Below are 57671 nucleotides of genomic sequence, written 5' to 3'. Positions count from 1 at the left end.
GCACTGTCGATGATGATCGCCGGATGCGGCGCGGGCCCGTCCGATCGTCCCGTCGTCGCCGTCGAGCATCCGGCCGTCGGCGGCGGAGAGACCTCGGCGTCGACCCCGCCCCCGCCGCCCAACGCCGAGGTGCCCAAGACCGACCTGAGCTGGCGCGAGTGCACCGCGCCGACCCTCGATCTGCTCGGCCTCGGCCCCGCGCCCGCCGGTCTGGTGCTGGACTGCGCGGAGTACTCCACGCCGATCGATGCCGCGGGCAGCGTGCTCGGCAGCTTCCGCACCGGCGCGATGCGGGCCCGGCTCCCCCAGACCCCGACCGACGTCGCACCGCTGGTCCTGACCTCGGGCACGGACCGCTCGTCCACCGCGACGCTCGCCGGTCTCGCTGTCGGTCCGGCGAGCGCAGTGCTCAGCGCGCGCCCGATCGTCGCGGTGGACCGGCGCGGCCTCGGCACCTCCCAGCCGATCGACTGCCTGCCGCCCGACATCCGGCGCGGCCTCGCCGACAACGCCCAGTTCGGACCCGACGCGGCCGATCCGGTGCAGGCGGTGGCCGGGCTGAGCCGGGAGGCCACCATCTCCTGCCGCGATTTCCTGCAGCCCTACGAAGGCACCTTCGACGCGCCGCACGCGGCCGACGACATCGAACAGCTGCGCAGGCAGTGGCAGGTCGAGCACATCGACCTGCTCGGCACCGGCAACGGCGCGCGCGTCGCGCTCAGCTACGCGCGCAAGTTCGGCGATCACCTGGCCCGTTTGGCGCTCGACTCCCCCGAGGCCGTCGGCGCCGACGCTGTCACCGCCGAGGAGCAGCGCCTGCAAGGCGCGGAAGCGGCGCTCACCGCGTTCGCCCAGCGCTGCACCGGGCTGGGCTGCTCGCTCGGGCCCGACCCGCGCGCGGCGATCACCGACCTGGTCCGCAAGGCGGGCGAGGGCGGTCTCGGCGACATCTCCGCCAACGCGCTGCTCACCGCGATCAGCGGCTTCCTCGGATCGCCGCGCGCCGATCAGTCCAACCGGATCACCGAACTGGCCGACGCGCTCTCGGCGGCCGGGCGTGGCGACCGGGCCGCGCTCGGCAACCTGGTGCTGCGCGAATCGGCGGCAACCGCGAGCGACGGCCAGTTCGTCAACCGCTGCACCGACATTCAGCAACCGCCGACCCCCAGCAAGGCGTCCGAGCTGACGGCCGCGTGGGGTCAGAAGTATCCGGTGTTCGGCCGGAGCGCGGCGATCGCGCTGATGGCCTGCTCGGCGTGGCCGGTCGCGGGCGCGCCGCCGCTGCCGGAGAAATTCACCCTCCCGGTGCTGGTGTTCGGCGGCATCGCCGACCCGGTGGTGGGCAACGGCGGTCAGGCCTCGGTGACGGGCGCGCTTGGCGCCGCGGGCGCGCGGCACGCGTCGACGACCTGGCAGGGCTGGGGGCACCCGGTGTTCACCCACTCGGGCTGCGCGCAGCGAATGCTGCTGGACTATCTGAAGGAGGCGCGGCTGCCGCAGGACGGCAGCGCCTGTCCGGCCTGAACGCCCCGGTCATAGCCTGATTGCATGGCGTGTCTCGCCGCGCCGAGACATATCCCGGCAACCTGAGCGCCGCCCATCCGGTGTACCGTGCCCCAGTGTTACTTCGACAGCTCGAGCCTCGCACCGCTCGCACCACCGCCGAGGTGATCAAGTTCGCACTCTGGCCTCTCGCGGTCATGACGGTGCTGAACAGGGTATTCATCAAGGCTGTCAACGGGTTCATCACCGACGACTACAAGCCGGTCTACAACGCCTCGCTGGCCTTCCTCAACGGCCGCCCGGTCTACACCGCCAACTTCGACACGGTGGACCCGCACTACCTGTATCCGCCGGGCGGCACGCTGCTCATCGCGCCCCTCGCGCTGATCGATCCCGAGAAATCGCGCTGGTGCTTCATCCTGCTGAACGCCGCCGCCATTCTGCTCGCCTGGTATCTGCTGCTGCGACTGTTCAAGTACACGCTGAAGTCGGTGGCCGCGCCCGCGCTGCTGCTGGCCATGTTCATGTCCGAGACGGTCATCAACACGCTGGTCTTCACCAATGTGAACGGCTGCATCCTGCTGGCCGAGCTGCTCTTCCTGCACCTGTTGCTGGCTCGGCGCGATTTGTGGGCGGGCGCGATACTCGGATTGAGCATCACAGTGAAACCCGTGTTGGCGCCGCTGGTCTTGATCCCGGCGGCACGCGGACAGTGGAAGGTCTTCATCACCGCCATCGGCGTGCCCGTCGCACTCACCGCGATCGCCTGGCCGCTGCTGAAGGACCCCGAGCAGTTCTTCACCAGGACCCTCCCCTACCTCATGGAGACCAGGGACTACTTCAACAGCGCGATCGCGGGCAACGCCGCCTACTACGGCCTGCCGGACGCGCTGGCCTGGGGCATCCGCCTCACGATGGCCGGACTGGTGGCGATCTCGCTGTGGATTCTGTACCGCTGGTACCGCGACGACGAACTGTTCTGCGTCACCACGTCTTCGGGTGTGCTGCTCACCGCCATGTTCCTGCTGCCCGGTCTCGGCCAGATGTACTACTCGATGATGCTGTTCCCGTTCCTGATGTCGGTGGTGCTGCGCAACTCGGTGCTGCGCAACTGGCCCGCCTGGCTGGCGATCTTCGGGTTCATGTCCTACGACAAGTGGCTGTCGGACCGCTGGCAGAGCTTCGGACGCAACCTCGAGTACCTGCGCATCACGTTCGGCTGGAGCCTGCTGCTCATCGTGGTGTTCTGCGTGCTCGGCGATCGCTATCTGGCCGCCCGCCGGGAAGGCCGTCTGCCGTTCGGCATCGATCCGGTGTGGATGCGGACCGCGCCCGACAGTCGCGACGGCGCCGAGGCGGACGTGGCGTCCGACGACGCGGGCGACTCCGTCGCGGCGCCCGCCGACCGGACGCGGGCCCAGGCTTCGCCCAGCTCACCCAACGGATCGGAGCCTGCCGAGGAGAAACGTATTAGCGTGGAGCAATGAGTTCCGACGCCGAAACGTCCCTGCCCGCGCCACGGCTCCAGCTGACGCCGCAGCAGTGGCGCGCCAAGCTGGACCCCGAGGAGTACGCGGTGCTACGCGAGGCCGCGACCGAACGTCCGTTCACCGGTGAGTACACCGACACCAAGACCGAGGGCGTATACAGCTGTCGCGCCTGCGACGCCGAATTGTTCCGCAGCACCGAGAAATTCGAGTCGCACTGCGGATGGCCGTCGTTCTTCGATCCGGCGAAATCCGACGCGGTGATCCTGCGTTCGGACAATTCGCTGGGCATGCACCGGGTCGAAGTGCTGTGCGCGAACTGCCACAGCCACCTCGGCCACGTGTTCGAGGGCGAAGGCTATCCGACGCCCACCGACCAGCGCTATTGCATCAACTCCATCGCTCTGCGGCTGCACCCCTCGGACAGCGCAGCCGGGTAGCCGACCGAACGCTCAGCGCAGAATACGGGTCCGCCGACGCGCCGTGCATGCCCCGAAATCTCGGGGCACGCACTGCGGCGTCTGTCAGGGCAGCGCCGCGATGAGCTTGTCGACCTCCACGCGCGGGCCGGTGAAGAACGGCACCTCTTCGCGGACGTGCAGGCGCGCCTCGGTGGCCCGCAGATCGCGCATGAGATCCACGATCCGGTGCAGTTCCGGCGCCTCGAAGGCGAGGATCCACTCGTAGTCGCCGAGCGCGAACGAGCTCACGGTGTTGGCGCGCACGTCCGGGTAGCCGCGGGCGGCCTTGCCGTGGTCGGCCAGCATCTTGCGACGCTCCTCGTCGGGCAGCAGGTACCACTCGTAGGAGCGCACGAACGGGTACACGCAGATGTAGTTGCCCGGGTCCTCACCGGCCAGGAACGCCGGGATGTGGCTCTTGTTGAACTCGGCGGGGCGGTGCAGCGCCACATTGCTCCACACCGGGTCGCTGGCCCGGCCCAGCTCGGTGGTCCTGCGGAAGTCCGCGTAGGCCGCCTGCAGGTCCTCCACCCGCTCGGCGTGCGTCCAGATCATGAAGTCGGCGTCGGCGCGCATGCCCGCCACGTCGTAGATGCCGCGCACCACCACGTCGCGCTCGGCGAGCCCGTCGAAGAACGCGCGCGCCTCCTTGACGGCCGCCTCGCGATCCTCGCCTAGCACGCCCGGCTGCACCTGGAACACCGAGAACATCAGGTAGCGAATGGTGGAGTTGAGAGCTTGATAGTCGAGTCGCGCCATGGTTCCTATCGTGCCACTGCGGCCACCACACCCCGGTGCTCGGGGCGGGCCTGTCGGTGCAGCGCATCGGGGTGCCCGCGCGGCGGAGCGGAATACCGGAACGATTCCCCCGTCGGTGCCCGTGTTGGACCCCGCAGTTTCGCGATTTGCGCACGACATCGGGACGACGCGCCACCGTCGGTGACGCAGCGCTCGGCGGGCCGAGTCGCGGCGTCGGGCGGCGCAGCACCGAACGGGAGTCGGATCGTTGTCGGCCCGTCGGCGCCGTCGCGGCGAGGGAGGTGATCAGGCGAGCGATTCGGCGATGCGGCGTGCGGCGTTCTCACCGGAGGCGACGCAGGCTGGGACGCCGACTCCGTGCAGGTAGGCCCCCGCCAGTGCGAGGCCGTCGAGATCGGCTGTGGTGGACTCGATTTCGGCGATGCGGTCGACGTGGCCGACGGCGTACTGGGCCAGACCGCCGGGCCAGCGTTGCACGATCGCTTCCTCCGGATCGATCACGGCCCCGGTGACGGTGGCGAGGTCTTCGGTGGCGGCGGCGATCAGGTCGGCGTCCGACCAGGACAGCGGTGCGTCGTCGCCGAACTTGCCGAAGGAGGCGCGCACCAGCGCGGTCTTGCGCTCGGCCAGGTGCGGCCACTTGCGGCTGGACAGCGTGAAGGCCTTGGCGCGCAGGGGTTCTCCGGTCGCCACCAGAATGCCGGAGTTGTCGGGCAGCGCGGTGTCCCTCGGCAGCGACAGCGCGACGACGACCGAGGACGACAGCTCGATCCCGGCGGCCGCGTCCGCCGCCCCCGGCGCGACGTAGCGCAGCAGCTTGGCGGTGACCGGCGCCGGGGTGGCGAGCACCACGGCGTCCACGCGACCGAGCGGATCGAGTACCCAGCCGCCGGTGGCGCGGGCGAGGCGGGTGGCCGGTGTCGCGGTGACGAACCGGGCGGCCGCGGCCTCCGCCAGCGCGTCCAGCAGCACCCGATACCCGTCGCGGATGCCGCCGAACACCGGCTCGTCCGACGGTGGGGGCAGCGCGGCGGCCACCGCGTGGGTGAGGCTCGGCGCGCCCGCGTCCAGCGCGGCGGCCAGGCCGGGCAGGGCGGCGCGGACACCGATGGAGCGGGAGCTGCCCGCGTACACCCCGCCGAGCAGCGGGTCGACGCTGCGCTCGGCGACCTGCTTGCCGAACCGGTCGGCGACCAGGCTGTACACGTCCAGGTCGGCGTCCGGGTACCAGGTCAGTGCGCGCTCGGGTTCGGCGGCGACCCGCGCCAGCGTGTCGGCGTCGACCAGGCCGCGCAGGGACTCGGCGTCGGAAGGAATGCCCATGAGGGTGCGCGGCGGCAGCGGGTGCGCCGTACCACCGGCCCAGACCAGGGGACGCCGCCCGGCGGGTGTCACCAGCTGGTCGGTCAACCCGAGTTCGCCGAGCAACGCGGGTACTTCCGGCCTGCGTCCGACGAACGCCTCCGCTCCCAGATCCAGTGGCTCCCCGCCCATTTCACCGGTGTGCAGGATGCCGCCGAGTCGTTCTGCGCGATCCAGCACCACGATGTCGGCGTCCGCGCCGAGCCGCGTGCGCAGCCGGTACGCCGCAACGAGACCACTGATCCCACCGCCGACAATCGCGATCCTCATGTCTGCGACGGTATCCCGTTCGCCGATCTTTTCCGCCGCCGCCCCGCTGTCCGATTCGTCACTCCCGGCCCGACCACAGCCCAGCGCAAGCGGTCCGACGCCCCGCGCGCACGAACGCCGCTGCACCCGCACGGCCGCTCGGCGCCGCGCCAACAGACCCGCTCGCCGCCGTGACCTCGGCGCGACGGCGCGACCGAAGCGGCGGTTCTAGAGCTCGTGGACGAGCTCGACCAGGGCGGTGAGGACGCCGGGGTCGGTCTCCGGCAGGACGCCGTGCCCGAGGTTGAAGATGTGGCCCGCCGCGCCCATCGTGATCGCCTGATCGGCTTCGCGGGCGATGCGCCTGGCCTCGGCTTCGACGGCCTCGGGTCCGGCGAAGAGGATGGCCGGATCCAGGTTGCCCTGCAAGGCTTTTCCGGCGCCGACGCGGCGGACCGCCTCGGTCAGCGGGACCCGCCAGTCGACGCCGACCACGTCAGCGCCCGCCTCGCCCATCGCGCCCAGCAGCTCGCCGGTACCGACGCCGAAGTGGATGCGCGGCACGCCCGCGTCGGCGATCTCGGCGAACACCCGCTCGGAGTGCGGCAGCACGAAGGTCCGGTAGTCCGCCAGCGAGAGCGCGCCCGCCCAGGAGTCGAACAGCTGCACCGCGTCCACGCCCGCGGCCAGCTGCGCCTGCAGGAACACGATGGTGATGTCGGTGAGCGCGCCGAGCAGTTCGTGCCAGGTCTTGGGGTCGGCGTGCATCATCGCCTTGGTGCGCTCGTGGTGCTTGCTCGGCCCGCCTTCGACGAGGTACGAGGCCAGGGTGAACGGCGCGCCCGCGAAACCGATCAGCGGGGTCTGGCCCAGCGCGTCGGTGAGCAGGCGCACGCCCTCGGTGACCGCGTGCACCTCCTCGGGCCGCAGCCGGGGCAGCGCGCGCACGTCGTCGTGGGTGCGCACCGGCGATGCGACGACGGGGCCGACGCCGGGCACGATGTCGAGGTCGATACCGGCCGCCTTGAGCGGAACGACGATGTCGGAGAACAAGATCGCCGCGTCGACGCCGTGCCTGCGGATCGGCTGCATGGTGATCTCGCACACCAGCTCCGGGTCGAAGCAGGACTCCAACATGCCGATGCCCGCGCGCAGTTCGCGGTACTCGGGCAGCGATCGTCCGGCCTGGCGCATGAACCACACCGGGCGCCGACTCGGGGTGGCGCCGGTGGCGGCGGCCAGGAACGGGGCGTCGGTCAACCGGCGGCGAGTGTAGGTGCTCATCACCGCTATCGTATGCGCGCCCGGCGGGCGGCCACGGACCGGCCGAACCGTGCCGTGACGGGGCGTCAGCGGCGCGCCTCCGCCCGCGCCGGGGGCACAAGGTCTACCGTCGCTTTTGTGACACCGCTCGACTTCCGCGACGGCGCCGCACCGACCGAAGGCCCCCAAGGCGAACCTGCTCCATTTCGCGCCGCGGTCGAGGCGATGGGCACCGCAACCGTGCATCCTCGGATCGAGCTCGCGCCCATCCGGCCGCCGCAACGCCTCGCGCCGTTCTCCTACGCCATCGGCGCCGAAGTCAAACATCCCGAGACCCCCGTGGTTCCGGTCGATTCCGAGGGTGACGCGTTCGGCAGGCTGATCCTGTTGCACGACCCGGACGGTGACGACGCCTGGCACGGGGTGTTCCGTCTGGTGGCCTACATCCAGGCCGATATCGACGCCGCGCTGGCCACCGACCCGCTGCTGCCCGAGGTGGCCTGGAGCTGGCTGGTCGACGCGCTCGAGTCGCGTTCCGAGCCGTTCACCGCGCTCGGCGGCACCGTCACCTCGACGAGTTCGGTGCGCTACGGCGACATCGCGGGCCCACCGCGCGCCCACCAACTGGAGCTGCGCGCCTCGTGGACCGCGCTGACCACGGAGATGCGTCCGCACGTCGAAGCGTTCTGCGAAGTGCTCGCCTATTCGGCGGGTCTGCCGCCCGCGGGAATCACCCATCTGCGCCCGCAGTCGTATACCAGCAACGACCACAACTGACCACAACGTAAAGTTCAGGTCTATGCCGGTAGGAGACCAGCCCGAAGACGGGCGCGCGGGAGACAGCACAGCGGAACCTCTGCTCGCCCCCGTCGATGGAGTGCCGCCGGTCCTTGCCACCGCGGACGAGGTCGCCGCGGCGGCCGCGAAGCTTGCGACGGGCACCGGTCCGCTCGCGGTCGACGCCGAACGCGCCTCGGGCTTCCGCTACTCCGCGCGCGCCTACCTGATCCAGCTGCGCCGCGCGGGCGCGGGCACCTTCCTGATCGACCCGATCCCGGTGACGGACGCGCTCACGCCGCTGGGCGAGGCGATCAACGACCTGGAGTGGGTGCTGCACTCGGCCGATCAGGATCTGCCGGGGCTCGCGGAACTGGGGCTGCGCCCCGCGCGACTGTTCGACACCGAGCTCGGCGGCAGGCTGGCCGGATACGAGCGGGTCGGATTGGCCGCGATGGTCGAGAAGCTGCTGGGACGGGCGCTGCGCAAGGGCCACGGCGCCGCCGACTGGTCGACCCGCCCGCTGCCCGCCGAATGGCTCAACTACGCCGCGCTGGACGTGGAACTGCTGCTGGAGCTGCGCGCCAAGGTCGCCGCCGACCTGGAGGTGCAGGGCAAGACCGATTGGGCGGCACAGGAATTCGAGCACATCCGCACCACCGAACCGCCCGCGCCCAAGGCCGACCGTTGGCGGCGCACCTCCGGCATCCACACCCTGCGCCGCGCGCGTCAGCTCGCGGTCGTGCGCGAGCTGTGGACGACGCGGGACGCGCTGGCCCGCGCCCGTGACGTCGCGCCCGCCCGTATCCTGCCGGACTCTGCCATCGTCTCCGCCGCGACCGGCGACCCGCGCACCATCGCCCAGCTGCGCGCCCTCCCGGTGTTCGGCGGCCCGCGCCAGCGCCGGTATTCGCGGGAATGGCTCGGCGCCATCGATCGCGCCCGCGGACTGCCGGACAGCGAGCTGCCCCCGCTGACCCAACCATTCGACGGTCCGCCCCCGCCGAACCGCTGGGAGCGCCGCGACCCGATCGCCGCGGCCCGCCTGGCCCGCGCCCGCGCCGCGATGGGCGAGCTCTCGCTCGAGCACGCCATCCCGGTCGAGAACCTGCTCTCCCCCGACCTGGTCCGCAGACTGTGCTGGGACGGACTGCCGGAATACGATCGCGGCGACACCGCCGAACTCGCGGCCGCGGTCGACGGTTTCCTCAAGTCCGGCGGGGCCCGTCCTTGGCAACGTGAACTCGCCGTCCCCCGTCTCACCACCGCTCTGGCGCCGACACCCGCCTGACCGCGTGGTCGCGGCCCACCCTGGCAGCGCGAGCCGATCGCCCTCGGCTCACCACCGCACACCAGCCACCACGCTGCCTGACCGCGCGTGGTCGCGGCCCGCTCTGGCAGCGCGAGCCGATCGCCCTCGGCTCACCACCGCACACCAGCCACCACGCCCGCCTGGCCCTGCGTGATCACGGCCCACCCTGACAGCGCGCCACCGCCGCTCTGGCTCACCGTCGCACTCATACCTGCGGCTGCCCGACCTCGCGGGGTCGAACGTCCCACTCGACGGCCTTCTGCCTCGGTAGCGTCGAACTCGCCCTCCCCCGGCTCACCGTCTTGCTCACGCCTGCCGCAATGACGTCGCGGCCGACGGGCCGCGGACTGTCCCACGCTCCCGCGATGATCAGGATCCGAAAGCGACGCCCTCTCGGGCGGCGAGGGCGGCCGAGCGAGGATTTCGGGCCGACAACCCAGCGCGCCCCGCGCTCGGGATCCGAGGCGGGGCGCGCGAGATCGCGGGATCAGCTGGCGTCGAGCCAGCCGGTGATGCGCCGGGCGATGTCGATCGGGGTCAGGCCGAGTTCCTCGTGGACCTGGTTGCGCGAGGCGTGGTCCAGGAACTGCTGCGGGACGCCGAGGTCGCGAGTGGGGACGTCCAGACCGGAGGAGCGCAGGCGGGCCGAGACGGTGGAGCCGATGCCGCCGTGCAGGCCGCCGTCCTCGAGGGTGACCACCAGGCGGTAGTTCTCCGCGAGCTTCACCACGGTGTCGGAGACCGGCAGCACCCAGCGCGGATCGATCACGGTGACCGAGACACCCTCCGGCGCAAGCAGATCCGCGACCCGCAGCGCCGTCTCGGCGAACGAGCCGACCGCGACGACCAGCACGTCGCCGCGCTGCGCCTGCGCCGAGCCGCCCTCGGCGTCCGGCAGCCGCAGCACGTCCACGCCGTCGAGACGTTCGACCGCCGGGATGTCCTCGGTCACACTGCCCTTCGGGAAGCGCAGCGCGGTGGGCCCGTCGTCGACGGCCAGCGCCTCGCCCAGTTCTTCGCGGAGGGTGGCGGCGTCGCGCGGGGCGGCGACGCGGATGCCGGGGATGATGCCGAGCACCGACAGGTCCCACATGCCGTTGTGGCTGGCGCCGTCGGAACCGGTGATGCCCGCGCGGTCCAGCACCACGGTGACGGGCTGCTTCAGCAGCGCCACATCCATCAGCAGCTGATCGAAGGCGCGGTTGAGGAAGGTCGAGTAGATCGCGACCACGGGATGCAGACCGCCGAGCGCGAGACCGGCCGCCGACGCCATGGCGTGCTGTTCGGCGATGCCGACGTCGAACATGCGGTCCGGGAACCGCTCGCCGAACGCGGCCAGACCGGTCGGGCCGGGCATCGCGGCGGTGATGGCGACGATGTCGTCGCGCTGTTCGGCGTGCGCGATCAGTTCCTCGGAGAAGACCGAGGTCCAGCCGACCGCCTTCGGACCGCCGACCGGACGACCGGTCAGCGGGTCGATGGGGTCGCAGGCGTGCATCTGGTCGGCGACGTGATTCTCGGCGGGCGCGTAGCCGCGCCCCTTCTGGGTGACCGCGTGCACCACCACCGGACCGCCGAAGTCCTTGGCGCGGCGCAGCGCCGCCTCCATGGCGGCGACGTCGTGGCCGTCCACCGGGCCGACGTACTTGAGCCCGAGATCGCTGAACAACTCCTGCGGGCTCACCGCGTCCTTGATGCCCGCCTTCACCGCGTGCACCATCGAATAGGCCGATTCGCCCACCCGCGGAATGCTCTTGAGAATCCGCTTGCCCGCGTCCAGGGCCACCTCGTAGGCGGGCTGGGTGCGCAGCGCGGTGAGCCGCTCGGCGAGGCCGCCGATGGTCGGGGCGTACGAGCGGCCGTTGTCGTTGACGACGATCACCACCGAGCGGTCCGGCGCGGCGGCGATGTTGTTCAACGCCTCCCAGCACATACCGCCGGTGAGCGCGCCGTCGCCGACGATCGCGACGACGTGCCTGCCCTGTCCGGTGAGCTGGAACGCCTTGGCCAGACCGTCGGCGTAGGACAGCGCCGCGGAGGCGTGCGAGGACTCCACCCAGTCGTGCGCGCTCTCCGCGCGGCTCGGGTAGCCCGACAGCCCGCCCTGCTTGCGCAGACCGTCGAACTGGTCCTTGCGGCCGGTGAGGATCTTGTGCACGTAGGCCTGGTGGCCGGTGTCGAAGATCAACGGGTCGGCGGGCGAATCGAAGACTCGATGCAGCGCGATGGTCAGTTCCACCACGCCGAGGTTCGGTCCCAGGTGACCGCCGGTAGCGGCGACCTTCTGCACCAGGAACTCGCGGATCTCCTCCGCCAGCTCCTTCAGCTCGGCCACGTTCAGCCGGCGCAAGTCTTCGGGCGTGTCGACCCGGGAAAGCACTCCCACCTGAACTCGCTCCCTCCGGATAGCGCTTCTGATCCGATCAGTCTACGGAGCGGTGACAGTGCCACTTTCCGACAACTGCCTGTCACCAGCCGACTTCGTCGCGACATGTGAGACTGGACACGCGCGAGCCGGACGAAAACGTCCGGCCGTGCGCTCTACGGTACCTGTCGGCCGCGCGGGGCTGGACGGAGTAGCCCCAAAGTTCGCGCAAGCCCGCGGCGAACGGCCATACAGTGGTCGGGTGGCCGAGCCCGAGCGAGTGGTTCCGCGAACGACCGATTCCGGTGTGGTGGCACGCATCGTCGCCGACGTGTACGCCGAGTGCCTGGCCGACCGGTCCGGCGAGCCGGCGGACTACATTCCCGAACTCGCGGCGGTGCAAGCGGATTCGTTCGGCCTGTGCGTGGCCACCGCCGACGGACGGGTGTACGGCGCCGGTGACGTGCACGTCCCCTTCACGATCCAGTCGATCTCCAAGCCGTTCAGCTACGCGCTGGCGCTCGCCGATCGCGGGCCCGCCGCGGTGGCCGAGCGAATCGACGTGGAGCCCTCCGGCGAAGCGTTCAACGAGATCAGCCTGGACCCGGTGACCGCGCGTCCGCGCAATCCGATGATCAACGCGGGCGCCATCACCGCTTCCGCACTGATCGACGGTCGCGACGCCGCCGAGAGGTTCGAGCGGGTGCGCCGCTGCTACTCCCGTTTCGCCGGGCGCGAGCTGCGCGTGAACGAGGCCGTCTACGCCTCCGAGGCACGCACCGGTTACCGCAACCGCGCCATCGGCTACCTGCTGCGCTCCTTCGGCGTCATCGACTCCGATCCGGACGAGGCGGTGGACCGCTACTTTCGGCAGTGCTCGATCGACGTCACCTGCCACGATCTCGCCGTGATGGCCGCGACACTGGCCAACAACGGCGTCAATCCGCTCACCAGGGAGCGGGCCCTGTCGAGCACGCTGACCGAACAGGTGCTGAGCGTGATGACGACCTGCGGCATGTACGACGCGGCGGGCGAGTGGGTGAGCACCGTCGGCATGCCCGCCAAGAGCGGGGTCGGCGGTGGCATCCTGGCGGTGCTGCCCGGGCAGATCGGGATCGCCGTCTACTCCCCGCGCCTGGACCGGCACGGCAACAGCGTGCGCGGTGTCGCGGCCTGCCGGGAACTGTCGCGGCGGCTGGAGCTGCACTTCCTGCACGTCACCCGGTCGGCGCGCACGGCGATCCGCGCCGACTACACAGTGGTGGAGGTGCCCTCCCGGATGCGGCGCAGCACCGAGGAGATCGCGGTGCTCGACGAGCACGGACACCGAGCCAGGGTCTACGAACTGCACGGCGATCTGCTGTTCGCGGGGGCCGAGGGCGCGGTGCGCGCGATCGAGAAGCGGGCCGAAGACCTGGACGCGCTGGTGATCGACCTGCGCCGGGTGGGTGAGGTCAGCGTGATCGCGGTGACCATGCTCGACGAGCTGCGACGCGAACTCGCCGCGACCGGGTGCCTGGTCGCGCTGGTGGATCCGGACGCCAAGCTGGGGCGTCTGGTGTCGAGCCTGGACCCCGCCGACCCGCGCGGCCGGGTCTTCATCGACCGCGACACCGCCACGGAGTGGTGCGAGGACATCGTGCTCGCCCGCCACCGTCCCGCCGACGAACCGGCGTGCACGTCGATCACGGTCGAGGAGCATCCCGCGCTCGCGGCTCTCGACCGCGAGGCGCGGGCGCGGCTGGCGGAGGATTTCGAGATGCGCACCGTCGCGCGTGGCGAGGTGATCGCCCACCGCGGCAGCAGCCGTTCCGGGCTGTATCTGATCTTGGAGGGCCGGGTCCGGCTCAGCTTCGAAGGCGCAGACGGACGCGCCCACCGGCTGGTCACCCTCTCGGCGGGGATGTCGTTCGGGGAGATCCCGATGCTGGTCGGCACGCCGTTCGTGAACGAGGCGCGGGCCGAGACAGCCGTCCGAGTCGCGGTGCTGAGCCCCGCCCGCTTCGACATGCTCGCCGAACGCGCGCCGGAGCTGAAGCTGGCGCTGCTGGAACGGCTGGCGGCGGGCGCGTACGCCCAGATGGACGCCGCCGTGCGGGCGATCGCGGTACGCGGCGGGGACTATTGAGCCGATTCATCCGTTGAGCCAGCGACGAGGACCGACACCGCCGAGCGAGGAGCGCAGCGACGTGAGCAAGAAGAAGTCCGACACCGGCACGGTCACCACCTTCGGGCAGGGCAGCGTGCGCGCGACCCCGGATCTGATGCGCGTCACCATTTCCCTCGAGACGAGGGCGAGCAAGGTCGCGCTGGCCTACGGGCAGGCGGGCGAGCGGGTCGCGGCGGTCAGCGCGGCGCTGCGCGCAAACGGCGTCGCCGACTCCGACATCGCCACGAGTGGGCTGTCGGTGCGCACCGAGACGGTGTGGACCGAGGGGCAGGGCAACCGCATCACGGGTTATCTCGCGACCGCCGACCTGACGGTGGCGCTGCGCGACATCGACGCCGAAGCGGGGGCCGACACCGGGCCCGCGACGATCATCGCCGACGCGGTGGAGGCGGGCGGCGACGACGTCCGGCTCGGCGGGCTCACCCTCACCTTCGCCGATCAGGCGGGTTTGCTCGCGCGGGCCCGCGACGCGGCGTGGGACAACGCGCTGGCCAAGGCCGAGCAGTACGCCGCGCGGGCGGGCCGGGCGCTGGGCTCGGTGCTGGAGATCACCGAGAACGCCGCGTCCGCACCGCCTTTCGCGCCGCGGATGCGCGCCATGTCGGCGCCGGTGGGTGAGGTCGCGTTCGCCGCGGCGGTGCCGGTCGAGCTCGGCGAATCGGAGGTGTCGGCGAGCGTGCGCGCCACCTGGGAATTGGACTGAGGGAGCCGCGGATTCGCCGCGATCGGCGCGCGGGCGACCCTATAGTGAAGGCGCGCGGCGGACCGGGCGCCGCGGGTCAGGAGCCGCCATGTCCTTCGTGCTCGTCGACCGGCCGCGGCCGCATATCGCGCTGGTGACGCTGAACCGGCCGGACCGGATGAACGCCATGGCCTTCGATGTGATGATCCCGCTGCGCGAGGCGCTCGAGCAGGTGAGCGCCGACAACGACGTCCGCGTGGTGGTGCTGACCGGTGCAGGACAAGGCTTCTGTTCGGGCGCCGACCTCCAAGGCGCCGGGCGGGTGCCGAACACGGCGGGGCTCACTCCCACTACGGTCGCGCGTCGCTCGATGGACCTGCTCAACGACGGGATGATCACGCTGCGCCGGATGCACCAGCCGGTGATCGCCGCGGTCAACGGCGCGGCCATCGGCGGCGGGTTCTGCCTCGCGGTCGGCGCCGACATCCGCGTCGCCGGCGAGGACGCGTATTTCCGCGCCGCGGGCATCAACAACGGCCTCACCTCGACCGAGCTCGGCATGAGCTTCCTGCTGCCGCGCGCCATCGGCTCCGCGCGCGCCTTCGAGATCATGCTCTCCGGACGCGACGTCGACGCCGTCGAGGCCGAGCGGATCGGTCTGGTCTCGCGCACCGTGCCCACCGCGAAACTCCTCGACACCTGCTACGACCTCGCCGAACGCATCATCGGCTTCAGCCGGGTCGGCACCGAACTCACCAAGCGGATGCTGTGGAGCGGACTGGAGGCGAGCAGCTTCGAGTCACATATGCAGCAGGAGGGCCTCGCCCAGCTCTACGTCCGCCTCACCACCGACAACTTCGACGAGGCCATCCGCGCCCGCCGCGACCGCCGTCCACCCCATTACGAACACTGACCGGACGGAGCTCTGGCTCGGCCATGTCCGCCGCGGCCCGAGGGAACGAATCCGGTGTTCAGTCCGCCAGAAACTCGAGCCGATTGCCGACGCCGTCCTCGGTGAAGAAGCGGCGGCGCCCCGGGATTTCGGCGGGATCGGCCCAGCGCACCGGATGACCCGCGCTCGCGACCGCCTCGGCCGTCGCGTCGATGTCGACGACGAACGCGGGATGCGCCTTGGCGGCGGGGCGGAAGTCGGCCTCCACTCCCACGTGCAGCTCGCCATCGGGTCCACCGTGGCCGGGCACCCGGAACCAGCAGCCGCCACGCGCCGCCAGCAGCGGCGGCTTCGGCAGCTCTGGCCAGCCGAGCACACCGGTGTAGAACGCGCGCTGCGCGTCCTCGGATCCCGGCGGACAGCTCACCTGCACGTGATGGATCACCACATCCCTCCCGCCGAGTCGACCAGTCCCCCACTGGCACAGGGACTCCCGGCGCCGACTCTACGCCGACCCGCGGTCGTCCGGATCCCGCCGCTACTGCACCCCGGCCGGTCAGCGCTCCAGCAGCGCAAGGCATTCCACGTGGTGGGTCGCGGGGAAGGCGTCGAAGGCGCGCAGGTCGACGAGGCGGTAGCCGTGCGATCGATAGAGGCCCAGGTCGCGGGCGAACGCGGCCGGGTCGCAGCCGACGTGGACGATGCGGGCGGGAGCGGCCGTGGCCACCGCCGCGACCACCTCCTTGCCCGCACCCGCGCGCGGCGGATCCAGTACCACGGCCCGTGGCGCGGCGCCGCCCACATGCTCGGTCAGCCAGCGTTCGACACGTTCCGCGCGCAGATCCACCCAGGGCAGGTCGTGCAGTGCGGCCTGTCCGTCGGCCACGGCGGAACGCGCCGACTCCACCGCGAGCACCGAGCCCCGCGCGCCCACTCGGTCCGCCAGGCGCGCCGCGAAAACCCCTGCACCGCTGTACAAATCCCAGGCCAGGTCACCGTGGTCGAGACCCGACCAGTCCGCTACCACGTCCGAATAACATTGCGCCGCAAGGCGATGCGCCTGCCAGAACCCGGTCGCCGCGATCTCCCAGCGCCGTCCGGCGACGTACTCCACGGCCCGCCCTGTGCCGTCGACCACCCATTCGTCGCGGGCGGCGTGCGTCGCGGCGCGGCGCGCCACCGCCTCGCGGCGCGCCTCCTCCGGATCCTCGACCCGCTCCTCCCCTCGGCCCGAGGGTCCCGCGGCACCGCGCGGCCGCTCCGAGCCCTGGTTCCCGCCGCGCCGCCCCCGCGGTCCGCCACCGTGCCGCCGCCCCCGCCGGGCGGTCACTTGCTCGGCGGGCGGCAGTTCCACCAGGTGCCGCACACCGTCCCCGTCCACCGCGACGACCAGATCCGCGCCCGGCGTCCAGATCCGGTCGGCGATGCCGTTCATCGCACCCGAAACCGGTTGCGGGCAGCGCAGATCCGCGATCACCTCGGTGCTGCGATAGCGGTGCACACCGGCCCGCCCCTCGGCGTCGACCGGCAGCCGGATCCTGGTGCGCCAGCCGCCGCTCGCGTCGTCCGGATAACCGGCGATCGGTTCGACGACGATCTCGCGCTCGATCCCCGCGAGCCTGCGCAACTGTTCGGCGACCACCATCGCCTTCAGCTCCCGCTGCGCGGCGGGCGTCGCGTGCGAGAAATCGCAGCAGCCCGCGCCGCCCGGCCCCGACACCGGGCAGGTCGGCGGCACTCGGTCCGGCGAAGGCTCCAGAACCTGCACGGCGTCGGCACGGCAGAACGAACCGCCGCGGTCCTCGGTGACCGTGGCGCGCACCAGCTCGCCAGGCAGCCCGTGCCGCACGAACACGACCCGGCCCTCGTGCCTGCCGACACAGAACCCGCCGTGTCCGGGCGGGCCGAGCCGCAGGTCGAAGGTCCTGCCGAACCAGTCGGTCATCGCGCGGGCCCGCTCGGGCAGGGCTGCGGCGCGTTCATACCCGATCCTCGTAGCCGCGCCGTACCGCGCCGGGCGCGTTGATCTCGCCCGCCTGTCCGGCCCGCGTCGTCGACGAACTCAGCTGCCACGGCACCGAGGTCACCATGACACCGGGCTCGAAGAGCAGCCTGCCCTTGAGACGCAGCGCGCTCTGGTTGTGCAGCACCTGCTCCCACCAGTGGCCGACGACGTACTCGGGAATGAACACCGTCACCACGTCGCGCGGGGCGTCGCGGCGCACCCGCTTGACGTAGTCCAGCACCGGCTTGGTGATCTCGCGGTAGGGCGATTCGATCACCTTGAGCGGCACGGTGATATCGCTCTTCTCCCATTCCCGCACCAGCGCCCTGGTGTCGGCCTCGTCGACGTTCACCGTGATCGCCTCGAGCGTGTCGGGGCGGGTGGCGCGCGCGTAGGCCAGCGCGCGCCGTGTCGGCAGGTGCAGTCGGGAGACCAGCACGATCGAATGCGAACGGCTCGGCAGCACGCCGTCCCACTCGTGCTCGTCGAGCTCCCTGGCGACCGAGTCGTAGTGGCGGCGGATGCTCTTCATCACCACGAAGATGGAGACCATGGTCAGGATCGCGATCCAGGCGCCCGCGAAGAACTTGGTGATGAGCACGATGATCAGCACCGCGCCGGTGGCGCTGAGGCCGACCGCGTTGATCACCCGGGAACGCTGCATCCTGGCCCGCTGCGCCGGATCGGTCTCGGTGCGCAGCAGCCTCGTCCAGTGCCGCAGCATGCCGGTCTGGCTGAGCACGAACGAGACGAACACGCCGACGATGTAGAGCTGGATGAGCTTGGTGACCTCGGCCCCGAAGACGACGACGAACGCGATCGCCGCGCCGGACAGGAACAGGATGCCGTTGCTGAAGGCCAGCCGGTCACCGCGGGTGTGCAGCTGGCGCGGCAAATAGCGGTCCTGCGCCAGAATCGAACCGAGTACCGGGAAGCCGTTGAAGGCCGTGTTGGCGGCCAGCACCAGGATCAGCGCGGTGACGATGGTGATGAAGAAGAACCCGATCGGGAAGCCTTGGAACACCGTGTCGGCGATCTGGGCGATCAGCGTCTTCTGGTGGTAGTCGTCGGGCGCGCCGATCAGGTTGTGGGTGTCGTGGGCGTACACGATGCCGATCTTCTGCGCCAGGATGATGATGCCCATCAGCAGCGTGATCGCGATGCTGCCCAGCAGCAGCAGCGTGGTCGCGGCATTGCGCGACTTGGGCTTGCGGAAGGCGGGCACGCCGTTGCTGATCGCCTCGACACCGGTCAGCGCGGCACAGCCGGAGGAGAAGGCGCGCGCGAGCAGGAAGGCGAAGGCCACGCCGTAGAGGTGCTCGTCCTCGGCGGCGAGGCCGAATCCGGACGACTCGGCCCGCAGTTCCTCCCCGAGCACCACGGTGCGGAACAGGCCCCAGCCGAGCATGACGAACATGCCGAAGATGAACGCGTAAGTCGGGATCGCGAACGCGGTGCCCGATTCCCGGACGCCGCGCAGGTTCATCGCGGTCAGCAGCGCGATGGCCACCACCGCGAACAGCACCTTGTGGGTGGCCACGAAGGGAATGGCCGAGCCGATGTTGGAGGCGGCCGAGGAGATCGACACCGCGACGGTGAGCACGTAGTCCACCAGCAGGGCGCTGCCGACCGTGAGTCCCGCGGTGGGGCCGAGGTTGGTGGTCGCGACCTCGTAGTCGCCGCCGCCGGACGGGTAGGCGTGCACGTTCTGGCGGTAGCTGGCCACCACCACGGCCATCACGAACGCGACGGCGAGACCTACCCAGGGCGTGTAGACGTAGGCCGAGATACCGGCCGCCGACAGCACGAGAAAGATCTCCTCCGGCGCGTACGCGACCGACGACATGGCGTCGGAGGCGAACACCGGAAGCGCGATTCGCTTGGGCAGCAGTGTGTGCCCCAGCGAATCGCTACGAAAGGGCCTGCCCAGCAGCATCCGCTTGGCTGCCGTCGTCAACTTGGACACTGAAGCGAGCATAGATCCCCCGGCCCTCGATCGCCCGCGGGGTATCGATGCGCGTCTGCGCAGGCCCGCGGGTCACAAAGAGGTTTGCCCGCCCCCCGAAGGGGGAAAGTGGGCCATGGACACACAGGGCGGGTACGGTTCTGCGGACAGGTGAGTAGACCGAACGCCAGGTCCAGGAGCGAGGTTGCACGGTGTACGTAGTGATCATGGGATGCGGTCGCGTCGGCTCGTCGCTGGCCCGCGCCCTGGTCCGGGTTGGCCACGAGGTCACCGTGATCGACCGGGATCCGAGCGCGTTCCTGCGGCTGGGTGACGATTTCCCCGGCGAGCGCCTGGTCGGCGTCGGCTTCGACCGAGATGTGCTGACCCGCGCCGGAATCGAGCGGGCCGAGGCGTTCGCCGCGGTCTCCTCCGGCGACAACTCCAACATCATCTCCGCAAGGGTGGCCCGCGAGACCTTCGGCGTCGAGCGCGTTGTCGCCCGGATCTACGACGCCAAGCGCGCCGCGGTGTACGAGCGGCTCGGCATCCCGACCATCGCCACGGTGCCGTGGACCACCGACCGTTTCCTGCGCACCCTCGTCGGCGATTCCAGCACGACGACTTGGCGCGATCCCACCGGAACGGTCGCGGTGACCCAGCTGACGCTGCACGAGGACTGGTACGGGCGGACGGTTCGCGATCTGGAGCGCGCGATCTCCGTCCGGGTGGCGTTCATCATCCGGTTCGGCCAAGGCCTGTTGCCCGACAGCAAGACCATCGTCCAGGCCGACGACATCGTCTACGTGGCCGCGAACTCGGGCAGCGTCGGCGAGGTCGTCGCGCTGGCCGTCAAGCCCCCCGCTAGCGAGGACTGATCATGAAGGTGGCCATCGCCGGGGCAGGCGCCGTCGGCCGATCGATTGCCCGCGAACTGCTACGCAGCGGACACACGGTGATGCTGATCGAGCGTCAGCTCGACCACATCGACGCGGAAGCCATTCCGGACGCCGTCTGGGTGCACGCCGACGCGTGCGAACTCGCGCTGCTGGAGGAAGCCGGGCTGGAGACCTACGAGGTGGTCATCGCGGCCACCGGCGACGACAAGGCGAACCTGGTACACAGCCTGCTCGCCAAGACCGAGTTCGGCGTGCGCCGCGTGGTCGCCAGGGTCAACGACCCGCGCAACGAATGGCTCTTCGACGAGTCGTGGGGCGTCGACGTGGCGGTCTCCACGCCGCGCCTGCTCGCCTCGCTGGTCGAGGAGGCGGTCTCGGTGGGCGACCTGGTCCGCCTGATGACGCTGCGCCAAGGGCAGGCGAACCTGGTGGAGATCACCCTGCCCGCCGACACCGCGCTGGCGGGCAAGCCCGTCCGCACCCTGACCCTGCCCCGCGACGCCGCGCTGGTGACGATCCTGCGCGGCGGCCGGGTGATCGTCCCGCAGGCCGACGATCCCTTCGAGGGCGAGGACGAGCTGCTGTTCGTGACCTCGGTGGAAGCCGAGGAAGATCTGCGGGTGGCGCTGGCCGACCACGGCATCAAGCCATAACACCCCGATACGGTTTGCTGCCGCGGTTCGGGCTCAGGCCACCGGCTGCAGCTGCGCCCGCAGCTTGCTGAGGGCGCGGTGCTGCATCACCCGGACGACGCCGGGGCTGGTGCCGATGGCCTCCGCGGTCTGCGCGGCCGACCAGCCGAGCACGATCCGCATCACCAGCACCTCGCGGTGCGCGGGAGCCAGTATCTTCATCAATTCCCTGGTGGCCGAGCGGCGTTCGAGCGCGAGCGCCCATTCTTCCGGCCCAGCGGCCGCCGACGGGGAGTCGGGGACGTCCGCGACGGGATACGTCGGGTGCATCTGCGAGCGCCGGAACGCGTCGGCGATCTTGTTGGCCGCGATGCCGTAGACGAAGGCCAGGAAGGACTTGCCCTGATCCCGGTAGCGCGGGATGGCGTTGACGGTGGCCAGCAGGATCTCCTGCACCACGTCGTCGGCGGTGACGTGCAGGTGGGCGGTGTTGCCGAGACGGGCGCCGGTATAGCGGCGGACCAGCGGGTGCACTACCCGCACGATCTCCGACACCGCGTGCTTGTCGCCCGCGGCGGCGGGGCCGATCAGCTTGTCCAATTCGGCCGCCACCCGGCGGCTCTCCGTCAGCGCGGGGCTGGGGTGGGCGTGGGTCTTGGTGGTCGAAACCTTGTGCTCGGTAGCCAATGTCCGAGTCCTTTCTAGCCGATCGTTGCGTTTCTCGTGTTGCAAACGATCGTCCGATGAACTCGTGGCACCAACCAGGTACCCCAGGGTGGAGAGTGCCCCACCTCGGCGGTGGGGCGGACCCCACCCCTGTTCCGTATCAGGCGGTTTCGGCCTTGGCGCGCGGCAGATGACCCGCCCGGCGCACGGCCCAGATGGTGACCGCGAAGGCGACGGCGGTCAGCGGCCAGCCCATGGCGATGCGGGCGACGGCGAGCCAACCGGTGCGGTCGGTGTCGTAGAGCTCGGACTGGACCAGATACCTGGCGGCGAAGACCACGACGAAGGTGGCGGTCGCCAGGTCGTAGAGGCGCAGCGCCCTGCGGTCGGCGCGCCAGCCGGAGCCGTGGCCGTTCAGCACGCCCCAGATCACGCCGACCAGCGGCCGGCGCACCAGGATCGAGGCGAGGAACACGCCCGCGTAGATCAGGCTGGTGTAGATGCCGAACAGGAAGAAACCCTTGGCCTCGCCGACCCGGTAGGCGATCAGCGCGCAGACGCCGACGCCGAGGAAGCCGGAAATGGCGGGTTGCACCGGATCGCGTCGCACCAGCCGCCACACGAGCACGGCGGTCGCGACGCCCAGCGCCGCCCAGATCGCGGCGGTGAGCCCGGCGAGAGTGTTCACCGGGACGAAGACGAGCACCGGCAACGTCGAGTAGATCAGGCCGCTGAATCCGCCCAACTGCTCGAGCAGCGTCTGTTGGGCGGCTTCCTCACGCACGGCCTCTTCGGCCGAGGCGGGACGGTCGTCCGTACGCCTGCGAGCCGCGGCGTCGATCGGTCGCTCGATATCGGTCGGCGTGCCTAGATCGGCGCCGTGGTCGTTGCTCGATGGCATACGTGTCAGCTGTTCCCGCGCAATTCGTAGTAGGGGTTGAAGATCACCTTACGGCCGTCGCGGTCACCGACCCGGCCGCGGACCAGAATTCGCCGCCCCGGTTCGATGCCGGGGATGCGCCGGCGGCCGATCCACACGAGTGTGATGGCGTCGGTGCCGTCGAAGAATTCTGCCTGAACACTGGCGCCCACCGACTTGGGGCAGGCCTCCACACTTCGTAGACGACCGAGCATCGTCGCTTCGTCACCGCGACGACACTCCGACGCCCGACACGCGCCCGACGCCTCTGCGGTCTCGGCCAGCTCCTCGGCATCGAGTCTGTCGATGTCCTCGGTAAGCCTGCGGCCCAGACGTCGAAAATACCCTGAGGCTGCGGATGGCATTACACGCTCTCCTGCTGCACAGATGGCGCGGGTCTCACGCCATCGTGGTTGTTCGGTGACGACCGGCTGTTGGCCGTACACCCGCCACTGTAGATGCCTACGGTCACCCCCGCTACGCTCGACCCGGTGTTCGACTCCACACATGTCACGACGGCCACACGACCTGCGGTTCCGCTTGTCGTCGCGCTGCCGGGCACCGGCTCCGACGCCGATTTCGCCCGGCGCGCCTTCGACCCGGCGAGCGTCGCCCGCGGGTTCGAATCGATTGCCGTGGAGCCGGATCCGCGGGCGGTCGTGGCCAGCTGCCACGCCGCGCTGGACGCCGCCGCCGCGCGGGGCCCGGTACTGGCCGCGGGCATCTCGCTCGGCGCGGCGATCGCGCTGGAATGGGCGGGCGCGCACCCGGAATCCGTCGCGGGCGTCGTCGCCGCGCTGCCCGCATGGACGGGCTCGGACACCGCCCGTTGCCCTGCCGCGCTCAGCGCCGCCGTGACCGCCGAGCAACTGCGCGCCGACGGCTTGGAGACGGTCATCGCCCGGATGCGCGCGAGCAGCCCGCGCTGGCTGGCCGACGCCTTGACCCAGTCCTGGCGTTCCCAGTGGCCGCACTTGCCGCAAGCCCTCGAGGAAGCCGCCGACTACAAGTGGCCGAGCACCGACCGCCTCGCCACGCTGGACGTGCCGGTCGCGGTCGTCACCGCGACCGACGACCCGGTCCACCCGCTCGCCGTAGCCGAGGAGTGGGCCGATCTCATCCCCGGCGCCCGGCTGTTCCGCACCACGCTGGACGAATTGGGCGCCGACCCGGCGATCCTGGGCCGCCTCGGATTCACGGCATTCGACTGACGGGCCGGTCTTCCGCTGACGGGCCGGTCTTCCGTACCGCGGCCCGTGGGCGAACTCCTCGCCGAGACCGGACGGGCCACGCCGTTGCGGCAGGAGACCGTCCACCCGCCTCGCAGTGCGGACAACCTCCGCGAGGCGGGTGCGAAGCGATCAGTTCAGGCCGAGCTGCTGCATGGCGGAGCCGTCGGCGCCGCGGCGCGGCTGGGGCGGCAGCGTCTGCGGCTGGGCGGGCACCGGGTTCTGGGCCGCGGCGGCCTGGGCGGCCAGCTGCTGCTGTTGCGCCTCGATCTGCGCGTGGTGCGCGGCGGCCAGCTGCTCGGCGAGCTGCTGCGGCAGGACGACCGGCAGCGGATCGCGCACCGGCAGCGGATCGGTGCCGCGCCGGATGACCGTCTCGCTGAGGATCGCCCGCGCCGCGGACACCAGCGGCGTGCCGTCGTTCACCGCGCCCGAGGGGCCCGCCGCGACCAGGCGCACCATCCAGCGGTAGCCGTCCACGCCGATGAAGCGCAGGTCGGCGCCCTCCGTGATGGCCAGGACTTCCCGGCCCCACGGACCGGTCTCCACCGCGACCCGCGCGCCGTCCTTGCGCAGCGAGTCGGCGAGGTCGGCCGCCACCGCCCGCCACTGGCCCGGCGATTTGGGCGCGGCATAGGCGGCGACGGTGATGCGGCCGTGCTCGGTGGCCAGGTGCACCGCCTGCGGAGTGCCGTCCGGGGTCATCTCGACCTGTAGCTGGCCGCCCGGCGGCACCGGAAGGATGACCGAACCCAGGTCGAGGCGCTGATCGACGACTCCTTCGAGCAGCTCGGCCACTTCGTCGTAGTCGTAGGGGCCGGTCCGATCGCCCTCCGGGCGTTCCGCGAAACCGGCGCTGTCCTCGGCGAATTCGTCGTAGGACAGCTCGTCGTACTCGGCGTCGTAGTCCACGTCGTCGTACTCGGCGCCGTATTCGTCGTACTGGTCCTCGAACCGGTCCGACCGCTTCTTTCTCTTTCCGAACATCGTCGCCTCACGCCTCCCGGCCGGTCACCCGGCTCACCCCGTCGGTCTCCGCGCCCAAGCTGGCGTGACCGCCGCTGGACCCGTAGCCGCCCGCACCCCGCGTCGTGTCGTCGAGCTGATCGACCTCGACGAAGTCCACCAGCTCGACCCGCTGCACGAGCAGCTGCGCGATCCGGTCGCCACGGCGCAACTCGATGCGCGTGCGCGGATCGTGATTGATCAGACACACTTTGATCTCACCCCGGTAGCCCGCGTCCACGGTCCCCGGCGTGTTCACCACCGACAGCCCGGTCTTGGCGGCGAGCCCGGACCGAGGATGGATCAGCCCGACCGTGCCGACCGGCAGCGCCACGGCGACGCCGGTGCCGACGAGCACCCGCTCCCCCGGCTCCAGGATGACGTCCTCGGTGGTGCACAAGTCCACGCCGGCGTCGCCCGCATGGGCGCGCGTCGGCACGGGAATGCCCGGATCCAGCCGCAGCAGGGGTATCGGTGAAAGTGCGCTCACGTTGGTCGAGCCTACGCGTACCTCGGCGTTCGCCTGGCGGGACGGTGGCCTACTGTTGAGTCGTGTCGGACAGGCCCAACCCTTCGGTGACGGACAACGAGAAACAGGCCCGCCGGCCATACGTCGAGCGGCTCTGGGTACCGCTGTGGTGGTGGCCGGTCGGGTTCGGCATCGCCGGGTTGCTCGCCGCCGAAATCCACATGGGCGCACCCGGAATCCGGGCCTGGCTGCCCTATGTTCTGCTGTTCCCGGTCGCGGCCTGGGTGCTGGTGTGGTTGAGCCGCCACAAGCTGGCGGTGAACGCCGACGCCTCGGGCACACCGGAATTGCGCGTCGACCGCGCGCACCTACCGGTGAATTTCGTGTCTCGCGCGGCGGTGGTCGCCCCCTCCGCGAAGAGCGCGGCCCTCGGCCGCCAGCTCGATCCCGCCGCGTATGTGCAACATCGTCCCTGGATCGGTCCGATGGTGTTGTTGGTCCTCGACGACCCCGATGATCCGACGCCGTACTGGTTGATCAGTACGCGCCGACCAGAGAAGGTCCTTGCCGCGCTCGGGCTGCCGAGCGCGGGCTGACAGTTACCTTCGGCCGAACCCGCGGTCCGGCCGGATTCCGCGTCCCGCGAACTATCAGGCGGCGCAATCCATGCAGATCATCTGGCCGCCTGCCTCGCTGGCCAGCCTGCTGCGGTGGTGAACAAGGAAGCAGCTGGAACAGGTGAACTCGTCGGCCTGCTTCGGAATCACCCGAACCGAGAGCACTTCCTCGGACAGATCCGCGCCGGGAAGCTCGAACGACTCCGCGGTATCGGATTCGTCGATATCCACGACGGCGGACTGCGCCTCGTTGCGACGAGCCTTCAGCTCCTCCAGCGAATCTTCCGACACATCGTCGGATTCGGTGCGCCGCGGTGCGTCATAGTCGGTTGCCATGTCGTCTTCCCCTCGTCCTTACTCCGTATATCCCGGACCGGCTGCCGCCACTCCGATTCCTCGCCGGAATCGAGCGCCCGCACCGCCCCGCCGGTGGTGCACATCACACGTGCACCGGTCACCTATCAGGGGGGATCACTAGGATCCATACCCGGTAGCGCTCGGTAAACGCAGGACATGCCCTACTTGTTCCCGCGACCGACCCACCGTTTTCGCCGCTGGTGATTCGATCTGGGCCGCCAGACAATAGCGGACCGCGCGACAAAAGTCGCAATCAAAACACAGCCGAGTCGAAACTGTCGGGGAATCGACACCAACGCTGGAACTCGCCGAGACCTTCCGCACCGGCCTCGCGACATTTTCGTAGAGTGTGGCTCGTGGTTTCACTGATCACCGAAGGCAGCGCTTCGGATTCGCAGGGACGACCCTACGCTCGGCGCCGCCCCCAACCCTGGCTCATCATGCTCGGCGTCATGGCGCTGATCTGCGCGATCGTGTGGATCAAGGCGCTGACGACGCAGGACACCGACACCACCGCGATGGCCTGCAACTCGCCGAGTCCCGCCAGCGATCCGGGCGCGGCCCCGGCGCCCAAGCTGGGTCAGCGGGTCGGCGCGTCGCGGCTGGAGGACGTGGAACCCGCACCGCTCGCGGCGAGCAAGGTGCGCGTGCTGAACGCGAACAACCAGCGTGGCCAGGCCGCGCACGTCGCGGCGCAGCTCGGTGATCTCGGCTTCGCGAGCGCACCCGGCACGCAGTACGGCAACGATTCGATATACGTCAACGGCGACCTGGAATGCACTGGGCAGATCCGCTTCGGCGTGAACGGCAGGCCCGCCGCGGCGTCGGTGCAACTCGTCGCGCCGTGCGCCGAGCTGATCGAGGATCAGCGTGAGGACGACAGCGTGGACCTGGTGCTCGGTTCGCTGTTCCGGGATCTGCGGCCGAGCAACGACGCCGAGGAGGTGCTGCGTTCGCTGAAGAACCCGGCGCCCGGCGCCAGCACGGCGATCGACTCCGAACTGCTCGACGCCGCACGCTCCGCGCACTGCTGACGCCGCGCTAGCCGCGCATTTCCGACCCGGCGCCGAACCGACACTCCCGGCGCCGCGATCCCGGATCACCGATCCGGGATCGGCTCCGTCGCGCCCACTTCGGCGAGCAGTTCGCCGAGTTCCCGTGCGATGCCCGGCGCCGCGGCGACGACGAGATCGCCCGCCGCGCCGGACGCGGTCGCGGGCGGAAGCGTCAGACGCGCGCCCGCTTCCGCGGCGATCAGCGCGCCCGCGCCCCAGTCCCAGGCGTGCAGCCCGTGCTCGTAGTACGCGTCGACGCGCCCGGCGGCCACGTTGCACAGGTCGAGCGAGGCCGCGCCGAAGCGGCGGATGTCGCGGATCCTCGGCAGTACCCGCCCGACCATTTCGGCCTGCCGCGCGCGCCGGTGCGCGCCGTAGGCGAAACCGGTGGCCACCAACGACATCGAGAGATCCTCGACCGGGTTGCACCGCAACTGTTCGACCGTGCCGTCGGCGGCCGTCGCCGTGGCGCCCAAGTCGAGCCCGGCGCTGTAGGTCACCGCCCGCGCGACGTCCACCACCGCGCCCGCGACGGACCTTCCGTGGCGCATCGCCGCCACCGAGACCGCGTAGCCGGGGACGCCGTAGAGGAAGTTGACGGTCCCGTCGATCGGGTCGACGACCCAGTGCACCGCGTCGTCGTCGACGGTCATGCTGCCGCCGCCTTCCTCGCCCACGATCGGGTCGCCCGGCCGCCGCTCGGCGAGCAGCGCGCGGATCAGTTCCTCGCTCTCGGTGTCCACCACGGTCACCGGATCGGTCGCGTGGCCCTTGGCCCGCACAGCGCCGTCGGTCACGGCTCCGGCCGGGCCGAACACCTCGGGGCGGCGGGCGCGGACATGGGCCGCGGCTCGTTCGGCGAGCTCGACCGCCACGCGGCGGAGTTCGGACGCGGTCCCCCCGGTCTCGGCGGCGGACTCTTCGGCTACTGGGGTACTGGATTCCGGCACGCCGTCCATCGCATCACAGATGCTTCCACGTGCGCAGCCTCGATCGCGCATTACTCTTGTCGTGCACGACACAGCGCCGTCGTCGGGCACCCCACCGCACCCGCCCGCAGGCGGCCGCGTGGACCCGGTGCGGCGGGCGCTGTGATCACAACCGGCCAGCTAAGGGAACGAGGGGTTAGCCATGTCCGCTCGGGGGCACGCATTCGGTATCGATATCGGCGGCAGCGGCGTCAAGGGCGCCGCGGTGGATCTGGCCACCGGCGAGCTGTTGCACGAGCGGATCAAGATCGCGACCCCGCATCCGTCGACACCGCACGCCGTCGCCGACGCGGTGGCCAAGCTGGTCGCCGAGGCCGACTGGCCCGGCCCGGTGGGCATCACGCTGCCCTCCGTCGTCCTGGAAGGCGTGGCGCGCACCGCCGCCAACATCGACAAGACCTGGATCGGCACCGACACGCGCACCCTGTTCTCGGCGGCCCTCGGCGGCAGATCGGTCACGGTGCTCAACGACGCGGACGCGGCCGGGCTCGCGGAGGACCGCTACGGCGCGGCAAGGGATTTCGACGGGCTGGTGCTGCTGCTGACCTTCGGCACCGGCATCGGGTCGGCGCTGCTCTACAACGGCACGCTGGTGCCCAACACCGAACTCGGCCACCTCGAGGTCGGCGGCATGGAGACCGAGCACCGCGCCGCGGCCTCGATCAAGGATCGCGAGGGTCTCAGCTACGAGCAGTGGGCCGCGGAGGTCAGCACCGTACTGATCGGTCTGGAGAACCTCTTCTGGCCGAAGGTGATCGTCGCGGGCGGGGGCATCAGCCGCGATTCGGACCAGTGGATTCCTTTGCTGACCAATCGGACTCCGGTGGTTCCCGCCCGGCTGCGCAACACCGCGGGTATCGTCGGCGCCGCCATGGCGATCGCCTCGGGCGTAGTCCCGTGACCTGCTGGCGGCGCGCGGGCGACGGGTCGGCGACGACGCGGAACACGCTCGAGGCGGGCGTGCGACAACTGGCATCGTGCCGTGAGTACCCTGGTTGGATCGTTACAATGGAACATGCCCGGCGGTGAGCCGGAGAAACCCGACCGGCCCTCCGCCGGTGAAACCCGACAGACCGCTCCGCCGGAACACCACTCTGGCGTGACGCCGCACGAGACCGTCACGAAAGGGCGTACGTGGTAGCCACGACCCGTCAGACCGCCGAATCGGCCGACGCCGACTCCACAGATGTAACCGCAGCACGGCCGGTCCGCAAGGCTGCCGCCAAGAAGGCACCGGCCAAGAAGGCCGCTGCCAAGAAGGCGCCCGCGAAGAAGGCCGCCGCGAAGAAGGCGCCCGCGAAGAAGGCCGCCACCAAGAAGGCGGGCCCCGACGGCGAGCCCGGCGCCGAAGAGGCGTTGGAGGACGAGGCTCTCGATCTCGAGGATCTGGACGATCTGGAGGTCGACGAAGGCGATCTCGCCGAAGACGCGGACTTGGCGGACGACACGGCCGAGGACGTCGCCGAGGACGAGGAAGCCGAGGGCGCCGAGGAGCCGTCGGAGAAGGACAAGGCCTCCGGCGATTTCGTCTGGGACGAGGAGGAGTCCGAGGCGCTGCGGCAGGCCCGCAAGGACGCCGAACTCACCGCCTCCGCCGACTCGGTGCGCGCCTACCTCAAGCAGATCGGCAAGGTCGCGCTGCTCAACGCCGAGGAGGAGGTCGAACTCGCCAAGCGGATCGAGGCCGGCCTCTACGCGGCGGAGAAGGTGCGCGAGTTCGCCGAGGCGGGCGAGAAGCTGCCCGTCGCGATGCGCCGCGATTTCAACTGGATCGTGCGCGATGGCAACCGGGCCAAGAATCATCTGCTCGAGGCCAACCTGCGACTCGTCGTGTCGCTGGCCAAGCGCTACACCGGCCGCGGCATGGCGTTCCTGGACCTGATCCAGGAGGGCAACCTCGGTCTGATCCGCGCGGTGGAGAAGTTCGACTACACCAAGGGCTACAAGTTCTCCACGTACGCCACCTGGTGGATCCGGCAGGCCATCACCCGCGCCATGGCCGACCAGGCCCGCACCATCCGCATCCCGGTGCACATGGTGGAGGTCATCAACAAGCTCGGCCGCATCCAGCGCGAGCTGCTCCAGGACCTGGGCCGCGAGCCCACCCCGGAGGAGCTGGCCAAGGAAATGGACATCACGCCGGAGAAGGTCCTCGAGATCCAGCAGTACGCGCGCGAGCCGATCTCGCTGGACCAGACCATCGGCGACGAGGGCGACAGCCAGCTCGGCGACTTCATCGAGGACTCCGAAGCCGTGGTCGCGGTCGACGCGGTGAGCTTCACCTTGCTGCAGGACCAGCTGCAGTCGGTTCTGGAGACGCTGTCCGAGCGCGAGGCGGGCGTGGTCCGGCTGCGCTTCGGCCTCACCGACGGCCAGCCGCGCACCCTCGACGAGATCGGCCAGGTGTACGGCGTCACGCGTGAGCGCATCCGCCAGATCGAGTCCAAGACCATGAGCAAGCTGCGCCATCCCAGCCGCTCCCAGGTGCTGCGCGACTACCTGGACTGATACGCACGGACCTACGGGCCCGCATTCCTTGTGCCACTTGCCATCTCGGCGGCGTGGCGGGGAGGCGGGCCCGTTGTCGTTCGCCGTGGGGTATTGCGCTGTCCCATACCACTTTCCAGATGGAACAAAACTGAAAAGTGATTCAAAACACTTCGGGGAACTCGGTTTTGCGCGGTCCGCTGCCGTACTGTCTGACGCACAAGTTTTCAATCGCCGGGCGGTCTCGGCCCGGCCATGGGGTTCATGTGCTCGACATTCACCACTTCACGTACGGGTCGTTGACACCGCTGCTGGCCTACATCATGTCCTTCACCGGATCGCTGCTCGGATTGCAGTGCGCCGCGCGGGCCAGGGCTGGTCGAAGTAGGGCCGGTTGGCTGGTGCTCGCCGCGTTCGCGATCGGCGGAACCGGCATCTGGGTCATGCATTTCATTGCGATGCTCGGCTTTTCGATCGCCGGAGCGGAGATCCGCTACGACGTCCCGCTCACCCTGCTCAGTGCGGCGACCGCGATCGTGGTGGTCGGCATCGGGCTGTTCGTGGTTGTCACCCCGCAGCCGACGCTGGTCGCCCTGCTCGCGGGCGGCGCCGTCATGGGTCTCGGCGTGGCGGCCATGCACTACATCGGCATGTTCGCGATGAAGTCCAACGCGACCATCGGCTACAAGCTTCCGATGGTGGCGCTCTCGGTGGCCATCGCGGTGGTCGCGGCGACGGTGGCGCTGTGGTTCACGTTGCGGGTCAACGGTTTTCTCGCCACCACCGGCGCGGCGGGGATCATGGGCCTTGCCGTGTGCGGCATGCACTACACGGGCATGGCGTCGATGCACGCGCACGCGCACGGCTCGGGCCATGGCGGGCCGGTCGCTGGGACGGGAGCGATGCAGTTGCTCGCGCCGCTGATCGTCGGCATCAGCATCGTGACCATGCTGCTGCTGATCGCCGTCAGCCTCACCGCGATCGAGCGCGATATCGAGCTGCCGCCGCTGCGCGCGGCCACCGTCCGTCCCGCCGCCGAGGACCTCGCCCCGCTGCCCAAGCCCCGCGTGGCCCCCGCGCGTTCCGCCGCCGACGATCTCGCACCGCCACCACCACCTCGCCCCGCCGCGGTGCACGTCACCCCGGAGCATCTCGCGGCGCTGTCCCCGTCCACCGCACGACCGACCGCCGAAGATCTCGTGCCCTCGCTCCCACCGCACGTGGCTCCCGTGCACCATGCCGCCGAGCACCCCGCGCCCGATCTCGAGCCCGGTCCGCAGTCGGCCGTGATCTCCGCCGCGCCGGTCACGGGGACACCGTATTGGCCGACGACGCACGACGTTCCGCGTCGGAGGTAGCGCGCGAATCGCCGTACGGAGTCGCCCCGCGTCGAACGGGAACGTGCCGCGACGCAGGACCACGAACCCTGACTTCGCTACGGCCGTGCGCTGGACTTCCGTCCCCCTCAGGAGGTGACCGCGGGACCCGGCTCGGGTTTCACGAAGGCCACCAGTGGCTCCACCACTCGTGCCGCGATGGGGCCGAACACCGCCATCAGCAGTACGTAGGCCGAGGCGAGCGCGGCCAGTTCGCCGGCGACCGCGCCGCCGGTCACCGCCAAACCCGCGATGACGATCGAGAACTCGCCGTGCGCCACCAACGCGGCGCCCGCCCTCGCCCGGCCCATCCGCCGAATGCCCTGCCGCTGGGCGGCCCACCAGCCGGTCGCGACCTTGGTCACCGTGGTCACCACGGCGAGCAGCACCGCCCAGCCGAGTACCGGCGGGATCGCGCGCGGGTCGGTACTCAGCCCGAAGGCGACGAAGAAGATGGCCGCGAACAGATCCCGCAGCGGCTCCAGCAGTTTCGCGGCCTGGTGCGCGGTCGACCCGGAGATCGCGATGCCGAGCAGGAACGCCCCGACCACCGCCGAGACGTTCAGCGCCGAGGCGGCTCCGGCCACCAGCAGCGCCGCTCCGAGCAATTTGAGCAGGAACACCTCGTTGTCCGAGCTGTCCACGATGGCCGAGACGTAGCGGCCGTAGCGCAGCGCCACCACCAGCACGATGGTGATCGTCGCGAGTGCGATGCCGAGCCCCCGCAGTCCGCTGATGAAGCTCAGGCCGGCCAGCAGGGTGGTGAGGATCGGCAGGTAGACCGCCATGGCCAAGTCCTCGAACACCAGAATCGAGAGCACGACCGGGGTTTCCCGATTACCGAGCCGACCGAGATCGTTGAGCACCTTGGCGACGATGCCCGAGGACGAGATGTAGGTGATCCCGCCCATGGTGAGCGCGCCGACGAGGCCCCAGCCGAGCAGCAGCGCCACCACCACGCCAGGAATCGAGTTGACGACGATGTCGACCACGCCCGCGGGCCACGACCGTCGCAGACCGGTCACCAGTTCGGCGGCGGTGTATTCCAGTCCGAGCAGTAGAAGCAGCAGCACCACGCCGATCTCGCCCGCGACATGACCGAACTCGTCGGCCTCGGCGAGATCGATGAACCCGCCCGACCCGAACGCCAATCCGCCGAGCAGATAGAGCGGGATCGGCGACATGCCGACCCGTCCCGCCACCCGGCCCAGCATGCCGAGAGCGAAAAACACCGCTCCGAGCTCGAGCAGGGCGAGCGCGGTCGTGTTCACGGGTCAACCGTGCGAGAGGATCTTCGCGGCGGCGTCCAGGCCGTCGGGAGTACCGACGACCACGAGCAGATCGTCTGCGGCGAAGGTGAAATCGGGTCCGGGCGACGGGTGCAGCTGACCCGCCCGCATCACCGCGACGATCGAGACCTTGGTGCGGGTGCGCATCGCCGTCTCGCCGAGCGTGCGGCCCTCGTACGGCGATTCCTCGGCGATCGGCAGCTGCCGGGTGGTGATACCGGGCAGGTCGCGGTGGTCCTCGCGGAGCTTGGCCACCAGTTGCGGTGCGCCGAGCAGATTGGCGAGCACGGCCGCCTCGTCGCTCGTCAGCGGCACCTGCGCGGCGCAGGCGTCGGGGTCGTCGAGCTTGGAGACGATCAGATCGATGCTTCCGTCCCGATGGTCGACCACGCCGATCCGGCGGCCCGACCGGGCCTCGAAGTCCTTGCGTACCCCGATGCCGGGTAGTGCGGTGACGTCGACGTTCACTCGTTCAGCGTAGCCCCAGCCGAACGAAATCGGCCTGAAGCCCCGCGCAGGTTCGGGCGCAGACCACGGAAACTCGATCAGCGCGTCACCGGCGAGCAACGCTATGGGCGAGTCTCGTGCCCGCCGGGGTGCGCCATGTCGGCCGTCGGATCGTTCGCGCGTCATCACTTCGGCGGACCCGCACCCCTCGACGGGTGTGCTGTGATGGGTCGGTGAAGCAGTGGCGCGCGTTGTCGGCGACCGCGCAGGACGCGTTGGTCGCGCTCTTCGCGTTCACCTTCGGCGCGTTCCTGTATCTGTCCGGGTTGTATCCGACGACCCAGGCGAGCCTCGCCTCGTCCCTGGGCACCCGGTTCGGTGTGCTCGCGCTGCTGTGCGCCGGGACGCTGCTGCGGCGGCGCGCGCCGCTGGTGGCGCTGGCGGCGGGCGCGGTGCCGGTCGGCATCGATCTGGCGCTGGGCCCGACGGTGCCGGTGTGGATCGTCTACTCGGATCTGATCTACGCGGCCGTCCTCTACGGCACGCGCGCCGTCTCGCGCTGGGTGACGATCGGCTGCGCCGGGCTGACGACGGTGATCACGATCGGGGTCTTCGTCGGCACCGGTGACTGGCGGGCGCTCGTGCTCTCGGTCGCCGCGGCGGCCGCGTTCGTCGGCACGCCGATCTGGTGGGCGCTGTCGGTGCGCACGCACAAGGAGATCGCCGAAGCCGAACGCGCGCGGGGGCAGGCGATGGCCTTGGTGGCCGAGCTGGATCGGCGCGCCGCCATCGCCGACGAGCGCAAGACGATGGCGCGCGATCTGCACGACGTCATCGCGGGGCACCTCTCGGCCATCGCGATCCAGTCCGAGGCGGCGCTCGGCGTGCTGACCCGCGAGAACTCCGATCCCGCGATGGCCGGGATCCTCGGCTCGATCCGGGCCAACAGCGTCAACGCGCTCCAGGAGATGCGGACCATGATCGGTCTGCTGCGCCGCGACGACGGGAGCGAGGACGAGCCCGCCGCGCCGCGCACCCTGGCCCAGTTGCCGATCCTGGTGGACGCCGCCCGGTCGGCGGGAACGACGGTGCGCGTTGCCGATTCGCTCGACGGGGCCGTGCTGCCCAGCGCGGTGGACCAGGCCGCCTACCGAATCGTCCAGGAGGCCTTGACGAACGCGATGAAGCACGCACCCAGCCGACCGGTCGACATCGCTGTCCGCGCCGATCCGTCGACACTCGACGTGTCGGTGCGCAATCCGGCGCCGGCGAACTCGCCCGAATCCCCGAATTCCGAAGGGGCGCACCGCGGCCTGGTGAACATGCGCGAGCGGGCCGCCGCGCTGGGCGGCAGCTTCACCGCAGGACCGGAAGCCGGAGGATGGTCGGTGCGCGCCAGACTGCCGCTCGGCATGCCGCAGCCGAGCGCCAGCGAGGCGGAGGCATGAGCGAACGAAGTGAGCGAATCGTGTGCCAGCGCGCTTCGCGCATGCCGGAACCGAGCGCCAGCGAGGCGGAGGCATGAGCGAACCGTCTGGCAGCCGAACAGCGGAGGTGGCATGACGATTCGCGTGCTGATCGCCGACGACCACGGCGCGATCCGCGCGGGGTTGCGGATGATCCTGGACAGCGCCGAGGGCGTCGAGGTGATCGGCGAGGCCGCCGACGGCGACATCGCGGTGGCGCAGGCCAAGGCGTTGCGTCCCGACGTGGTGCTGATGGACGTGCGGATGCCCGGCGTGGACGGCATTACCGCCACCGAGCGCATCACCGCCGACGCGCTGGCGCGGGTGCTCATCCTCACCACATTCGACTTGGACGAGTACGTCTTTCGCGCCTTGCGGGCCGGCGCGTCGGGGTTCGTGCTGAAATCCACGTCGGGACAAGCACTCCTCGACGCGGTGCGCGCGGTCGCCGCGGGCGACGGCGTGCTGGCGCCGGAGGTCACCCGGGCGGTGATCGCCGCGTTCGCGTCCTCCGGCGCCGACGCCGCACCCGCCGCACCGGACGGACTCGCCGATCTCACCGAACGCGAACGCGAGGTGCTGGACTGCCTCGGGGAGGGCTTGTCCAACGCGCAGATCGCGGCGCGGCTGTTCATCGGGGAGACCACGGTGAAGACGCACGTCTCGCGGGTGCTCACGAAACTCGGTGTGCGGTCCCGTGTTCAGGCGGCCATCCTGGCGCGGCAGGCGCGCGAGCGCTGAGCGGCGGCGCTCACTCCGCCAGCGGCGCGAAAGTTCCGTCCGGGCCGGGCAGATACTCGTCCACGGATGTGACGGTGCTCACAGGAAGCGGACCGTACAGGTGCGGGAAGAGCATCGACGCCGGATCCGTCGGCACGCCCGGCTCCCATTTCACCGGATCCACGAGCAGTTTCGCGTCGATGCGCAAGAGCACCAGGTCACGTCGTCCCACGTACAGGCGGTTGGCGGGCAGGTGCACCTGCCGCGGCGTGGACAGGTGAACGAATCCGACCTCGGCCAACGAGGGCGGCCGGTGCGCACCGGTTTGCCGTGCGTTGCGCCACTCGTGCAAAGTACAAAGGTGAACCAGCGTGTGAGTGTCGTACGTCACGGGTAATCTCCCAACAGACCAACTGGATAGACGTGTTCGTGGGTGATCGAGTGCGGTTCGATCCCTGAGCTGGAGTGTTCGCCATCAGCGAAATCCCAGGTCGTGTTAGAGAAAACACACAGAATCACTTGCGGGAACAATGCCCCCGTCCCGAACGTCTGACAGAGTAGTCATACCACTGCTGGGAAGTAGCGGTAGCGAGCTCGTGGTGAGTGACCACGGGCCCCACACCAGGTGAACGGACTGTAGTGCCGGGAGCCAGGACGGAGGAGTCATGCCAGGAACCCTGACAAGCACCCCACTGACCGCGGTCGATCGTTGCGACCGTTGCGGGGCGGCTGCCCGAGTGCGTGCCGTTCTGCCCGCAGGTGGAGAGTTGCTCTTCTGCCAGCATCACGCGAACGAACACATGGATCGGCTGCGTGAGCTCGAGGCCGTGATCGACACGGAGTCGGCTCCCGCCCTCTGACCGGAATTCGCGTCCCGACACAACAGCATCGAACAACAGAACACAGCTTTCCCCGCAGCGGGCGACGAAACGTCGCCCGCTGCGGGCATGTTCGGACTTCACTGTGGTGGAGGTCACAGTGGCGTACTTCCGCCTTCGCTCCGGCCACGCGCGAGATCGGCGGACCGTGTCCGACTGTGCGCCAGGTCACATCATTCGAGTTCGGCGAGGATCCCATCCAGCAACCGGGCCAGCCCGAACTCGAACGCGCCATCCGGATCCGCGGGCGCCTGATACCGCTCCCCCACCGCCGCGCCGACCCGTCCGGCGAGCGGGAACTCGCCGAGCGGCATGACCCGCGCCAGCTCGGGCCCGTACCGCTCCCACCACTGCGCGTCGGTCAGCTCCGCCGCGCCGCGGGCCGCGGCCACCGCCATCCGCGCGTTCCCGGTCGCGAACTCGGTCAGCACCGCGATGGCCCGATCCATCGCGAGATCGGTGAGCCCGATTCCCTCGATGGCCGCCAGCTGACGCTCGTAGCGCCGCATCCGCCCCGGCCCGAGCACCGCCCGCCAAGGCGACACCTCCAGCAGCCACGGGTGCGCCAGCACCTCGGCGCGGACCTGTCGCGCGATCGCGGCCATCCGCTCGCGCACCGGCAGCGCCGCGGGGATGGGCACGTCCTCCGCGGCGACGGCGTCGACCATCAGCACGGTCAGCGCCTCCTTGCTCGGCACGTAGGTGTACAGGCTCATCGGCCGCAGTCCCAGCTCCGCCGCGACCGCGCGAATCGACACCTTCTCGTACCCCTCGCGGTCGGCCAGTGCCACGGCCGCCGCGACCACGGCGTCGACGCTCACCGTCTGCTTCGGACCGCGCCCGCCCGTGCGCGGCGGCATCGACTGCCGCCACAGCAGATGCAGCAGTCGCCTGGCCTGATCGTCGTCGCTCTGCTCGGGCAAGGGACTCCTCGGAACAAACCCGGTACGGTGTACGTTGTCACGATACTCCGTACGCCATACGAGGATCTAGGGGTTCGCTCTGCCCAGCACACAGGCCACCTACCTGCCCGACCGTCACCTCTTCGCACTGTGGACATGGACCGGTCGTGGCGCCGGACGCGCGCCCGCCGAACTCGGTGATCGAGAGACCCTCGAGCTGGCGCTGCCGATCGGGCCGCGCGGGGCCATCGAGATCGCCGAGGTCGACTGCGCGCTGATCTCGCCCGCCGAACTCGCGGCGCTGGATCTGGGCAACGGATCGCCCGGCGAGGACGGTCACTCGAATCGGGCGCACTCGACCGACTCGACCCCGACGGCGGCCGCCGACCACTTGGCGACACCGCGGCTGCCCGACGCGGGTTCCGCACTACGGGTATGGCAGACAATCCTGCGCGAAGGCGAGCCCGTCGGCGCACTGCCCACCGCCGCGCACGCCGTACCGGACGCCGCGGGCACCGCGATCGTGTCCGCCGACCGCGCCCTGCGCACCCTGCTCGGCACCGAGGCGGTGGCCGCCGAGCTGGCGACGGCTCTGCACGCTGACCTGCGCCCCTACCAGGCGCGCGGGATCGGCTGGCTGACCGAGACCATCGCGGCGTACGGCGGCGCGGTGCTCGCCGACGAGATGGGCCTCGGAAAAACGGTGCAGGCCATCGGTTTTCTGCTCGGACGCGCCACGGCGGGCGCTCAGCTCGTGGTCTGCCCCACGTCGCTGGTCGGCAACTGGGCGCACGAGATCACCCGTTTCGCACCGGAACTGCGCCCGGTCACCTGGCGCGGCGGCGAACTCGCGGCAGCCGCGGGCGACATCGTGGTGGTCGGCTACCCGACGCTGCGGCTGCACGGCCACCTCCTCGCCGGACAAGACTGGGCGACAGCGGTGTTCGATGAGGCGCAAGCGTTGAAGAACCCGCGCACGCAGCTCGCCAAGGCCGCCAGGGACGTCACCAGCCCCGCCAAGGTCGCGCTGACCGGCACGCCGGTGGAGAACCACCTCGAGGAGCTGTGGGCGTTGCTGCACTTGGTCGCGCCGCGCCTGTTCGCCCATCGCGGCCAGTTCCGCCGCCGTTTCGTCCGGCCGATCCAGGAGGGTTCGGCCGCGGCCGCCGCCCGCCTTCGCGACACCATCGAACCGGTCGTGCTGGCGCGCAAGAAGTTCCAGGTCGCCGCCGCGCTGCCCGCGAAGATCCACACCGATCTGCTCTGCGACCTGACCGCCGAACAGGAGAAGCTCTACGACCAGCTACTGGAGCGGGCCATCGATGACGGCTTCGGTTCCGGCGCGCAACGCCAGAGCCGGGTGCTGGCCGCGCTCACCGCGCTCAAGCAGGTGTGCAACCACCCGGGCCTGATCACCGGCGATCTCGCCGAGCTGCCCGGCCGTTCGGGCAAGCTCGACCTGTGCACCGACATCGTCGCCACCAACCTCGAAACCGATTCGCCGACCCTGATTTTCACCCAGTACCGACAGACCGGCGAGTTGCTGGTCCGGCACCTCGCCGAGCAGTTCGGCGTCACCGCGCCGTTCTTCCACGGCGGACTGAACCAGGCCCAGCGCGCGGCGATCGTGCGCGACTTCCAGTCCGCTGACGGACCGCCCGTGCTCGTACTGAGCCTGCGGGCGGCGGGCACCGGCCTCACCCTGACCCGCGCCGCCGACGTGGTGCACTTCGACCGCTGGTGGAACCCTGCCGTGGAAGCGCAGGCCTCGGACCGTGCGCACCGGATCGGTCAGACCCGCACGGTCACCATCACCACCCTCACCTCCGGCACCACCGTCGAGGAGCACATCGCGGGCATGCACGATCGCAAGTCCGCGCTGACCGACCTGTCGGACTCCGCGGGCATCGCCGCGCTGGCCCGCCTCGACGACGACCAGCTCGTCGAGATCCTGCGCCGGAAGCGAGAGAACTGATGGCGGACAACGAATTCGGCTACACGGCATGGGGCATGGACTGGGTGAGGCTCGCCGAGCCGCTGCGCCAGACCCGGCCCGATTCGCTGCTGCCCCGCGCCCGCAGCATCGCCCGCAACCACGGCGTCCAGGCCACCGTCGAAGGCCGCGTCGTGCGCGCGCACATCCACCGCGGCGGGCAGGCGTCGGTGACACACCTGGAGGTCGCGCCGCTGTCCCGGCAGGCGGTGGCCGCGATCGCCGAGGTGATCCCGGACCCGACGGTGCTGACCGACGAGACGCACCGCGCGCTCGCCGCGGCAGAGGTGCGGCCCGCCCCGGTGCTCGCCGCCGTCGACTGCTCGTGCTCAGCGCGCACGCAACGCTGCGTCCACGTGCTGGCGACGCTCTACGACATGGCGCGGCGGGTCGACGAGAACCCGCGGCTCGCCCTGGAGATCCAGGGGTATTTCGAAGCGGCGCACAGCGATTCGGAGATCGTCGTCGAACAGCCGCGCTGGACGCCGATCAACACCCTGGACCCCGATCGCTTCTTCGAACCGGCCTGAGCCCGGCCGTCAGACCGCGGGCCGGCGGACCCTCGGCGTCTCACCGGGCCGGTATTTCACCGGGTGAGCGTCAGGCGTTGGTGCCGCTGTCCACGGTGAGGATCGCGCCGGTGATGCTGCGGGCGGCCGGGCCCGCCAGGAACGCCACAGTGGCGGCGACATCGTCGGCGGTGCCGAAGCGCCCGAGCGCGGTGAGGCAGACCTGGGTCGCGGCGTGTGCGCCGTCGGCCGGATTCATGTCGGTGTCGGTCGAGCCGGGCTGCACCAGATTCACCGTGATCGACCGCGGGCCGAGTTCGCGCGCCAGTGCCTTGGTGAATCCGTTGAGCGCCGACTTGCTCAGGTTGTAGAGCGCGAGACCACCGAACGGGGCGTGCTCGGTGAGATTGGTGCCGATGCCGATGATCCGGCCGCCCGCGCTCATGTGCGCGACCGCCGCTTGAGCGCCGACGAACGCGGCGCGGGCGTGCACGTGCAGCGCCCGGTCGATCTCCTCGACGGTGAACTCCTCGAACGGCTTGCTCGGGAAGATGCCCGCGTTGTTCACCAGGATGTCGAGCCCACCCAGTTCGGCGGCGGCGCGGTGCACCGAGTCCGCCACCTCACCCGCGTCGGCGCTGTCGGCGCGCAGCGCGATCGCGCGCCTGCCAAGCGCTTCGATCTCGGCGACAACGGTTTTCGCGGCGGTCTCGGCGCTCCGGTAGGTCAGCGCGACGTCCGCGCCCGCGACGGCCAGCTGCCGGGCGATGGCCGCCCCGATCCCCCTGCTGCCGCCGGTCACCAGTGCCACCTTGCCGGTCAGGTCGGACATCAGTACTCCCTCAATTTTTGTGTCGATCAGTACATAAATAGCTAAGCCCACGGCGACCGGCCCGTCAAGGGGTATATTTAACGATCGACACAGAAAGGAGCAGCCGTGGCCGAACGAGGTCGTCCCCGCGCCTTCGACCGCTCGGTCGCGCTGCGCCGGGCCATGGAGGTGTTCTGGGAGCACGGCTACGAGAGCGCGTCGATGAGCGACCTCACCGCCGCGATGGGCATCAACTCGCCCAGCCTCTACGCCGCGTTCGGCGGCAAAGAGGCGCTCTTTCGCGAGGCCATCGAGCTCTACGGCCGCACCGACGGCGGCTACACCGAGCGCGCACTGCGCGAAGAGCCCACCGCACGGGCAGCCATCGAGGCCATGCTGCGCGACAACGCCGCGGCCTACACCGTCGAGGACAAGCCACACGGCTGCATGGTGGTGCTCGCGGGCGCTACGTACACGACCCGCAATACCGGGGTGCGCGATTTCCTCGTCGAAAAGCGCAGGGAGACCACTGATCACATCCACGCGCGCCTGTGCCGCGGGGTCACCGAGGGCGATCTGCCCGCGCATACCGACACGGCGTCGCTGGCGGCCTTCTACACGACAGTGCTCTACGGGCTGTCCATCCAGGCCCGCGACGGCGCGGCGCTGGAGGACCTCACCCGATCCATCGACTGCGCGATGGCGGCGTGGCCCGCGAGTTCTCCCTGAGCGCTGACCTCCGCCGACGCGACCACTTGGCACGCGACTTCGGCCAGCGCGCGACTCGGCCGTCCCGCGACGCGGGGCAGCACGCGGCCGGATACCCGCGCTATCGACGACGCAGCGCGGCGATCCGCTCGTGCAGCTGGTCGGCCGTGGCCAGCGCGGTCGGCGGACCGCCGCACTCGCGCCGCAGCTCGCCGTGGATCACCCCGTGCGGCTTGCCGGTGCGGTGATGGTGCATGGCCACCAGACTGTTGAGTTCCTTGCGCAGTTCCCCGAGCCGGTCCGCGGTGGCGACCCGCTCGGCGGCGGTCGCGACCTGCGGCGCGGGTTCCACGATCTTCGGCTCACCACGGTCGGCCAGCTGACGCGCTTGGCGCTCGCGCAGCAGCGCGCGCATCTGATCGGCGTCGAGCAGGCCGGGAATGCCCAGGTAGTCGGCCTCCTCGTCGCTGCCCGCGAAGGTGGCGGTGCCGAACGAGGAGCCGTCGTAGATCACCTGGTCGAGCTCGGCGTCCGCGGCGAGCGCCACGAACTTTTTCTCTTCCTCGCCCGGCTCGTCCTTCTGCTTGGCCGCGTCGGTCAGCAGCTCGTCGTCGAGGCCGTTCTTCTCCCGGTGCGGCTTGCCGATGACGTGGTCGCGCTGCAATTCCAGCTGCGCGGCCAGATCCAGCAGCACGGGCACCGAGGGCAGGAACACGCTCGCCGTCTCGCCGGGGCGGCGCGCGCGCACGAATCGGCCGATGGCCTGGGCGAAGTAGAGCGGCGTCGACGCGCTGGTCGCGTAGACGCCGACGGCCAGGCGCGGCACGTCGACGCCCTCGGACACCATGCGCACCGCGACCATCCACGGCTGGGTGTTGTTGCTGAACTCGGCGATCCGGTTCGAAGACGCGGGATCGTCGGAGAGCACCAGCGCCGGCCGCTCGCCGGAAATGTGTTCGAGCAGTTCGGCGTAGTCGCGGGCCCGGTCCTGGTCGGTGGCGATCACCAGGCCGCCCGCGTCGGGCATGCCCGAGGCGCGCTTCTGTCGCAGCCGGATGTCGGCGGCGCGCAGCACCGCGGAGATCCAGTCACCCGCCGGGTCCAGCGCGGTCCGCCAGGCCCGCGCGGTCTGTTCGGCGTTGAGCGGCTCACCGAGGCGGGCGGAGTGCTCCTCGCCCGCGCTGTCGCGCCAGTGCGCGTCGCCGGAGTAGGCCAGGAAGACCACCGGCCGGACGACGCCGTCGGCCAGCGCCTCGGCGTAGCCGTAGGTGTGGTCCGCGCGCGACTTGGGGAAGCCGGATTCATCGGGCTCGTAGACGACGAACGGGATCTGGCTGTCGTCGGAGCGGAACGGCGTACCGGTCAGCGCCAGCCTGCGGGTCGCGTCGCCGAACGCCTCCGCGGTCGCGTCGCCCCAGGTCTTGGCGTCGCCCGCGTGGTGGATCTCGTCGAGGATCACCAGCGTCCTGCGGTTCTCGGTCCGCACCCGGTGCCGGGACGGATGCGAAGCGACCTGCGCGTAGGTGACGACCACGCCGTGGTAGTCGCCGGAGGTGCCGCCGGTGGCGTTGGAGAAACGAGAATCCAGCTGGATGCCGCTGCGCGCGGCCGAGGCCGCCCACTGGTGCTTGAGGTGTTCGGTCGGCGCGACCACCGTGATCTGGTCCACCGTCCGATCGGCGAGCAGCTCGGCCGCCACCCGCAGCGCGAAGGTCGTCTTACCCGCGCCCGGCGTCGCCACGGCGAGGAAGTCGCGCGGCTTCGTGGCCAGGTATTTCGTGAGCGCGCGCCGCTGCCACGCGCGTAGCAAACCGCCCCCGGCTGCCGACTTTCCCGAATCGCCCGGCGTCGCTCCATCTCCCGCCGCAGCGCCATCCGACCCAGTCACGCAGAAGACAGTAGCGGCCGGGGACGGCGTGTCGCCAAACCGACGCGGCGGTCGCGATCCGCGTCACACATTCCCTCCGTGCCGCCCCGTGTTCACCTGTTGCCCGCCGACACGATGCGGGGACGAGCCGGTGCGCGAGCGTCCGGTGCGCGATGCTGTAGGCACCATGAACGAAGCCAGTCCCCTACCCGCGCACGGGCCCGAGCCGATCCACAGCGGCGGCGCGGGCACGCCGCCGCGGGGTCCGGACGTCGTCGTCCGGCGGGTCCGGCATGCCGGACGGCAGGCTCGCAGGCTGGTGGTCCGGGTCTCGGGGAAAGCGTGGGACGATTCGATCTTCGCCAAGTCCGCGTCCGCCGCGTTCTGGCAGACCCTGTCGCTGGCCCCGCTGCTGCTCGGGGTGCTCGGCAGCCTCGGTTACGTCGGCGGCTGGTTCGGGCCCGACACCGTCGAGATCGTGGAATCCAAGATCATCACGTTCAGCCGGGAGCTGTTCAGCGAGGCCGTCGTCACCGACCTGATCGAACCGACCGTCGGCGACGTGCTCGGCCGCGGGCGCGGTGCGGTGGTGTCGTTCGGCTTCGTGCTCTCGCTGTGGGCCGGATCCTCGGCGATGGCGACCTTCGTCGACGCGATCGTGGAGGCGCACGACCAGCAGGACGCGCGGCATCCGGTGTGGCAGCGCATCTTCGCGCTGCTGCTCTACGTGCTGTTCCTGGTGGCGGCGGTGTTCATCCTGCCGCTCGTCGCGCTCGGTCCCAGCCTGATCGGCCGGGTGCTGCCGGACGGCTGGCGGGAGCCAGGCTTACGGCTGATCGACAGCTTCTACTACCCCGGCGTCGGCCTGTTGCTCATCGTCGGCCTGACCACGCTCTACAAGCTGGCGCTGCACCGCACGCTGCCCTGGCATCGGCTGTTCGGCGGGGCGCTCGTCGCGGGCGTGTTCTTCATGGCGGCCAGCGAGGGACTGCGCCGGTACCTGTCCTGGATCACCGCGACCGGCGTGAGTTACGGCGCGCTGGCGACGCCGATCGCGTTCCTGCTCTTCACGTTCTTCCTGGGCTTCGCGGTGATTCTCGGCGCCGAGTTCAACGCCGCGGTCCAGGAGTTCTGGCCTGCTCGCGCCACCCGCATCGAGCAGATGCGGGAATGGATCTCCAACCAGGTGCGCGGCGAGACGCCGGACGAGGAGACCGACGCCGACGCGCCGGACCGCGCGGACTCGGCACGCGCGATCACCCCGCTGCGTAGCTCGGGGTAACCGCGCGGTCGAAGGTCGCGGGACTCAGTCGCCCTTGCGCAGGCTCTCGTAGACCTTCTTGCACTCCGGGCAGACCGGCGAGCCGGGCTTCGGCGAGCGGGTCACCGGGAACACCTCGCCGCACAGGGCCACGACCACGGTGCCCATGACGGCGCTCTCGGCGATCTTGTCCTTCTTCACGTAGTGGAAGAACTTCGGGATGTCGTCGCCCGTCGTCTCGTCGGTGGTCGTATCCGGGCGAACCAGGGTGTCGGTACTCACGGATTCCATGATGCCGTATGACGGTCCCGCGGGTCGCCTGCGCCCGAAGCCGGTGGCGAATCGACCTGGTGTGTGCGCCGGGAACACGGGAGTGGAAGACTCGGGGTATGCAGCAGAACGGCGACTCCTCCGACGCCGACGACATCGGCCGCGGTGTTCGCCCGGACGTCTCATCCACACCTTCCGCGTCGCGCGGGTACTTCCCCGGAAACGACGACAAGCACCCGGTGCTCATCACCGAGGCCGCCCCTTCGCTCGAGGATCAGCACCGCGCGCGGGTGCGCAGGTACACGATCCTGATGGCGTTCCGCATTCCCGCGCTGGTGCTGGCCGCTGTCGCCTACAGCGCGTGGGGCAGCGCCCTGCTCTCGCTGCTGATCATCGGCGCGTCGATCCCGCTGCCGTGGATCGCGGTGCTCATCGCCAACGACCGCCCGCCGCGGCGCAAGGACGAACCCAGCCGGTGGGACCGCCCCCACAAGGCCATCGAATCCCGTCCGCACAACGCCATCGACGGGTGAGTTCGTTCATGCGCCGACCCGCCTGCGGATGACGATCGACATCGACGCCGCGAGTCCGCACAGCGCGCCAGCCACGTACCAGGCCGTGTCGTAGCTGCCCTGCACGTCGCGGATCACGCCCGCGCCGGTGGCCGCGATCGCCGAGCCGATCTGGTGCGAGGCGAAAACCCAGCCGAAGGCCACCGGCCCGTCCTCGCCGAACAGCTCGCGGCACAGCGCGACCGTCGGCGGGACGGTCGCGATCCAGTCCAGTCCGTAGAAGATCACGAAGACCCACATGCTCGGCTCGGTGTGCGGCGCGAACAGCGAGGGCAGGATCAGCAGCGAGAGCCCGCGCAGGCTGTAGTAGGCCAGGAGCAGATAGCGCGGGTCGACCCGGTCGGTGAGCCACCCCGAGGCGATGGTGCCCGCGACGTCGAACACGCCGACCAGCGCGAGCAGTCCGGCCGCGGTGGTCGGTGGCATCCCGTGGTCGTGCGCCGCGCTGACGAAATGGGTGCCGACCAGACCGTTGGTCGAGGCGCCGCACACCGCGAAACCGCCCGCCAGCAACCAGAATCCGCGCGTCCGCGCGATCCGCGCGAGCACGGTGAGCGCCCGCGTCGCGCCGCCTCGCGCGGTGGTGCGCATCCCCGCCGCCGAGCCCGGTTCCGCGCCGTACGCGGAAACGCCCACGTCGCTGGGGAAGTCGCGGATGAACAGCAGCACCAGCGGCACCACCGCCAGCGCCGCCCCCGCCACCACCAGCGCGGGCAGCCGCCACCCGTGCTCGTGCGCCAGCGCCGAGACCAACGGGAGGAAGACCAGCTGCCCGGTCGCGCCCGCGGCCGTCAGGATGCCGGTGACCAGGCCGCGATGGCGCACGAACCAGCGCCCGGTGATCGTCGCCACGAACGGCATCGACATCGAGCCGACACCGACGCCGACCAGTAGTCCCCAGGTCGCGACGAGTTGCCAGGCCTGGGTCATGAAGACGGTCAGTCCGCTGCCCGCCGCGACGAGCACCAGCGCGCAGGCCACCACCCTGCGGATGCCGAACTTGTCCATCAGCGCGGCGGCGAACGGCGAGATGAGGCCGTACAGCAGCAGATTCAGCGACACCGCGAGCCCGATGGTCCCGTGCGACCACCCGAATTCCGCGTGCAGCGGGTCCATCAGCACGCTCGGCACGGAACGGAACGCGGCCGCGCCGAGCAGCGCGACGAAGCCGACCCCCGCCACGATCCAGGCGGGATGCAGCCGTCGCGCCACCGGGTCGAACGGCTCGGCGGGCTGGGCTGGTGAGGTGCGCAGTTCGGTCACCGGCCGAGCTTGCCGGAAAACCGCGCGCCGAACGAGTGGCACGAATGCCATAGAACACCGAGATTCGGCCAAACCGGTTCGACAGTCTCCCGGCCGCCCCCTACTGTGTCCCCGGGGCACGGCGGCCGTGTGGCCTGCGCCGCACGTCACTTGTCGTGTCCCGCAACACCTTGCTCGGCGCACTCGCCGGGCCACCACGTCTGCGGTCGCGGGTACCTCCCGCACGGCACAGGAGAGAACATGATTCGCTGGGTCTGGGCGTTCATCGACCGTCCCGCACAACGTTTCGACGCCTGCGCGACCTTCTGGTCGACCATCACCGGCACCCAACTCTCCCCGCGCCGCGGCGACGACAACCAATTCCTCACGCTGCTGCCGGATCCCGCGCTGTTCGCCGCGGCCGGGGTCAAGATGCAGTCGGTGAACGGCCTCGGCGGCGTGCACTTCGACTTCGACGTCGACCACATCCCCGCCGCCGTACGCACCGCGCTGGACCTGAACGCCGAATTGGTCGCCAATCACCCCGACTACGCGGTGCTTCGCTCGCCATCCGGGCAGATCTTCTGCTTCACGCCGAGTGGACGCGCCAAGGGCCGCCCCGCGCCCGCGTTCCGCGCGCCCGACGGCACGCTGAGCCGCCTCGACCAGGTCTGCCTGGACATCGGCGCGGCCGATCACGACGTGGAGACGCGCTTCTGGGCCGACCTCACCGGATGGAAGCACACGCCTGGCCGACTCGACGAGTTCTCCCGGCTGCGCCCGGTGGAGCCGATGCCGGTCCAGTTTCTGTTGCAGCGCCTCGGCGAGAACCGGCCGACCAGCGCCCACATCGACCTGTCCTCGTCCGATATCGAGGCCACCGCGGCGTGGCACGAGTCGCTCGGCGCGACCGTGGTGCAGCGCTACGAGCACTGGATCGTGATGACCGATCCGGGCGACGCCGTGTACTGCGTCACCGGACGCGACCCGAACGGGGTGTGAGCCGCGACCCCGGTGGCAACGGGCTACGGATGCTCACGGCTAGCGGTGGCAGAGTACGTGTGTGCCTACGAACCAGACGACCACCGGATCCCTGCTCACCGCCTTGTGCCCGGAGCTGCGGACCGCGCTGACCCGCGTCGGCTACGACGCCGACACCCTCGTGTCGGCGCTGGGGCCGGACACGCACGCGGCGCTGGGCCGGTCCGAGCCGGTGCCGGTGCGGCGGGCCGCGCGGGCGGCGGGTGAACTCGGCACGCTGATCCGGCTGTTGCTGCTCGGCGACGCCCTGCCCGAGCGCGAGGTGGCGGCCGCGCTGGCGCCGGTGGGCATCGACCGGGCCGTCGCGGCCGGGCTGCTGGAGCGCGACGGCGACGAGGTCCGCGCGGCACTGGACCTGCGCCCGCTCGACGCCGGCGAGGGCAACCGCTGGATCCTGTCCGATCTGGACGACTCGATGCGCAGGCGCACCCTCACCGAGAATCACGTGCTCGGCGTCGGCCACGCCTCGCTGTCGCTGCTGCGTGCCACGCCGACCCGGCCCGTCGGATCGGTTCTCGATCTCGGCACCGGCTGCGGGGTGCAGGCGGTGCACGCCGCCTCCTACGCGCACACCGTCACCGCGACCGACGTGAACCCGCGCGCGCTGTGGCTGGCCGAGGCGACGGCCGCCCTCAACGGCCTCGACATCGAACTGCTGGAAGGTTCCTGGTTCGAGCCGGTGGCCGGGCGACGGTTCGATCAGGTGGTGGCGAATCCGCCGTTCGTCGTCGGCCCCGCGCGCATCGAGCACACCTACCGCGATTCGGGCCTGGCCTTGGACGGCGCCAGCCAACTGGTCGTCTCGCGCGCGCCCGATCTGCTCGCGCCGGGCGGCACCGCGGCCATGCTGGCGGCCTGGGTGCACGTGGACGGCGAGGACTGGCGCCAGCGCGTCTCCTCCTGGCTGCCCGCCGACGGCGTCGACGCCTGGGTGGTGCAGCGCGATGTCGCCGATCCGGCGCTGTACGTCGGCACCTGGCTGCGTGACGCGGGCCTCGATCCGCGCGATCCGGCGGCGCAAGCCCGCGCCGAGCAGTGGCTGGACGCGTTCGCCGCGGCCGACGTCGAGGGCATCGGCTTCGGCTTCGTCTACCTTCGCGCCATCGACGGGCCCACCGAGTTGCTCGCCGAGGACCTCGCGCACGGCTTCGACGACCCGCTCGGCGCCGAAGCGAGCGCGTATTTCGAGCGGTCGGCCTGGCTGCGCGCCGTGGCGAGTGACGAAAACCACGCCTGGACCGCGCGTTTCGCGGTCGAGCCCACGACGGCGCTGGAACGGGTGTCGCTGCCCGGCCCCGACGGCTGGGCCGAGCGCGTCGCGCGGCTGCACCGCGGCGACGGTCCGCGCTGGCAGCACGAGGTGGATGAGACGACGATCGCGCTGGTCGCGGGAATGCGGCCGGACGGACTTCCGTTGTACGAGCTGGTCGAACTGCTGGCGCTCGCCCACGGAGCCGACGAGGTGACGCCGGAGTTCGCGGCCGACGCGCTGACCGTCGTCGCCGGATTGGTCCGGCACGGGCTCATCGCTCCCGTGTAAGCACGGGGCAACCGGGTATGCGTCGGCGGAGGCATCGGACAGGGAGTCGTTCCCGCCCGCGGGGGTTCTCAGGAACTTCTCAGACGTAAGTGACCGAAACCGCAGTTCAGAAGCGGTTTATCGGCGCGGGAGCGGGGAACTTTCTCTCTGTCGGGTCCGTTGATCGGAGTGAGACACCACCGACAGGAGGCAAGTCATGACCAGCCCCGCCACCACTCGAGTGCGCACCAGCGAATCGGACCTCGACGCCCAGAGCCCTGCCGCCGACTTGGTACGTGTGTACCTGAACGGAATCGGCCGCACCGCGCTGCTCTCGGCCGCAGACGAGGTCGAGCTGGCCAAGCGCATCGAGGCGGGCCTCTACGCCCAGCATCTGCTGGAAACGGGCAAGCGGCTTTCCGCCAGCCGGAAGAAGGATCTCGCCATCATCGTGCGCGACGGCCAAGCCGCACGGGCGCACCTTCTCGAAGCCAACCTTCGCCTCGTGGTCTCGCTCGCCAAGCGCTACACCGGCCGCGGCATGCCGCTGCTGGACCTCATCCAAGAGGGCAATCTGGGCCTGATCCGGGCGATGGAGAAGTTCGACTACGCCAAGGGATTCAAGTTCTCCACCTACGCGACGTGGTGGATCCGCCAGGCCATCACTCGCGGCATGGCCGATCAGAGCCGCACCATCCGGCTGCCCGTCCACCTCGTCGAGCAGGTGAACAAGCTGGCCAGGATCAAGCGTGAACTGCACCAGCAGCTCGGCCGCGAAGCCACCGACGAAGAGCTGGCCAACGAGTCGGGCATCCCGGTCGACAAGATCTCCGATCTGCTCGATCACAGCCGCGACCCGGTGAGCCTGGACATGCCGGTCGGCAACGACGAAGAGGCGCCGCTCGGCGATTTCATCGAGGACTCCGAGGCCACCTCGGCCGAGTCCGCGGTGATCGCGGGCCTGCTGCACCACGACGTGCGCAGCGTTCTCGCGACCTTGGACGAGCGCGAACAGCAGGTCATCCGCCTGCGCTTCGGCTTGGACGACGGCCAGCCGCGCACCCTCGACCAGATCGGCAAGCTCTTCGGACTGTCCCGCGAGCGGGTGCGTCAGATCGAGCGTGAGGTCATGGCGAAGCTGCGCAAAGGCGAGCGGGCCGACCGTCTGCGGGCCTACGCCAGCTGACCCATCGACGCCGGGTGTTTTCCGAGGCGCCCGGTCTCCGACTTGGTGGCCTAGCGGTCACCGCACAGACGCCGACCGGTGCCCGCGCGACCCGTCCCCTCCGGGTTCCGCGCGAACCGGTCGGCGAACTCGTTGTCAGGCCGGATCGACGGCGACGTCGTAGTTGACCGTGTCGTCTTCGACCGAGGTCACCGTGACGGTGAGACCGAGCGTTTCGCCGCCCGCGGTCAAGGTGCAGCGCATGGTGGTGCCGACCTTGCCCTCCAGGTCATCGGGGCAGTCGATGCTGTCGGGTTTCTTCCCGACCTCCTCGGTCAAGGTCTGCTGAACCGACTTCTCCAGCTCGCTTTCCTTCACCTGGGGCGTGGAGGAACCGACCTCCACCGAACATCCCGCTGCCAGGAACGCAAGGGCGAAAAGCCCGGCGAGTGCAGTGGTTTTCATGTCGACACCTCTCTGGTCGAATCTCTCGGATCTTCACCAGATCGGGTGCCGCCCGAGCGGCGTTAACGCCGCTCGACAGCAGTACCTCATGCCAGCCGCCGCGGGCCGACGTCGAACCGGCTCGGCTCGGGACCGACTCGGCCGCGCGCGTAAAGGATTTCCGCCGAGGTCGGCGAGGCGAGCACGGGATCGAAGGACAGCTCGCGCATTTCGGGGAGGTCGTCGAACAGCGCCGAAATGCGTTGGGCCAGTTCGGCGAGCGCGGCCTTGTCCACGCGCGGGCTCGCCGGCGTGCCGGAGAGCAGCGGGGCCGCGCGCGGAGCGTCGATCAGCGCCGCCGCCTCGTCGCGGGTCAGCGGGAGCGCGCGATAGGCGCGGTCGCCGAGCATTTCGATGATCGTGCCGGACAGGCCGAACTCGATCACCGACCCGAAGGACGGGTCGTCCTGTACGCGCAGGATGCAGCCGACGCCCTTGGTCGCCATCTTCTGGATGTGCAGCACCGGATCGCCGCAGATCTCCACCAGGTCGGTGTAGGCCTGACGCACCGCCTCCGGCCGCCACAGGTCGAGCCGCACACCGATCAAATCGGGCCTGCGCCGCCACATCTCGCCGGTGGCCTTCGCCGCCACCGGATAGCCCAGCTCCTCGGCCGCGGCCACCGCCTCCTCGGCGTCGCGCACCTCACGGAACTCGACGACCTGGATGCCGTAGCAGGTGAGCAGTTCGGCGGCCTCCAGATCGGTCAGCCAGCGACCGCCGGAATCGCCCATCCACTTCGCCACCAGTCCCCTGGCTCGCTCGGTATCGATGCCGTCCGGGCGTACCACCGCCGACACGGGTTTGTCCCGCCACTCCGCGTAGCGGCGGACGCGGGCCAGCGCCCGCGCCGCCCGTTCGGGATCCGGATACGACGGAATCGATCCGTGCACCGCCATCCCGCCCTGACCGCGCACCGCGAGCAGATTCGGAATGCCCTGCTCGGCGATGAACGTGGTGAGAATCGGTTTGTCCGCCTCGGGCACCGCGGCCGCGGCGGCCCGGATGGCGTCGGCGAACCCTGCCATCGGCAGCGGTACCGGCGGCGCGAAAACCACGATGACGGAATCGGTCTCGTCGGACCGCAGGGCGGCGACGACCGCGTCGAGGTACGCGCCCGGCGTCGCCTGCGGCCCCAGATTCACCGGTTCGGCCGCGTCGAGGCCTTCACCGCGGGCCGCGTCGACGGCCAGCCAGCTCAGCGCGGTGCTGTTGCTGATCACCGCGAGGCGCGACCCACGGGGCAGCGGTTGATAGCCGAGCAGCGCGGCGCAGTCGAACAACTCCGAGATCGAGTCCACCTGCACGATGCCCGCCTGTGCGAACAGGTCACGCACGATCGAGCGATCCATATCGCGCGGGGGCTGGCTGTGCCCGGCCTGTCGCCCGCTGCTCACCGCGACGATCGGCTTGGTGCGCGCCACTCGTCGCGCGATCCGGGAGAACTTGCGCGGGTTACCGAAGCTCTCCAGGTACAGCAGGATCACATCGGTGTCGGGCGCGGTGTCCCAGTACTGGAGCAGGTCGTTGCCGGACACGTCGGCGCGGTTGCCCGCCGAGACGAACGTCGACAGACCCAGGTTCCGCGCGGCCGCCTCGCCGAGGATGGCCGCGCCCAACGGCCCGGACTGGCAGAAGAACCCGATTCGCCCGCGCGCGGGCAGCACCGGCGCCAGCGTCGCGTTCAGCGACACCGCCGGATCGGTGTTGGCGATGCCCAACGCGCTCGGACCGACCACCCGCATACCGTGCACCCGGGCGGCCGCGACCAGGTCGCGCTCGGCGGCGAGCCCCTCCGGGCCGGTCTCGCCGAACCCGGCCGTCAAGACCACCAAACCCTTGACGCCCTTGGCCATACAGTCGTCGAGAACCGAGTCGATCGCGGCGGCGGGCACCGCGACCACCGCCAAGTCCACCTCGTCGGGAATCTCGCGCACGGTAGCGTAGGCGCGCACGCCGCGCACGAACTTCCTGGTGGGATTGACCGGATACACCGGCCCCTGGAACACGCCCGACAGCAGGTTGGCCAGCACCACGCCGCCGACCCGGCCCGCGGCGGGCGTGGCGCCGATCACCGCGACCGAACCCGGCGCGAGCAGATTCCCGACGCTGCGCGCCTCCGAGGCGCGTTCCCGCGAATCCCGCACCGACACCAGCGCTTCGGTGGGGTCGATGGCGAACTCCAGGTGCAGGACCGAACCGTCCCTGCTGCGCTCGACCTGATACCCGGCCTCGCGGAAGACGGTGACCATCACGGTGTTCTCGGCGAGCACCTCCGCGACGAAGGTCTCGATCTTGTTCTCCGCCGCGGCGCCCGCCAGGTGCTCGAGCAGGATGGAGCCGAGTCCGCGGCCCTGGTGCCCGTCGGCCACCACGAAGGCGACCTCGGCGGCGCGAGGACCGGTGCGGTCCAGCAGTTCGTAGCGGCCCACCGCGATGATCTGCTCGCCCAGTTCGACCACCAGACCGACCCGGTCGTGATAGTCGAGATGGGTCGTCCGGTACAGATCCTTCGGCGAGATGCGTGGATAAGGACCGAAATACCGCAGGTACCTGGTGCGCTCGGAGAGCGCGGCGTGGAACTCCTGCAACCGGTCGCCGTCCTCGGGAGTGACCGGACGCAGCCGCACCACCCCGCCGTCGGAAGCGAGCACGTCGGCGAACCAATGCTGTGGCGGCGGGGGCGGCGTCGCCGGTGTGGACGGAGAGTCCGGGACGGGAATCTGCTCAGTCACGGGGGTCCTCCGGATCCAAGCCGAGCAACCCGAAGCATGCTCGGCGCGTGGCCAATACGGCCGTGTCGACGGCCCGCTGCGCCCGATCGGCGCGCGCGTCCCCAGTCTCCCCCGTTCCCCCCGGCCCGTCCCACCGACGGAATGTGATGTCGCCCCCTTCACCCATGGTGCGCGGCGGCTCGGTGTTCGGCGCCATCGTGCGCACCAGATCGGTCCAGTCCTGCGGCACCGGCGTTTCCGGCGCGATGTCACGGTCGAGAGCGGTGGCCAACAGGTGCGTCCAGGCTCGCGGGACCACCCGGACCAAACCGTACCCACCGCCGCCGACGGCGAGCCAGCGTCCCTCGGCGTACTGATCGGCGAGATCGCGCATGGCGCGGAACGCCGCGCGCTGTCCGTCCACCGTGAGCTCCAGATCGGCGAGCGGATCCTCGCGGTGGGTGTCCACACCGCACTGGCTCACCACGATCTGCGGGCGGAACGCGGCGACCGCACCGGGCACCACCGCGTGAAAACCGCGTAGCCACTGGGCATCCCGGGTTCCGGGCAACATCGGCAGGTTGATCGCGGTGCCTTCGGCCGCGCCCGTGCCGATCTCCTCGGCCCAGCCGGTGTTGGGCCACAGCGTCGCCGGGTGCTGATGGATGGAGACGGTGAGCACCCTCGGGTCCGCGTAGAACGCGCGCTGCACGCCGTCGCCGTGGTGCACGTCGACGTCGAGATAGGCGATGCGGTCGAAACCGTGGTCGAGCAGCCAGGAGATCGCCACGGCCGCATCGTTGTAGACGCAGAAGCCCGAGGCGGACGAGGGCATCGCGTGATGCATGCCACCGCCGATGCTGACGGCTCGCCGGGTGCGGCCCTCGGCGATCTCGCGTGCCGCGGCCAGCGTGCCGCCGACGATGATCGAGGCCGCCTGGTGCATGCGCGGGAACACCGGGTTGTCCGGCGATCCCAGACCGTAGGGCGGGGCGAGCGGCTCGCCCGCGGGCGCCACCGCGTGCTGGACCGCCTCGATGTAGTCGGCGGTGTGCACGCGCAACAGTTCGTCGCGGCCCGCGGGCTCCGGCTCCAACGGCTCGACACCGTCGAGCAATCCCAGACTTTCGGCCAGCGCCATGGTGAACTTCAGTCGCGCCGGTTTCATGGGGTGCTCCGGTGTCCAGCTGTAGTCGAGGAAGCGTTCGCTCCACACGACGGTGCCCGAACTCCGGTGCGCCCCTGGTTCGCGGGACGACGCCGAGGGTGCAGTGGCCATGCTCGCAACGGTACGCGGGAAGCTACCAGCCCCGTCGGGCGTTTGTATGCAGTAGAAATGACGCAAGTGCGAACACGGCGACAGGCCGTGCGCCGACACGGTTCCGGCGGTGGGACGCGAACCGACATGGCACACGGTGCTGTCGCCGTGCGTGGGTAGAATTCGTGCCGACGAAGGGGTAACAGGTGAAGGATCTGGTCGACACCACGGAGATGTACCTCCGTACCATCTACGACCTCGAGGAGGAGGGCGTGGTGCCCCTGCGCGCGCGGATCGCCGAGCGCCTCGAGCAGAGCGGCCCGACCGTGAGCCAGACGGTCGCGCGCATGGAGCGCGACGGGCTGCTGCTGGTCGCGGGCGATCGCCATCTCGAGCTCACCGAGAAGGGCCGCAGCATGGCCGTCGCGGTGATGCGCAAGCACCGGCTCGCCGAACGTCTCCTGGTCGACATCATCGGCCTGGACTGGCAGAACGTGCACGCCGAGGCGTGCCGCTGGGAGCACGTGATGAGCGAGGACGTCGAGCGGCGTCTGGTCGAGGTGCTCAACCACCCCACCACCTCGCCGTACGGCAACCCGATTCCCGGCCTCGACGAGCTGGGCATCACCGCGCCGGTCACGGTCGAGGAGACCCTGGTCCGGCTCTCGGATCTGCCGCACGGCCAGCTGCACGCCGTCGTGGTGCGCCGCCTGGCCGAGCACATCCAGACCGACCCCGAGGTCATCGGCCAGCTGCGCGAGGCCGGTGTGGTACCAGACGCGCGAGTGACCGTCGAGACCAAGCCCGGTTCCGTGGTCATCAGCGTGCCCGGCCACGACAGCGGCTTCGAGCTGTCGGACGAAATGGCCCACGCCGTCCAGGTGAAGCTGGTCTGATCCGTGAAACTTCTGGTCACGGGTGGCGCGGGCTACGTCGGGGGCGTTTGCGCGCAGGTGCTGCTGGAGGACGGCCACGAGGTGGTCGTCGTCGACGATCTGTCCACCGGTAACGCCGACGGCGTCCCGTCCGGTGCGCGGTTCGTCGAGGGCGATGTCGCCGAGGCCGCGCCCGCGCTGCTGCGCGGCGAAACCTTCGACGGCGTCCTGCATTTCGCGGCGCAGTCGCTGGTCGGGGAATCGGTGCAGCAGCCGGAGAAGTACTGGCAAGGCAACGTCGTGAAGACGCTGGAGCTGCTCGAGGCCATGCGGCTGGCGGGCACGCCGCGCCTGGTGTTCTCTTCGACCGCCGCGGTGTACGGCGAACCCGAGCAGGTACCGATCACCGAGGACGCGCCGACCCGGCCGACCAACCCCTATGGCGCGTCGAAGCTCGCCATCGATCACGCGATCACCTCCTACTCGATCGCGCACGGCTTGGCCGCGACCAGCCTGCGGTACTTCAACGTCGCGGGCGCCTACGGCGGGCTCGGCGAGAACCGCGTGGTCGAAACGCATCTCATTCCGCTCGTGCTGCAGGTCGCGCTCGGGCACCGCAAGGCGATCTCCGTCTTCGGCACCGACTGGCCGACTCCCGACGGCACCGCGGTGCGCGATTACATCCATATCCGTGATCTCGCCGAGGCCCACCTGCTGGCCCTGCGCTCGGCCGAGGCAGGCGCGCACCGTGTCTACAACCTCGGCAGCGGCGCGGGTTTCTCGGTGCGCGAGGTGATTTCGGCGTGCGAACGCGTCACCGGCCTGCCCATCGCCGCGCAGGACGCGCCGCGCCGTCCCGGCGACCCCGCCACACTGATCGCCTCCAGCGAACGGGCGATCGGCGAACTCGGTTGGCGGCCCGAGCACAACGATCTCGACGAGATCGTGGCCGACGCCTGGGAGTTCCTGCGCTCGCTGGGTGAACGCGCGCACAGCGCGAAGTAGCCACTCGGCGTATCGAAGACGCAGCCGCCGCGGCAAGGCATCGGCGCGCCTCATCGAGACACAGGCGCGCCGCCTCATCGGACAACAGGTCCGAGGTCGACGCCCAGCCAAGCCGCGGCGTCACGGCCGCTGCTGGCGAGCCTGCGCAACTGTTCGGGGCGCATGCCCGCGCGCAGCGAGGTTTCCAGCAGGATCGCCATCGCGTTGCCCGAATCGGCCGCCAACGCCGCCTCGAGGGCGATGCCCGCGAACGGTCCGTCGCCACGGAAATAGGCGCTGTAGCCGAGCAGAGCCGCGATCTCGGCGCGGTCCCGCCCGGGCGGCAGACCGCGGACGAGGGTCAGCCACAGCCGTTCCGCGGCCGCCGCGTGATCGGAGGCGGCCAACGCGAACATCGCGTCGCGCACCACCCGATCACGCAGCGCGGCAACGACTTCCGCGATCTCCGGCGCGGCGAGCACGGCGCCGGATTCGATATTGGCCACCTGCCACAGCACGTGTTCCAAAGCACGCCTGCGATAGCCGGTGACGTCGTCGTGCCGCACCGCCCTGGCGAACCGGTCTCTGGCCACCGCGACGGCGCTGTCCAGTTGGACGCCGACCTCCGCGCACAGCGCCGAGTCCGCGGCCACCCGCTCGGTGAGTTCCGAGCGGGAGCTCAGGATCGGCCGTCCGTCCAGCACGTGCGCCAGCGCCACCGTGGACGCGCTCGGGTCGGGTACC

55 protein-coding genes (2 of these 55 running past the window's edge) are annotated in these 57671 nt (G+C 70.4%); 29 read left to right on the top strand and 26 right to left on the bottom strand.

What is annotated here, in order from left to right; translation table 11 throughout:
- The 3 genes from ABZV58_RS09170 to msrB form a co-directional block, all read left to right on the top strand.
- Positions 1-1524: the 3' portion of an alpha/beta hydrolase gene (locus ABZV58_RS09170; RefSeq protein ID WP_354999614.1), read on the top strand. Its footprint begins 33 nt before the window's first position; 1524 of the gene's 1557 nt are visible here — the last part of the coding sequence; its start codon lies beyond the left edge, outside the window; its stop codon occupies positions 1522-1524.
- A 62-nt stretch (positions 1525-1586) separates the two neighbouring features.
- Entirely contained in the window at positions 1587-2990 is a 1404-nt protein-coding gene (locus ABZV58_RS09165) for a glycosyltransferase family 87 protein (protein ID WP_354999866.1), read from the top strand.
- Positions 2987-3430, top strand: a complete 444-nt coding sequence (gene msrB, locus ABZV58_RS09160) for a peptide-methionine (R)-S-oxide reductase MsrB (protein WP_067779651.1) — start codon at positions 2987-2989, stop codon at positions 3428-3430. The genes ABZV58_RS09165 and msrB overlap by 4 nt, the downstream gene beginning before the upstream one ends.
- A gap of 84 nt (positions 3431-3514) precedes the next feature.
- Here msrB and hemQ read toward each other — a convergent pair whose 3' ends face one another.
- The 3 genes from hemQ to hemE form a co-directional block, all read right to left on the bottom strand.
- On the bottom strand, positions 3515-4210 hold the full coding sequence (hemQ, locus tag ABZV58_RS09155; protein ID WP_354999613.1) for a hydrogen peroxide-dependent heme synthase: 696 nt from the start codon (positions 4208-4210) through the stop codon (positions 3515-3517).
- Between the two features lie 285 nt (positions 4211-4495).
- The gene (locus ABZV58_RS09150) at positions 4496-5842 is read right to left on the bottom strand and encodes a protoporphyrinogen oxidase (protein ID WP_354999612.1); all 1347 of its coding nucleotides are present in this window, start codon (positions 5840-5842) and stop codon (positions 4496-4498) included.
- A gap of 207 nt (positions 5843-6049) precedes the next feature.
- Positions 6050-7114, bottom strand: coding sequence for a uroporphyrinogen decarboxylase (gene hemE, locus ABZV58_RS09145; RefSeq protein ID WP_354999865.1), 1065 nt, complete (start codon positions 7112-7114; stop codon positions 6050-6052).
- A gap of 108 nt (positions 7115-7222) precedes the next feature.
- Between hemE and ABZV58_RS09140 the strand changes: the two genes are divergently transcribed.
- Entirely contained in the window at positions 7223-7861 is a 639-nt protein-coding gene (locus tag ABZV58_RS09140; protein ID WP_354999611.1) for a DUF3000 domain-containing protein, read from the top strand.
- Positions 7862-7883: 22 nt separating this feature from the next.
- Entirely contained in the window at positions 7884-9152 is a 1269-nt protein-coding gene (locus tag ABZV58_RS09135) for a ribonuclease D (protein WP_354999610.1), read from the top strand.
- A gap of 508 nt (positions 9153-9660) precedes the next feature.
- On the opposite strand, the gene dxs is transcribed toward ABZV58_RS09135, so the two are convergent.
- A complete protein-coding gene (dxs, locus tag ABZV58_RS09130; protein ID WP_354999609.1) occupies positions 9661-11559 on the bottom strand; it encodes a 1-deoxy-D-xylulose-5-phosphate synthase in 1899 nt (632 codons plus the stop codon).
- Positions 11560-11845: 286 nt separating this feature from the next.
- On the opposite strand from dxs, the gene glsA reads away from it, so the two are divergent.
- From glsA to ABZV58_RS09115, 3 genes are all read left to right on the top strand, one after another.
- Positions 11846-13666: a glutaminase A gene (gene glsA, locus ABZV58_RS09125; protein ID WP_354999864.1), complete on the top strand. Its 1821-nt coding sequence runs from the start codon at positions 11846-11848 to the stop codon at positions 13664-13666.
- A gap of 61 nt (positions 13667-13727) precedes the next feature.
- The gene (locus ABZV58_RS09120) at positions 13728-14411 is read left to right on the top strand and encodes an SIMPL domain-containing protein (RefSeq protein WP_354999608.1); all 684 of its coding nucleotides are present in this window, start codon (positions 13728-13730) and stop codon (positions 14409-14411) included.
- An 88-nt stretch (positions 14412-14499) separates the two neighbouring features.
- Positions 14500-15303, top strand: coding sequence for an enoyl-CoA hydratase (locus ABZV58_RS09115; RefSeq protein WP_354999607.1), 804 nt, complete (start codon positions 14500-14502; stop codon positions 15301-15303).
- Between the two features lie 58 nt (positions 15304-15361).
- Here ABZV58_RS09115 and ABZV58_RS09110 read toward each other — a convergent pair whose 3' ends face one another.
- The 3 genes from ABZV58_RS09110 to ABZV58_RS09100 all read right to left on the bottom strand — a co-directional run bounded on the left by ABZV58_RS09110 (position 15362) and on the right by ABZV58_RS09100 (position 19253).
- On the bottom strand, positions 15362-15730 hold the full coding sequence (locus tag ABZV58_RS09110; RefSeq protein WP_354999606.1) for a glyoxalase: 369 nt from the start codon (positions 15728-15730) through the stop codon (positions 15362-15364).
- A 108-nt stretch (positions 15731-15838) separates the two neighbouring features.
- On the bottom strand, positions 15839-17227 hold the full coding sequence (locus tag ABZV58_RS09105) for a TRAM domain-containing protein (protein ID WP_354999605.1): 1389 nt from the start codon (positions 17225-17227) through the stop codon (positions 15839-15841).
- Between the two features lie 34 nt (positions 17228-17261).
- Positions 17262-19253: an APC family permease gene (locus ABZV58_RS09100; RefSeq protein ID WP_354999604.1), complete on the bottom strand. Its 1992-nt coding sequence runs from the start codon at positions 19251-19253 to the stop codon at positions 17262-17264.
- 191 nt (positions 19254-19444) lie between these two features.
- Between ABZV58_RS09100 and ABZV58_RS09095 the strand changes: the two genes are divergently transcribed.
- Together ABZV58_RS09095 and ABZV58_RS09090 are read left to right on the top strand one after the other, a co-directional pair.
- Entirely contained in the window at positions 19445-20110 is a 666-nt protein-coding gene (locus ABZV58_RS09095; RefSeq protein WP_354999603.1) for a TrkA family potassium uptake protein, read from the top strand.
- Between the two features lie 2 nt (positions 20111-20112).
- Entirely contained in the window at positions 20113-20784 is a 672-nt protein-coding gene (locus ABZV58_RS09090) for a TrkA family potassium uptake protein (RefSeq protein ID WP_354999602.1), read from the top strand.
- A gap of 33 nt (positions 20785-20817) precedes the next feature.
- Here the strand turns inward: ABZV58_RS09090 and ABZV58_RS09085 are convergent, their stop codons facing one another.
- The 3 genes from ABZV58_RS09085 to ABZV58_RS09075 all read right to left on the bottom strand — a co-directional run bounded on the left by ABZV58_RS09085 (position 20818) and on the right by ABZV58_RS09075 (position 22713).
- Positions 20818-21450 carry a sigma-70 family RNA polymerase sigma factor gene (locus ABZV58_RS09085; protein ID WP_354999601.1) on the bottom strand — a complete coding sequence of 211 codons (633 nt, stop codon included), beginning with the start codon at positions 21448-21450 and terminating at the stop codon, positions 20818-20820.
- A 139-nt stretch (positions 21451-21589) separates the two neighbouring features.
- On the bottom strand, positions 21590-22330 hold the full coding sequence (locus tag ABZV58_RS09080; protein WP_354999600.1) for a DUF3159 domain-containing protein: 741 nt from the start codon (positions 22328-22330) through the stop codon (positions 21590-21592).
- 5 nt (positions 22331-22335) lie between these two features.
- Positions 22336-22713, bottom strand: a complete 378-nt coding sequence (locus ABZV58_RS09075; RefSeq protein WP_354999863.1) for an OB-fold nucleic acid binding domain-containing protein — start codon at positions 22711-22713, stop codon at positions 22336-22338.
- Positions 22714-22839: 126 nt separating this feature from the next.
- Between ABZV58_RS09075 and ABZV58_RS09070 the strand changes: the two genes are divergently transcribed.
- Positions 22840-23559 carry an alpha/beta fold hydrolase gene (locus ABZV58_RS09070; protein WP_354999599.1) on the top strand — a complete coding sequence of 240 codons (720 nt, stop codon included), beginning with the start codon at positions 22840-22842 and terminating at the stop codon, positions 23557-23559.
- Between the two features lie 150 nt (positions 23560-23709).
- Here the strand turns inward: ABZV58_RS09070 and ABZV58_RS09065 are convergent, their stop codons facing one another.
- Both ABZV58_RS09065 and dut read right to left on the bottom strand, forming a co-directional pair.
- The gene (locus ABZV58_RS09065) at positions 23710-24564 is read right to left on the bottom strand and encodes a DUF3710 domain-containing protein (protein WP_354999598.1); all 855 of its coding nucleotides are present in this window, start codon (positions 24562-24564) and stop codon (positions 23710-23712) included.
- Between the two features lie 7 nt (positions 24565-24571).
- Positions 24572-25072 (bottom strand): dUTP diphosphatase, encoded by a 501-nt coding sequence (dut, locus tag ABZV58_RS09060; protein WP_354999597.1) that lies wholly within the window; start codon positions 25070-25072, stop codon positions 24572-24574.
- Between the two features lie 62 nt (positions 25073-25134).
- On the opposite strand from dut, the gene ABZV58_RS09055 reads away from it, so the two are divergent.
- On the top strand, positions 25135-25647 hold the full coding sequence (locus ABZV58_RS09055; RefSeq protein WP_354999596.1) for a DUF3093 domain-containing protein: 513 nt from the start codon (positions 25135-25137) through the stop codon (positions 25645-25647).
- 54 nt (positions 25648-25701) lie between these two features.
- Here ABZV58_RS09055 and ABZV58_RS09050 read toward each other — a convergent pair whose 3' ends face one another.
- Positions 25702-26004, bottom strand: coding sequence for a DUF4193 domain-containing protein (locus tag ABZV58_RS09050; RefSeq protein WP_067779587.1), 303 nt, complete (start codon positions 26002-26004; stop codon positions 25702-25704).
- A 377-nt stretch (positions 26005-26381) separates the two neighbouring features.
- Here ABZV58_RS09050 and cei point away from each other — a divergent pair, with 377 nt between their 5' ends.
- Positions 26382-27059 (top strand): envelope integrity protein Cei, encoded by a 678-nt coding sequence (cei, locus tag ABZV58_RS09045; protein ID WP_354999595.1) that lies wholly within the window; start codon positions 26382-26384, stop codon positions 27057-27059.
- A gap of 65 nt (positions 27060-27124) precedes the next feature.
- Here the strand turns inward: cei and ABZV58_RS09040 are convergent, their stop codons facing one another.
- Positions 27125-28039, bottom strand: coding sequence for an inositol monophosphatase family protein (locus tag ABZV58_RS09040; RefSeq protein WP_354999594.1), 915 nt, complete (start codon positions 28037-28039; stop codon positions 27125-27127).
- A gap of 172 nt (positions 28040-28211) precedes the next feature.
- Between ABZV58_RS09040 and ppgK the strand changes: the two genes are divergently transcribed.
- The 3 genes from ppgK to ABZV58_RS09025 all read left to right on the top strand — a co-directional run bounded on the left by ppgK (position 28212) and on the right by ABZV58_RS09025 (position 31914).
- Entirely contained in the window at positions 28212-28970 is a 759-nt protein-coding gene (ppgK, locus tag ABZV58_RS09035) for a polyphosphate--glucose phosphotransferase (RefSeq protein WP_354999593.1), read from the top strand.
- A 233-nt stretch (positions 28971-29203) separates the two neighbouring features.
- Positions 29204-30577, top strand: coding sequence for an RNA polymerase sigma factor (locus ABZV58_RS09030; protein ID WP_354999592.1), 1374 nt, complete (start codon positions 29204-29206; stop codon positions 30575-30577).
- A gap of 245 nt (positions 30578-30822) precedes the next feature.
- Positions 30823-31914, top strand: a complete 1092-nt coding sequence (locus tag ABZV58_RS09025) for an MHYT domain-containing protein (protein WP_354999591.1) — start codon at positions 30823-30825, stop codon at positions 31912-31914.
- A gap of 107 nt (positions 31915-32021) precedes the next feature.
- On the opposite strand, the gene ABZV58_RS09020 is transcribed toward ABZV58_RS09025, so the two are convergent.
- Complete coding sequence (locus tag ABZV58_RS09020; protein WP_354999590.1) at positions 32022-33203, bottom strand: cation:proton antiporter; 1182 nt, start codon at positions 33201-33203, stop codon at positions 32022-32024.
- Between the two features lie 3 nt (positions 33204-33206).
- Complete coding sequence (locus tag ABZV58_RS09015; protein WP_354999589.1) at positions 33207-33689, bottom strand: cation:proton antiporter regulatory subunit; 483 nt, start codon at positions 33687-33689, stop codon at positions 33207-33209.
- A gap of 212 nt (positions 33690-33901) precedes the next feature.
- On the opposite strand from ABZV58_RS09015, the gene ABZV58_RS09010 reads away from it, so the two are divergent.
- The gene (locus ABZV58_RS09010) at positions 33902-35116 is read left to right on the top strand and encodes a histidine kinase (RefSeq protein WP_354999588.1); all 1215 of its coding nucleotides are present in this window, start codon (positions 33902-33904) and stop codon (positions 35114-35116) included.
- 111 nt (positions 35117-35227) lie between these two features.
- Complete coding sequence (locus tag ABZV58_RS09005; protein WP_354999587.1) at positions 35228-35875, top strand: response regulator transcription factor; 648 nt, start codon at positions 35228-35230, stop codon at positions 35873-35875.
- Positions 35876-35885: 10 nt separating this feature from the next.
- Here the strand turns inward: ABZV58_RS09005 and ABZV58_RS09000 are convergent, their stop codons facing one another.
- Entirely contained in the window at positions 35886-36245 is a 360-nt protein-coding gene (locus tag ABZV58_RS09000; protein ID WP_354999586.1) for a DUF952 domain-containing protein, read from the bottom strand.
- A 274-nt stretch (positions 36246-36519) separates the two neighbouring features.
- On the opposite strand from ABZV58_RS09000, the gene ABZV58_RS08995 reads away from it, so the two are divergent.
- Positions 36520-36714: a hypothetical protein gene (locus tag ABZV58_RS08995; protein ID WP_029903635.1), complete on the top strand. Its 195-nt coding sequence runs from the start codon at positions 36520-36522 to the stop codon at positions 36712-36714.
- A 191-nt stretch (positions 36715-36905) separates the two neighbouring features.
- Here the strand turns inward: ABZV58_RS08995 and ABZV58_RS08990 are convergent, their stop codons facing one another.
- Complete coding sequence (locus ABZV58_RS08990) at positions 36906-37655, bottom strand: TetR/AcrR family transcriptional regulator C-terminal domain-containing protein (RefSeq protein WP_354999585.1); 750 nt, start codon at positions 37653-37655, stop codon at positions 36906-36908.
- 103 nt (positions 37656-37758) lie between these two features.
- On the opposite strand from ABZV58_RS08990, the gene ABZV58_RS08985 reads away from it, so the two are divergent.
- Together ABZV58_RS08985 and ABZV58_RS08980 are read left to right on the top strand one after the other, a co-directional pair.
- Positions 37759-39609, top strand: coding sequence for a DEAD/DEAH box helicase (locus ABZV58_RS08985; RefSeq protein WP_354999862.1), 1851 nt, complete (start codon positions 37759-37761; stop codon positions 39607-39609).
- Positions 39609-40157: a hypothetical protein gene (locus ABZV58_RS08980; RefSeq protein WP_354999584.1), complete on the top strand. Its 549-nt coding sequence runs from the start codon at positions 39609-39611 to the stop codon at positions 40155-40157. Before ABZV58_RS08985 ends, ABZV58_RS08980 begins: the two co-directional genes overlap by 1 nt.
- Positions 40158-40227: 70 nt before the next feature.
- Here ABZV58_RS08980 and ABZV58_RS08975 read toward each other — a convergent pair whose 3' ends face one another.
- Positions 40228-40968, bottom strand: a complete 741-nt coding sequence (locus ABZV58_RS08975; protein WP_354999583.1) for an SDR family oxidoreductase — start codon at positions 40966-40968, stop codon at positions 40228-40230.
- A 105-nt stretch (positions 40969-41073) separates the two neighbouring features.
- Between ABZV58_RS08975 and ABZV58_RS08970 the strand changes: the two genes are divergently transcribed.
- Positions 41074-41676 (top strand): TetR/AcrR family transcriptional regulator, encoded by a 603-nt coding sequence (locus ABZV58_RS08970; RefSeq protein ID WP_354999582.1) that lies wholly within the window; start codon positions 41074-41076, stop codon positions 41674-41676.
- Between the two features lie 100 nt (positions 41677-41776).
- Here the strand turns inward: ABZV58_RS08970 and ABZV58_RS08965 are convergent, their stop codons facing one another.
- Positions 41777-43465, bottom strand: a complete 1689-nt coding sequence (locus ABZV58_RS08965) for a DEAD/DEAH box helicase (RefSeq protein WP_354999861.1) — start codon at positions 43463-43465, stop codon at positions 41777-41779.
- Between the two features lie 244 nt (positions 43466-43709).
- Between ABZV58_RS08965 and ABZV58_RS08960 the strand changes: the two genes are divergently transcribed.
- Positions 43710-44804 carry a YihY/virulence factor BrkB family protein gene (locus ABZV58_RS08960; RefSeq protein WP_354999581.1) on the top strand — a complete coding sequence of 365 codons (1095 nt, stop codon included), beginning with the start codon at positions 43710-43712 and terminating at the stop codon, positions 44802-44804.
- Positions 44805-44828: 24 nt separating this feature from the next.
- Here ABZV58_RS08960 and ABZV58_RS08955 read toward each other — a convergent pair whose 3' ends face one another.
- On the bottom strand, positions 44829-45065 hold the full coding sequence (locus ABZV58_RS08955; RefSeq protein ID WP_354999580.1) for a DUF3039 domain-containing protein: 237 nt from the start codon (positions 45063-45065) through the stop codon (positions 44829-44831).
- A gap of 107 nt (positions 45066-45172) precedes the next feature.
- On the opposite strand from ABZV58_RS08955, the gene ABZV58_RS08950 reads away from it, so the two are divergent.
- Positions 45173-45586, top strand: coding sequence for a DUF3099 domain-containing protein (locus tag ABZV58_RS08950; RefSeq protein WP_354999579.1), 414 nt, complete (start codon positions 45173-45175; stop codon positions 45584-45586).
- A gap of 6 nt (positions 45587-45592) precedes the next feature.
- Here the strand turns inward: ABZV58_RS08950 and ABZV58_RS08945 are convergent, their stop codons facing one another.
- Positions 45593-46939: an MFS transporter gene (locus tag ABZV58_RS08945; RefSeq protein WP_354999578.1), complete on the bottom strand. Its 1347-nt coding sequence runs from the start codon at positions 46937-46939 to the stop codon at positions 45593-45595.
- Between the two features lie 189 nt (positions 46940-47128).
- On the opposite strand from ABZV58_RS08945, the gene ABZV58_RS08940 reads away from it, so the two are divergent.
- The 3 genes from ABZV58_RS08940 to ABZV58_RS08930 all read left to right on the top strand — a co-directional run bounded on the left by ABZV58_RS08940 (position 47129) and on the right by ABZV58_RS08930 (position 50613).
- Positions 47129-47869, top strand: coding sequence for a VOC family protein (locus ABZV58_RS08940; RefSeq protein WP_354999577.1), 741 nt, complete (start codon positions 47129-47131; stop codon positions 47867-47869).
- 61 nt (positions 47870-47930) lie between these two features.
- Positions 47931-49448, top strand: a complete 1518-nt coding sequence (locus tag ABZV58_RS08935; RefSeq protein WP_354999576.1) for a methyltransferase — start codon at positions 47931-47933, stop codon at positions 49446-49448.
- Positions 49449-49644: 196 nt separating this feature from the next.
- Positions 49645-50613 carry a sigma-70 family RNA polymerase sigma factor gene (locus ABZV58_RS08930; protein WP_354999575.1) on the top strand — a complete coding sequence of 323 codons (969 nt, stop codon included), beginning with the start codon at positions 49645-49647 and terminating at the stop codon, positions 50611-50613.
- A 135-nt stretch (positions 50614-50748) separates the two neighbouring features.
- Here ABZV58_RS08930 and ABZV58_RS08925 read toward each other — a convergent pair whose 3' ends face one another.
- The 3 genes from ABZV58_RS08925 to ABZV58_RS08915 all read right to left on the bottom strand — a co-directional run bounded on the left by ABZV58_RS08925 (position 50749) and on the right by ABZV58_RS08915 (position 55089).
- Positions 50749-51057 (bottom strand): DUF4333 domain-containing protein, encoded by a 309-nt coding sequence (locus ABZV58_RS08925; RefSeq protein ID WP_354999574.1) that lies wholly within the window; start codon positions 51055-51057, stop codon positions 50749-50751.
- An 86-nt stretch (positions 51058-51143) separates the two neighbouring features.
- Complete coding sequence (locus tag ABZV58_RS08920) at positions 51144-53831, bottom strand: GNAT family N-acetyltransferase (RefSeq protein WP_354999573.1); 2688 nt, start codon at positions 53829-53831, stop codon at positions 51144-51146.
- Entirely contained in the window at positions 53824-55089 is a 1266-nt protein-coding gene (locus ABZV58_RS08915; protein WP_354999572.1) for an acetoin utilization protein AcuC, read from the bottom strand. Before ABZV58_RS08915 ends, ABZV58_RS08920 begins: the two co-directional genes overlap by 8 nt.
- Before the next feature lie 185 nt (positions 55090-55274).
- On the opposite strand from ABZV58_RS08915, the gene ABZV58_RS08910 reads away from it, so the two are divergent.
- Complete coding sequence (locus ABZV58_RS08910) at positions 55275-55964, top strand: iron dependent repressor, metal binding and dimerization domain protein (RefSeq protein ID WP_354999571.1); 690 nt, start codon at positions 55275-55277, stop codon at positions 55962-55964.
- A 3-nt stretch (positions 55965-55967) separates the two neighbouring features.
- On the top strand, positions 55968-56948 hold the full coding sequence (gene galE / locus ABZV58_RS08905) for a UDP-glucose 4-epimerase GalE (protein WP_354999570.1): 981 nt from the start codon (positions 55968-55970) through the stop codon (positions 56946-56948).
- Positions 56949-57022: 74 nt separating this feature from the next.
- Here the strand turns inward: galE and ABZV58_RS08900 are convergent, their stop codons facing one another.
- A protein-coding gene (locus ABZV58_RS08900; protein WP_354999569.1) for a DUF4192 domain-containing protein crosses the window boundary here: on the bottom strand, positions 57023-57671 show its 3' end. It continues 719 nt past the right edge of the window; only the last 649 of its 1368 coding nucleotides appear in the window; its start codon lies beyond the right edge, outside the window; its stop codon occupies positions 57023-57025.

Source organism: Nocardia sp. NPDC004654 (assembly GCF_040609595.1).
GTDB lineage: Bacteria > Actinomycetota > Actinomycetes > Mycobacteriales > Mycobacteriaceae > Nocardia.
This window is presented reverse-complemented; position numbering and strand designations above follow the sequence as displayed.

What these genes read in the sequence shown, in the direction of transcription:
- hemQ (WP_354999613.1), bottom strand. Translation starts at nt 4,210, where the DNA reads ATGGCGCGACTCGACTATCAAGCTCTCAACTCCACCATTCGCTACCTG.
- ABZV58_RS08930 (WP_354999575.1), top strand. Translation starts at nt 49,645, where the DNA reads ATGACCAGCCCCGCCACCACTCGAGTGCGCACCAGCGAATCGGACCTC.
- ABZV58_RS08950 (WP_354999579.1), top strand. Translation starts at nt 45,173, where the DNA reads ATGCAGCAGAACGGCGACTCCTCCGACGCCGACGACATCGGCCGCGGT.
- ABZV58_RS08915 (WP_354999572.1), bottom strand. Translation starts at nt 55,089, where the DNA reads ATGGCCACTGCACCCTCGGCGTCGTCCCGCGAACCAGGGGCGCACCGG.
- msrB (WP_067779651.1), top strand. Translation starts at nt 2,987, where the DNA reads ATGAGTTCCGACGCCGAAACGTCCCTGCCCGCGCCACGGCTCCAGCTG.
- ABZV58_RS08980 (WP_354999584.1), top strand. Translation starts at nt 39,609, where the DNA reads ATGGCGGACAACGAATTCGGCTACACGGCATGGGGCATGGACTGGGTG.
- ABZV58_RS08940 (WP_354999577.1), top strand. Translation starts at nt 47,129, where the DNA reads ATGATTCGCTGGGTCTGGGCGTTCATCGACCGTCCCGCACAACGTTTC.
- ABZV58_RS09115 (WP_354999607.1), top strand. Translation starts at nt 14,500, where the DNA reads ATGTCCTTCGTGCTCGTCGACCGGCCGCGGCCGCATATCGCGCTGGTG.
- ABZV58_RS09090 (WP_354999602.1), top strand. Translation starts at nt 20,113, where the DNA reads ATGAAGGTGGCCATCGCCGGGGCAGGCGCCGTCGGCCGATCGATTGCC.
- ABZV58_RS09005 (WP_354999587.1), top strand. Translation starts at nt 35,228, where the DNA reads ATGACGATTCGCGTGCTGATCGCCGACGACCACGGCGCGATCCGCGCG.
- ABZV58_RS08925 (WP_354999574.1), bottom strand. Translation starts at nt 51,057, where the DNA reads ATGAAAACCACTGCACTCGCCGGGCTTTTCGCCCTTGCGTTCCTGGCA.
- ABZV58_RS09150 (WP_354999612.1), bottom strand. Translation starts at nt 5,842, where the DNA reads ATGAGGATCGCGATTGTCGGCGGTGGGATCAGTGGTCTCGTTGCGGCG.
- ABZV58_RS08960 (WP_354999581.1), top strand. Translation starts at nt 43,710, where the DNA reads ATGAACGAAGCCAGTCCCCTACCCGCGCACGGGCCCGAGCCGATCCAC.
- ABZV58_RS09080 (WP_354999600.1), bottom strand. Translation starts at nt 22,330, where the DNA reads ATGCCATCGAGCAACGACCACGGCGCCGATCTAGGCACGCCGACCGAT.
- ABZV58_RS09050 (WP_067779587.1), bottom strand. Translation starts at nt 26,004, where the DNA reads ATGGCAACCGACTATGACGCACCGCGGCGCACCGAATCCGACGATGTG.
- ABZV58_RS09040 (WP_354999594.1), bottom strand. Translation starts at nt 28,039, where the DNA reads ATGGACGGCGTGCCGGAATCCAGTACCCCAGTAGCCGAAGAGTCCGCC.
- ABZV58_RS09105 (WP_354999605.1), bottom strand. Translation starts at nt 17,227, where the DNA reads ATGACCGACTGGTTCGGCAGGACCTTCGACCTGCGGCTCGGCCCGCCC.
- ABZV58_RS09075 (WP_354999863.1), bottom strand. Translation starts at nt 22,713, where the DNA reads ATGCCATCCGCAGCCTCAGGGTATTTTCGACGTCTGGGCCGCAGGCTT.
- ABZV58_RS08945 (WP_354999578.1), bottom strand. Translation starts at nt 46,939, where the DNA reads ATGGCATTCGTGCCACTCGTTCGGCGCGCGGTTTTCCGGCAAGCTCGG.
- ABZV58_RS08995 (WP_029903635.1), top strand. Translation starts at nt 36,520, where the DNA reads ATGCCAGGAACCCTGACAAGCACCCCACTGACCGCGGTCGATCGTTGC.
- ABZV58_RS09135 (WP_354999610.1), top strand. Translation starts at nt 7,884, where the DNA reads ATGCCGGTAGGAGACCAGCCCGAAGACGGGCGCGCGGGAGACAGCACA.
- ABZV58_RS08975 (WP_354999583.1), bottom strand. Translation starts at nt 40,968, where the DNA reads ATGTCCGACCTGACCGGCAAGGTGGCACTGGTGACCGGCGGCAGCAGG.
- ABZV58_RS09065 (WP_354999598.1), bottom strand. Translation starts at nt 24,564, where the DNA reads ATGTTCGGAAAGAGAAAGAAGCGGTCGGACCGGTTCGAGGACCAGTAC.
- ppgK (WP_354999593.1), top strand. Translation starts at nt 28,212, where the DNA reads ATGTCCGCTCGGGGGCACGCATTCGGTATCGATATCGGCGGCAGCGGC.